Here is a 48,199-nt window from a genome sequence, read left to right on the forward strand (position 1 = left end):
CCAGATCGCACAGGGTTTCGCGCAGGCGGGTCTCGGGCGTCATCCGCCGATGGTGCGTTGCGTCTGCTCGCCCAGCCCGTCGATCCCCAGGCGCATGGTCTGACCGGGTTTCAGGAAAACCGGCGGCTTCTGGCCCAGGCCCACGCCCGGCGGGGTGCCCGTGGTGATCACATCGCCCGGCATCAGCCGCATGAAGCGCGAGCAATAGGCGACCAGCGCCGCCACGCCGAACACCATCGTCCGGGTGGTGCCGTTCTGATAGCGCCTGCCGTCGACTTCCAGCCACATGTTCAGATCCTGCGGATCGGGGATCTCGTCACGGGTGACCATCCAGGGACCGATCGGGCCGAAGGTGTCGAACCCTTTGCCCTTGTCCCAGGTCGCGCCACGCTCGATCTGCCATTCGCGTTCGCTTACATCGTTGATGGTGCAATAGCCGGCCACATGATCCAGCGCGTCGGATTCCTCGATATTGGTGCCGCCCTTGCCGATGATCACGCCAAGTTCGACCTCCCAATCGGTCTTGGTCGAGCCCTTGGGGATGACGATGTCATCGTCCGGCCCGCAGATGCAGGTGATCCATTTGTTGAAGACGACCGGCTCATCTGGCACAGCAAGGCCGCTTTCGGCGGCGTGATCGGCATAGTTCAGGCCGATGGCGATGAATTTGCCCACCTGGCCGACGCAGGCGCCAAGGCGCAGCCCGTTCTGCGGCTTGCCGTCCACCACGGGCAGCGATCCGACGTCGATGGCCGCCAGTTTCGCCAGCCCTTCGGGCGTCAACACCGCGCCGGCGATGTCATCCACATGGCCCGACAGGTCGCGGACCTGGCCCTGATCGTCCAGCAGGCCCGGCTTTTCGGCGCCAACAGGGCCGTAACGCAGCAATTTCATCGCAATTCCTCCTCAATCGCGTCAGATCGTGACGCCGCCATCGACCAGAACGGCCTGGCCGGTCACAAAGCGGCTTTCATCCGATAGCAGATAGATGACAACAGGCGTCATATCGTCCACGGTGGCAAGTCGTCCCATGGGCTGACGCGCTATAAAGTCTTTCTCGGCCTGGACGGGGTCGGCGGCGCTGGCGATGCGGCCGCGCAGGCTGGGCGTGTCGACCGTGCCGGGGCACAGCGCATTGGCGCGCAGGCCCGATGTCACGTAATCCGCCGCGATGGATTTCGTCAGCCCGATCACGGCGGCCTTGGACGTGCCATAGGCGCAGCGGTTCGGGAACCCCTTCACCGAGGATGCCATCGAGGCCATGTTCAGGATCGAGGCGCTGCCGGTTTCCGCCGCCCGCGCCAGCAGCCCCGGCATGAAGGCACGTGTGACATGGAACATCGCGTCGATATTCAGGACGAAGCTAAGATCCCAATCCTCGATCGTGCAGGTCTCCAGCGTGCCGTTCACGACGATGCCGGCGCAGTTGAACAGCCCGTCCAGCGGCGGAATCTGCGCGGCCAGCGCCGTGATGGCCTGCCGGTCGGTCACGTCCAGCGCGGCAATCTGGATGCCATGGTCCTGCAACCCGTCCAGCAGCCCGGCATCGCGGTCGGTCGCCCAGACCGTCGCGCCCTCGGCCGCGCAGGCGATGGCCGAGGCACGCCCCATGCCCTGACCCGCCGCCGTGATCAGGATCGTCTTTCCCTTCAGTCGCATGTTGCCGCCCCTCCTCAGCTGGTTGGGTTTTTGGTATACCAAGATGGTGATTTGTGCCAGAGCCTATTGCGGCGTCCCGTGCCGGGCCTCGTCCTCCAGCGCGTCGATCTGGGCGCGATGCTGTTGCAGTTGCAGATAGACCTGCCAGTCGCGCTGCCGGCGGGCACGGGCGGCGGGGTCGGGCCGGGTGATCTGGGCGGGCAGGGCAAAGACATCGCGGGCGGCACGGATACCGCCCATCTGCGGCGCCGCGGCAGCAATGGCGGTGCCACGCAAAACGGCATCCTCGGGCTGCCAGTGGATCTCGGCCCCGGTTGCATCGGCGTAAAGCTGACGCAGCAGCGGCGCGCGGGCCTGACCGCCGGCCATGGCCAGCCGGGGCGCTTCGGCCAGCCCCATATGCGCGATGACCTGCCGCGTGCCCAGGGCGATACCGACGGCCGCGCGCCAATACAGCGCGTCCAGTGCCGGCGGACTGCGATCCAGCGTCGCGCCATGGATCACCCCCCGCATCAGCGGGTCGGCAAAGGGCGTGCGGCTGCCCTTGATGTCGGGCAGCACATGGATGCCGGCGCCCGGTTCCTGCTGATCGGGGCGCAGCCGTGACAGGATCTGACCATGGCTTTGCTGTTCGGGATAGTGCTGGCGGATCCGTTCCAGCAGCGCGCCGGTGGCGGATTGGCCGCCTTCGCTGACGGCCTCGCCGGGCAGGATGGCATCGGGATAAGGGCCCCAGACAGCGGCGGTCGGCGGCACGCCAGCGGCCATGACGCAATTCGATGTTCCCGCGATCAGAACCGGCATGTCCGCTGCCGCCCCAAGCGCGCCGGCAAAGGCGTCGATCAGCCCCGTCGCGACCTGACAGCCGGTGGTCAGCCCCAGCTGGTCCGCGACATCTGCGCGGATCGGACCGATGGGCGCGCCGGGTGGCAGAACCGCGCCATCGCGCGGCATCGCCGCCAGCCCCAGCCCGGCCAGCAGGTCCAGCTGCCAGCCGCCCCGATCCGCGATGAATGGCCATTTCGCGGCCATCGCGCAAAGCGATCGCGCCGCCACCCCGGTCGCGGCAAAGGCCAGCTGATCGCCCAGATCATGCACCGCCCGCAACCCCGCCCAGATCTCTGGCCGGTGCCGGGCCAGCCAGATCAGCTTGGGCGTCTGCATTTCGGGCGAGACCTGCCCCCCGCCAATGTCGCAACAGCGTGGCCGGTGGCGGCCAGTTCCGCAGCCTCTGCCGTGGCGCGATGGTCGTGCCAGGCGATCACATCGGGGGCGAATCCCGGCGCGTCGACATAAAGCGAGCAGGTCGCGTCAAAAGCCAGCGCCGCAACATCGCCGGGCGCGGCGCCGGCCATGCTGCGGGCCTCGTGCAGGGCCTGGGCCACGGCCTGCCAGATCTCGGCGAAATCATAGCCGGCATGGCCGTCATCGGTCGTCAGCGTGGAAAACCCATGGCTTGCCCGTGCCAGCAACCGGCCGTCGGGACCAAAGATTGCGGCCCGCGCGCGGGCGCTGCCGACGTCAACGGCACTGATCAGCAAGACTGTCTCCCTCAGCCCATCCGGCTGAGAGTGTCGGGCAGATCGGCCGCATGTTCAACCAGCGCGTCGGGCTTCAGTGCGGCAAGCCTGTCGGCCAGGCGCGCCGGGCCGGCATGGCCACCGCCCAGAAAGCCGATCACCCGCATTCCCGCGGCCTGCGCGGCGCGGATGCCGGCGGGGCTGTCCTCGATCACCACGCAATCGGCGGGGCTGGCGCCAAGGCGGTCGGCCGCCAGCAGGAACAGATCAGGCGCGGGCTTGCCGTTCTGGACCATGCTTGCCGAATAGACATGTGGCGCGAAACGGTCCCACAGCCCGGTCAGCCCAAGCGAAAGGCGCAGCCGTTCCGGGCTGCTGGACGAGGCGACGGCACGCGGGCCGTCCAGCCGTGCCAGGGCTTCGGGCATGCCGGGTATCGCGGTCAGATCCTGGCGAAAGCGTTGCGCCAGCCGGTCGCGATAATCCGCCAGATCCGGGGTGATGTCGATGCCGAAGCGGTCGCGCAGATAGGCGATTTCATGGCTGGCCGAGGTGCCCAGGAACAGGTCATAGGCCTGCGTCTCGGTGATCGGCACCTGGCGCGCGTGGATCACGCGCATCAATTCGGTCATCGACAGAACCTCGCTGTCGATCAATACGCCGTCGCAATCAAAGATCAGCGCCCGGCTCACGCTTTGCCTAGCCCCCCAGATAGCGGCGCAAAGTGGCCGCGGTTCCGTCCCGCCACAAAGCGGCCAGCCAATCCGCAAAGGCTGACGCAAAACGCGGGTCGCGCCCCGTCGCGCCATAGATTTCGGCCATGTTCAGCCATGCAGATGGGTCGTTCCTTGCCTGTTGAGCCGTTTCGGTCAGCCGATCCCAGTTGGGATCGTTAGGTTCGATTACCTTGCCCGAATCCGTCACCCCTGCGCAATAGCGGCACCACAGCGCCGATTCCAGCGCCAGCCCATCGACCGACTGCCCTGCCGCCAGGCGGTCTGCAATGGTCGGGATGATGAACTTGGGCTGCCGGTTCGACCCGTCAAGGCACAGCCGCCGCACGGTATCGGCGATCTTGGGATTGGCGCAGCGTTCCTTGACCTTGGTGAAATAGGCCGTCAGGTCGGTGCCGGGCACGGGTGGCACGGCGGGAATGATCTCATCCGTCTCGACCTTTTCCAGAAAGGCCGCCACCAGATCGTTTTCCATCGCCTCATGCACGAAATGGATGTCCATCAGCCCGGCGGGATAGGCGATGATCGCATGGCCGCCGTTCAGGATGCGGATTTTCATCATTTCCCAGGGGGTCACGTCGGCGACGAACTCGACTCCGGCCAGTTCCAGCGGTGGACGGCCGGCGGGAAAATTGTCCTCCAGCACCCATTGGATGAAATCCTCGCAAAAGACCGGGGCTTCGTCGGCGATGCCGAAATCGTCGCGGACCATGGCACGCTCGCGGTCGCTGGTGGCGGGGGTGATGCGGTCGACCATGCCATTGGGAAAGGCGACATTGGCGGCAATCCATTCGGCCAAGGCCGGATCGGACAGGCGGGCGGTTTCCACCACCGCCTCGCGCGTGACCGTGCCGTTATGTGGGATGTTGTCGCAGCACATGACCGTAAAGGCCTGGACCCCGGCCGCGCGCCGGGCGCGAAGGCCGGCGACCAGCAGACCGAACACGGTCCTGGGTGTGTCCGGGTTCTGGCCATCGGCGGCGATGGCGGGATGTGTCGGGTCGAAATGCCCGGTCGCGGCGTCGATGAAATAGCCGCCCTCGGTGATGGTCAGGCTGGCGATGCGGATCGCCGGATCGGCCAGACGCGCAATGACCCGGTCGCTGTCGCCGGGCGCCAGATAGTCGATCATCGGGCCGATCACCCGCGCATCGGACGCGGCGGCGGATTGTTCCACCACCGTATACAGATGATCCTGCCCGGCCAGCGTATCGCGCATCCGCTGGTCGCCCGGCATGACGCCAGCGCCGATGATGGCGAAATCCAGCCCCTGCCCGGCATTCATCAGCCGGTCCAGATAGACGGCCTGATGCGCACGGTGAAAATTGCCGACGCCGAAATGAACCATGCCGGCGGTCAGCGCCGCGCGGTCATAGGCCGGGACGGGGTGGCTGATCGCGGTCAGGGTCTGCTGGGAAAGTTTCTGTGCCATCTTCATTCACCTTTTGCAGGGATCAGCTCATCCACTGGCCGCCATCGACGTTGTAGCATTGCGAGACGATGTAATTGGCCTGATCCGAGGCCAGAAACACCGCCATGCCGGTCAGATCATCCGGGGTGGCAAAGCGGCCCGCCGGCACGCCGGCCTCGACCTCGGCCTTTTTCTGGCCGGGCGCCTTGCCTTCCAGTTTCGCGAACATCTCGTCCACATGCTTCCAATGCGCGCCATCGACCACACCCGGCGCGATGGCGTTGACGTTGATGCCGTGCCGGATCAGGTTCAGCCCCGCCGATTGGGTCATGCTGATGACGGCGGCCTTGGTCGAGCAATAGACCAGCACCAGAGGCTCGCCCCGCCGCCCAGCCTGGCTGGCCATGTTGATGATCTTGCCGCCATGGCCCTGCTGGATCATCCGGCGCGCCGCCGCCTGCATGGTGAACAGGGTGCCCGCCACGTTCACCGCATAAAGCCGGTCAAAGCTGGCGCGGGTGATGTCGACCGTTTCGGCCGCGTCGAACAGCGCAGCATTGTTGATCAGGATGTCCAGCTTGCCGGTTTGCGCGACCACTGCCGCAATGGCGGCGTCGATGCTGTCCTGCCGGCTGACGTCCAGCTGCACGGCATAGGCGGCTTCGCCGATCTCGGCGGCGGTTGCTTCTGCGGCGGCAAGATTGATATCGGCGATGGCCACCTGCGCCCCCTCGCGGGCATAGGCCTCGGCAAAGCCGCGACCGATCCCCTGTGCGGCGCCGGTGATCAGCGCCGATTTGCCCGGCAACCTCACAGCGCCAGCCCTTGCTTGTCGAATTTATAGACCCGGCCGTCCTGCGGGGTCAGCCAGATGTTGTCGCCGTGATGCACCGGAAACTCGCCCTCGGCCCGCGCAATGATGGGCGTGCCGTCATTCAGCTGGATGTGCAGGAAAGTATCCGAGCCCAGATGTTCCGCCACGCCGACCTTGCCGGGAAAGGCGCCCTCGGTGGTCGATAGCTGCCAATGCTCGGGGCGCACGCCGATGGCATGGGCACCGTGCGCCGCAGCCGCCGCACCTTCGAGGAAGTTCATGTTGGGGCTGCCGATAAAGCCGCCGACAAAGCGGTTACGGGGCTTTGCGTAAAGCTCCATCGGGGAACCCACCTGTTCGACATTGCCGGCACGCAGCACGACGATCTTGTCGGCCATGGTCATGGCCTCGACCTGGTCATGGGTCACATAGATCATCGTGGTTTTCAGGTTGTTGTGCAGCTCGCTGATCTCGACCCGCATGTTCACCCGCAGGGCGGCATCAAGGTTCGACAAAGGCTCGTCGAACAGAAAGGCCGAGGGTTCGCGGACAATGGCGCGGCCGATGGCGACGCGCTGGCGCTGACCGCCCGACAATTGACCCGGCTTGCGGTCCAGATAGCTGTCAAGGTTCAGGATCTTGGCGGCATGGCTGACGCGCTTTTCCTGCTCGGCCTCGGACATCTTGGCCATCTTCAGCGGAAAGGCGATGTTCTTGCGGACCGACATATGCGGATACAGCGCATAGGATTGGAACACCATCGCCAGACCGCGCTTGGCCGGGCCGGCATCGGTGACATCCTTGCCGTCGATCTGGATCTGGCCGCCGGTCACATCCTCCAGCCCGGCGATCAGCCGCAGCAGGGTCGACTTGCCGCAGCCCGAAGGCCCGACGAAGACCACGAATTCGCCATCATTGATCTCCAGATCCACGCCGGGGATCACCTCGACCTCGCCAAAGGCCTTGCGAACGTTTTTCAGCGTAATGCTGCCCATCTGAGGTTTCTCCCTTACTTCACGGCGCCAAAGGTCAGGCCGCGGACAAGTTGTTTCTGGCTGAACCAGCCCATGATCAGGATCGGCGCGATGGCCAGGGTGGATGCGGCGCTGAGCTTGGCCCAGAACAGGCCCTGCGGGCTGCTGAAGGACGCAATGAAGGCCGACAGGGGTGCTGCATTGGTGGTGGTCAGCTGGATGGTCCAGAAGGCCTCGTTCCAGGCCAGGATGATGTTCAGAAGCAGGGTCGAGGCGATGCCGGGCACCGCCATCGGCGCCAGCACATGCACGATTTCCTGACCCAGGGTGGCACCGTCCATCCGCGCGGCCTCCAGGATCTCGCCCGGAATTTCGCGGAAATAGGTATACAGCATCCAGACCACGATCGGCAGGTTCATCAGCATCAGCACGATGACCAGCCCGGTGCGGGTGTCCAGCATGCCGGTGCGCAGGAAGATCAGGTAGATCGGCACCAGCACCGCGACGGCGGGCATCATCTTCGTGGACAGCATCCACATCAGGATGTCTTTCGTCCGCTTGGTCGGCGAAAACGCCATCGCCCAGGCCGCCGGAATGGCCACGATCAGCGCCAGCACGGTAGACCCGACGGCGATGACCACCGAGTTCATGAAGGGCCGGAAGTAGTTATATTGCGACTGCACCTCGCGATAGCTGTCCAGCGTGAAGCTGGGGATCAGGTCAAAGCCGGCGATGGCTTCCTGTTCCGTCTTGAAGCTGGTGATGATCGCGTAAAGGATCGGGAAGAAGATCAAGAGGGCCACGAACCATGCGGCTATGGTCCAGCCGATCCGGGTATTGCGGGAAACTGCGCGTGCCATGATGCTCTCCTCAGTCCAGGTTCTTGCCGACGGCGCGCATCAGGAAGATGGCGACGATATTGGCCAGCACGACGGCGATGATGCCCCCTGCCGCAGCCCCGCCGATGTCAAAGTTCAGGCGTGCGGCGCGGTAGATCAGGAAGGTCAGGTTGGTCGAGGCATTGCCCGGCCCGCCATTGGTGGTCACAAGGATTTCCGCATAGACGCCCAGCAGAAAGATCGTCTGGATCAGGATCACCACGGTGATCGCGCGGGCCATATGCGGCAGGGTCAGGTGGATGAAGCGTTGCACCGCGGGGGCGCCGTCCATTTCGGCGGCCTCCATCTGTTCGCCATCCAGCGATTGCAGGGCGGTCAGCAGGATCAGCGTGGCGAAGGGCAGCCATTGCCAGGCCACGATCAGGATGATCGAGAACAGTGGATATTGCGCGAACCAGTCGACCGGCTGCATGCCAAGGAACTTGGCCAGATCGGCAAAGACGCCATAGCTGGGATGCATGATCATGTTCTTCCAGATCAGCGCGGCCACGGGCGGCATGACGAAGAAGGGGCTGATGACCAGAATCCGCACGATGCCTTGGCCAAAGATCGGCTTGTCGATCAGCATGGCAATTCCGATACCGCCGATGACGGTGATCGACAGCACACCCAGCACCAGCACCAGCGTATTCCAGATCGACGCCCAGAAGGCCGGATCGGTGTAGAAATACTGGTAATTGAAGAATCTGGCCCAGCTTGTGTTGGCGGGGTTCAGCAGATTGTAATTCAGGAACGAATAGTAAAGCGTCATCGCCAGCGGCACGATCATCCAGATCAACAGCAGGATGATCGCGGGTGCGCGCATCAGGCGGGCAAGGCTTTGGGTCTGGCGGGTGGCCATGGCATTACTCCTCCGGCGGCGAAAGGCGGTGCCTCGCGCGGTCTCTGGGTGCGCCGCCCGGCAATCGGGCCGGGCGGTGCGTCGGCAGGGAGGTCCGGATTACTTGATATAGCCCGCGCGGGTCATTTCGCGGGTGGTGTTGGCCTGCGCGCCGGCCAGCGCATCGGCCGCCGACATCTGACCGGCAAGAGCGGCCGAGAATTGCTGGCCTACGGCGGTGCCGATGCCCTGGAATTCCGGGATCGCGACGAATTGGCCGCCGGTATAGGGAATGTCCTGAACCGAGGATTTCTGCGTATTGGCCCCGTTGATCGCGGTCAGCGTCATCGCGGCAAAGGGCGCTTCGGCCTGATAGTCGGTATTTTCATACAGCGAGGTCCGCGTGCCCGGAGGCGCCGCGCGCCAGCCCTGCGCCTCGGCCACCTGGGCGGTGTATTCCTTGCTGGTTGCCCAGGCGACGAATTTCTTCGCTGCATCCGGCGCGTCCGAGCTGGAAGGGATCGCCAGCGACCATGCCCACAGCCAGTTGCCGTGGTTGTCGACGCCTTCCTTGTTGGGGAACTGGGCAAATCCCACCTTGTCGGCCACGGTCGAATTGGCGGGGTCTGTCACGAAACTGGCCGCGACGGTGGCGTCGATCCACATGCCGCACTTGCCCTGCTGGAACAGCGAAAGGTTTTCGTTGAACCCGTTTGAGGACGCGCCCGGAGGGCCAAAATTCGTCATCAGCGCCAGATAGTCGGTCAGCGCCTCGTTCCATTCGGCGCTGTCGAACTGGGGTTTCCAATCCATGTCGAACCAGCGCGCGCCATAGCTGTTGGCCATGGCGGTCAGGAAGGCCATGTTTTCACCCCAGCCCGGCTTGCCGCGCAGGCAGATGCCGTACTGTTCCTTGCTTTTGTCGGTCATCGCCTCGGCGGCGGCCTTGATGTCGGTCCAGGTCGGGCTTTCGGGGATGGTGACGCCGGCGGCCTCGGCCAGATCGGTGCGATACATCACCATCGCGGATTCGCCATAGAAGGGCGCAGCATAAAGCGAGCCGTCGACCGACAGCGCGGCGCTGACGGCAGGCAGCAGGTCGGCCGCGTCATATTCGGCCGGCATGTCTGTCAGGGGCAGCAGCCAGTTCTGCTTGGCCCAGATCGGCACTTCATAGGTGCCGATGGTCAGCACGTCATATTGGCCGCCCTGCGTGGCGATGTCGGTCGTCACACGCTCGCGCAGGATGTTTTCCTCTAGCGAGACCCAGTCCAGCGTGATGTCCGGGTTCGCCTCGGTGAAGGGCGCGGTCATCTGTTGCATGCGGATCATGTCGCCATTGTTCACCGTGGCGATGGTCAGCGTCTGGGCATGGGCCGCGAATCCAACAACCGTCAGGGCAGTCGCACCAAGCAGGGCGCGTTTTGCAAAGTTCATTTTTTCCTCCCGTTGGCAAATGCCATCTCCATGGGCAAATGCTCATACATGGCCATGCAAAAGTCAATGGAAATCCTTGACGCTGGGTAAGCGTGACTATTTCAGAAGAAATTCAGCGGTTTCGGTATCGGTGATCAGACCGTTCAACAGCCCGCCCTTCAGCGCGGCCCGGATCGCCTGATGCTTGGCCTCGCCCCTTGCGGCGGCGATCACCAGCGTTGATTCGCGCGATGGAATGGGGGCCGAGGCCACCCGGTCGGTCAGCTGATTGCGCAAAAGCCGGCCATCGGCGTCAAAGGCCCAGCCCGTAATCTCGCCCACGGCACCGGCCTGACGCAGGGTGCGAATTTCGTCTTCGGTCACGAAACCGTCCAGCACCAGCGGCGCATCATCGCCGACTGGCCCGATGCCCACAAAGGCCACGGCGGCCTGCTGGGTCATCTCGATCACGCGGGCGATGCCGGGTTGGGCGGCCAGCGCCTGCCGTTCCTCGACGCTGCTGGCCACCACTGGCATCAACAGCGGATAGCTGCGCGCGGTAACACGTTCCGACAGTGAAAACAGCACGTTGTAAAAGGCGGTCGAGCCATCTGTGGCAATGTTTCCGGTCAGCGAGACGATGCGATGCTGATCGCAATCCAGCCGCGACATCTGTTCGACCCCGGCCCGCAGCGTCCGGCCGGTGCCAAAGGCTGCGATCAGCGGGCCATCGCGGCGCAGCCAGCTTTCGATACTGTCGGCCAGCGCATTGGCCATGCCCGCGCCGCGCGCGTCCGACGGCACCACCTCGCACCAGGTCAGCCCGACATGGCGGCGCAACCGGGCGGCAAGATCAAGGCAATCGGCAAAGGGGTGGTCGATGCGGACCTTGACCAGACCCATGGCCTGCGCTTGCGCCACCATCCGCTGTGCGGTCTGGCGCGACACGCCCATCTGGGCGGCGATCTCGTCCTGGGTCAGGCCAGCGACGAAGGACAGCCAGGCTGCGCGGGCGATCTGATCCAGCTTACGGCCCTCGACGGTCATGCCCGACAGACTCCTTACGCAATCAACGCGGATCGGCTTAGCAGAGAATGCCCCCGGCGCCTATGCGGTTTGCACGGCCATCCGCCATGATCGCATGAAAAACCCGCGCCATCCGACGAGGACGGCGCGGGTCGGTGATGTCAGGCGATCAGGCGCGCAGGTCGAAGCGATCCGCGTTCATCACCTTGGTCCAGGCGGCCACGAAATCACGCACGAATTTCCCGGCATTGTCGTCCTGGGCATAGACCTCGGCATAGGACCGCAGGATCGAGTTCGAGCCAAAGACCAGATCCAGCCGTGTCGCCGTCCACTTGACCGAACCGGTCTTGCGGTCGCGGATCTCGTAAAGGCCATCGCCGCCGGCTTTCCAGCTGTTCGACATATCGGTCAGGTTGACGAAGAAATCGGTCGTCAATGCGCCTTCGCGATCGGTGAACACGCCGTGTTTGGTGCCGCCGTGATTGGTGCCCATGGCCCGCATCCCGCCGACCAGAACGGTCATTTCGGGGGCGGTCAGGCCCATCAGTTGCGCACGATCCAGCAGCAGTTCCTCGGACGAGACGACATAATCCTTCTTCAGCCAGTTGCGGAAGCCATCGGCCAGCGGTTCCAGCACGTCGAAGGATGCCGCGTCGGTCTGGGCATCGGTGGCGTCGCCACGACCGGGCGCGAAGGGCACCGTCACATCGAAACCGGCGGCCTTGGCGGCCTGTTCGACCCCCAGATTGCCAGCCAACACGATCACATCGGCCAGGCTGGCGCCGCTTTCCTTCGCGATGGGTTCCAGCACCGACAGCACTTTTGCCAGACGCGCCGGCTCGTTGCCTTCCCAGTCCTTCTGCGGGGCCAGCCGGATGCGCGCGCCATTGGCGCCGCCGCGCATGTCCGAGCCGCGATAGGTCCGGGCGCTGTCCCAAGCGGTCGAGACCATGTCGGCCACGCCAAGGCCGGCTGCGGCGATCCTTGCCTTGACGGCGGCCACGTCATAGCCGGTCGCACCAGCGGGAATCGGGTCTTGCCAGACCAGTTCCTCGGCCGGAACATCGGGGCCGACATAGCGGACCTTGGGGCCCATGTCGCGATGGGTCAGCTTGAACCAGGCGCGGGCGAAGGTGTCGGCGAAATAGGCCGGATCGGCCATGAACTTCTGGCAGATCGCGTTATAGATCGGGTCCACCTTCATCGCCATGTCGGCATCGGTCATCATCGGGTTGTGCCGGACCGAGGGGTCGCTGGCATCGACCGGCTTGTCCTCGTCCTTGATGTCGACGGGCTCCCATTGCCAGGCACCGGCCGGGGATTTCCGCAATTCCCATTCATGGCCGAACAGCATGTCGAAAAAGCCCATGTCGAATTTGGTCGGATGGGTCGTCCAGGCGCCCTCCAGACCCGAGGTCACGGCCCGGCTGGCCTTGCCCTGCTGGTCGGGGTTGGCCCAGCCCATGCCCTGCTGGGTCACATCGGCGGCCTCGGGATCGGGGCCAAGCGCATCGGCATTGCCGTTGCCATGGGTCTTGCCGACGGTATGGCCACCTGCCGTCAGGGCGGCGGTTTCCTCGTCATCCATGGCCATGCGCGCAAAGGTCTCGCGCACTTGCGCCGCGGTTTTCAGCGGGTCGGGTTTGCCGTTCACGCCCTGCGGGTTGACATAGATCAGCCCCATCTGCACGGCGGCAAGCGGGTTTTCCATCGTCTCGGGCTTTTCGACATCGCCATAGCGTTCGTCGCTGGGGGCCAGCCATTCCTTTTCTGCGCCCCAATAGACATCCTTTTCCGGGTGCCAGATATCGGCGCGGCCAAAGCCGAAGCCAAACGTCTTCAGCCCCATGTTTTCATAGGCGATGGTGCCGGCCAGCACGATCAGGTCGGCCCAGCTGATCTTGTTGCCGTATTTCTTCTTCAGCGGCCACAGCAGGCGGCGTGCCTTGTCCAGGCTGGCATTGTCGGGCCAGCTGTTCAGCGGGGCGAAACGCTGGTTGCCGGTGCCGCCGCCGCCACGGCCATCGGCCAGGCGATAGGATCCCGCCGCGTGCCAGGACAGGCGGATCATCAGCCCGCCATAATGGCCCCAATCGGCCGGCCACCAGTCCTGGCTTTCGGTCATCAGCGCGTGCATGTCCTTCTTCAGCGCCTCGAAATCCAGCGATTTGACCTCTTGGCGGTAGTCGAAACCCTCGCCCATCGGGTCGGTCTTGCTGTCGTGCTGGCTGAGAATGTCCAGATTCAGCGACTTGGGCCACCAATCCGTGACCGTGTTGCCGGTCTCGGTCAGCGCGCCGTGCATGACCGGGCATTTGCCACCGGTGTTCACGTCGTTTCCGTCCATCTTTGCTCTCCGATATCGTCGTGTTGAAACGGCTTGTCGGGGCAGCCCCTTCCCGGCCGGCGGTCTGGCAATTCCGCCGGTATGAGGACAGGTCAAACCCCGTGATGCCGACAGTCTGCACCAAACCCATCATTATTAGAATTTGTATTTTCTTATCTGTATGATAATTGCAGGTTATGAATCGCCTGACCCTTCGCCACCTTCGCTATTTCGAGGCGCTTGCCCGTTGGGGCCATTTCGGCCGCGCGGCGGACAGCCTTGCGATCTCGCAGCCGGCGCTGTCGGTCCAGATGAAAGAGCTGGAGGATATTCTGGGCGCGCCGCTGATCGAACGCGGCGCGCGGCAGATCAGCCTGACCAGCCTGGGCGAGGCTTTTGCCGTACGCAGCCGGTCGGTGTTGCAATCGGTCGATGAACTGGCCGAACTTGCCCGCGCCGCCGATGGTCCCCTGACGGGGCGGTTGCGATTGGGGGTGATTCCGACCATCGCGCCCTATTTGCTGCCCGCCGTCATTCAGGCGCTGTCGGCCAGCCACCCACAGCTGGAGCTGCACCCGCGCGAGGCGGTGACGCGCAAGCTAATCGGGGATCTGGTCGAAGGGCGGCTGGACACGGCGATTGTCGCGTTACCGATTTCGGAACCGGCCCTGCATGAAGAACCGCTGTTTCACGAGGATTTCGTGCTGGTCCGCCCCGCCGCCGATGCCGGCAAGCCGGTTCCACGCCCCGAGATCCTGTCGGAAATGCGCCTGCTGCTGCTGGAAGAGGGGCATTGCTTCCGCGATCAGGCTTTGGCGTTTTGCAGCCGGTCCTCGGCCATGCCCCGCGATCTGATGGAGGGCAGCTCGCTGTCGACGCTGGTGCAGATGGTGGGTGCGGGGATCGGTGTGACGCTGATCCCGGAAATGGCCTTGCCGCTGGAAACCGGGAATGCGCCGGTCTGCACAGCGCAACTGCCGCAGCCCCGTCCGTCGCGCAGCGTGGGCATGGTCTGGCGCAAGACCTCGCCGCTTTCGGGCCAGATGCGGCAATTGGCGGGGCTGGTGCGTCAGGTCGGGCGCCGGCCGGAACGCGCCGCCTGACGGGAACGCGGGGCGCATGCGGGTCAAAGCCCCTTGCGCCGCATTCCGCCGCCTTGCCTCAAGGTGATCGCTCGATGATCCGCGCGATCCGCGTGGGCGGCGCCAAAAGGATTCTGCCTGTCGCATTAAGAAGAAACGCCCCTGCCTGGGCAAGTTCGCCAAAAGCGCCGACCTGTGCCGCATGCGAATAGCGGGCCGCAAAGACAACGAAGCGGTCGTGATTCAGGGCATTGATCGAGGGTAGCGACGTGATGTCGATGATCCTGACGCCGTCCCGTTCAGCCATAGCCTTGATCTGCGGGTCATCGGCGCTGGCCAGGCCGAGCCGTGGCTTGCCCCCGGCAAGCCGGCTTGACACGGCAAGCGCACGGTCGTCCCTGGAAACAAGAACCGTTATCGGTGGTGACAGCCGGCCGACGGCCGCGACCTGATTGCGAAAGACATCAATGTCGATATCCGGCGCCGCCAGCCCGATCTGAAGGCGGTTAACGACGTCGTCGCGGCCTTGAAGGCGAAGTTGGCGAACGGCCTCCATGACCAGCCATGCACCCATGCTGTGCCCGACGAGGGTAATGTTGCCTTTTGCGTGCGACCGGCTCAACATGGTCAGCAGTTCAACCAGATCGTCGCGTGCATAGGTCGCCGAATCCCGGTCGGCGACATAGCCCCGGAAATCGCCCTGCGATGGCCATGAAAACAGGATTGGGACGGCCTGTCTGTCGGTTTCGGCGCTTAACTGGGCAAGCCGGAACACGGCTTCCTGATAGCTTGTATTATAGCCGTGGACAAAGACGCCGATGGTTTTGTCCGTGGCATCCGCCTGCCCGATGGCTTGCACGAAATCAGAGCGGTTCAACGCGTGCCGCCCCGTGGTGACAAAAACCTTCGACGGATCCCTGTATCTGGCGATAGAGCCGTTCGCCTGCGCTGCTGCTTCTGCCGATGACAGCTGCCGTATTGTGAATCGTTCATAGCGCAGCGTGCCGCGATCACCGCCAAATACGGGCGGCGTTGCGTCCGTCTGCGCGCGATCGGTAGCCGCCAGAATGGTGATGTCACTGGCCTCTCTGGCCATCCCGGCCTGCGGCTGAAGCGTCTGAGGCTCGGGTCTTGATGCGCAGCCCGCAAGCATGACTGTCAGGACCAGAGCGATGGTCAGGCCGCGCCGTTCGGAACGGGAAGCAGAGCCCGCCAAACTATCCCGGCTTGACGATCGGTGCCTTGGGCTGGTCGAAAAACTGGTCCTCAAGGGCATTCCTCACGCTAGGCGGGGTACAATAGCCCAAAGACGATCGGGTTCAATTTCGGATTCTCATCTGATGACGACGGCGGGCAGAAACCCGCGGAAATGCCATTGGCACCATGGCTGCGCGTCTCGTACCGGTGATGGGCGCCAGCAAACAAAAAACGCCGCCAGAGTTTCCCCTGACGGCGTTGGTCTTGCGGCTTGTCGCCTGCCGGATCAGATGGATTCGTCGATCCAGCTTTTCAGCGCGGCCTTGGGCGCGGCGCCCATGCGGGTCGAGATGACCTCGCCATTCTTGAACATGAACAGCGCGGGAATGCCGCGCACGCCCAGTCCGGCGGCGGTGTCGGGGTTTTCGTCGACATTGATCTTCACGATCTTCACCTTGCCGGCATATTCGTCCGACAGTTCCTCCAAAGCGGGGCCGATCTGCTTGCAGGGGCCGCACCATTCCGCCCAGAAATCGACCAGAACGGGGGTATCGGCATTGCGGACCTCGGCGTCGAACTGCGCGTCGGTGACGGGGCTGGTTGCCATGATGATCTTCCTTCAGATGGGATGCCGGCAGGGCCGGAACGAAAGCTTCAGACTGACAGCTAGGGGCGCAAGGCCTGCGGGTCAAGGGCAGCGCGCGCCTGATCCAGAACCGCATCGGGCAGGTCCATCAGGCTGCGGCTGGCGGTCCACAGCACCGCCGCGGCAACCCGCCGGCCCGGATAGATCAGCCGCAGCGCGTCGCGATAGGCGGCCATCTGCCGCAGGATTCCGGCAGGAACGGCGTCCGGCGTGGCCGGCACGTCGCTGTTGGATTTATAGTCGACCGCCAGCACCCGGTCAGGCCCGATGATCAGCCGGTCAACCGTGCCATGCAGCGGGCCGACCCAATCCAGCGATGCGGTCAGGTCGATCTCGGCCAGAACCGTGTCGCCCGGTTCCGGTGCCATCACCTGCGCCAGATCGGGCGCGGTAATGACCGCGCCGGCCTCGGCCAGCAGGTCGGCCAGTTCATCGGCGCCGGGCAAACCGCCCTCGGCGCCGGACAGCGCCGTGCGGGCCAGCGCAGGCCAGTCGGCCGGGTCCGAGCCGGGCAGATGTTCCAGCAGCAGATGCAGCCGCGTGCCGCGCAGCATGGCGGCCTGCGGATCGGCATCCTCGACAGGCGCGCCGGCGACGACCTTTGCCCCGCCAAGCGCGGTCGCTGCGATGGGCTGGGCCGGGTGTGGCGGGCGCTGAGGCCGGATTCGCACCCAATCGGGCAGAGCGGTCGGCCCCGCCCCCGCGCGGTTTGTCGCAGGTCCATCCAGCGGCTGCCCATCGGGCCAGTCGCCGAAATCAAATCGGGTCGCCGTGCCGATGCCCTCGATCGGGACCGTCCGGCTGTCCAGCCCGGCCCGGCCGGCCCCTTCCGCGATCAGCGCATGCCAGCTGTCCATTCCCGCCCCGGTTTCGCCGGCCGCCGCCACGATCAGCCAGCTTTCGGCCCGCGTGATGCCGACATAAAGCAGCCTGCGCCGTTCCTCTTCCAGCCGCGCCTGTTCGTCGGAAACCGCGTCTTCGATTGCCGCAGGACGCTGACCCTTGCTGCCGCGCCAGACCACCGGGCCATCGGGCAAAGCGATGGTCTGCGGCGCCGGCGACGCCTTGGGCTTCGCGGTGTCGGGCAGGATCACCACCGGGCTTTCCAGCCCCTTGGCACCATGAACCGTCATCACCCGGATCAGGTCCTCGTCACCGCTGCCGACCTGACGGCGCACCTCGATATCGTCGCCCGAAAGCCAGACCAGAAACCCCGTCAGGCTTGGCGTTTCGACGCCTTCATAGGACAGCGCCTGCGACAGCAGTTCGGCGATTCCGTCCTCGGCCTCTTGTCCCAGCCTTGCCAGCAGCCGGTCGCGCCCGCCATGCCGGATCAGCAGGCGCGAGATCAGGTCATAGGGCCGAAGATAGCCCGATAGGTTCATCAGGTCGGTCAGAATGGCCACGGCATCGGCATGGTCGGATTGGCGAAGCCTTTCCCACAGAAATTCGCGTTTGCGCCTGCCATGGGCCAGCCGGAACAGCGCATCCTCGTCCAGCCCGAACAGGGGCGAGCGCAAGGCAGCGGCCAGCGACAGATCATCCTCGGGCGTATCGACGCAGGCCAGCACCGCGCGAATGTCACGCACGGCCAGCTCGGCGGCCAGTTTCAGCCGGTCGGCGCCGGCGATGGGCAGGCCGGCGGATTTGCAGGCGCGGATGATTTCGTCGAACAGCGCGCTGCGCCTTTGCACAAGGATCAGCACATCGCCAAAGCGCAGCGGCCTGACGCGGCCTTCGCGGATGTCATGGAAGGGTGTGCCATGGATCGCCGCGATCTGGGCGGCCACGGCATTGGCCAGCAATGTCTGGGCCGAGGGCGGCACCGGCCGGTCCTGCGGCACCCACCATTCCCCCGGTTCGGCCGGTTCGGGCGCGGCGACCGGCGGCCAGATGTCGATGCGGCCGGGCAGGGCCTGATGAAAGGCGATATGGTGCGCGTCACCGCCCCGTTCCAGCGCGGTTTCGCCCTGAAACACCGCGTCGACGAGCCGCAGGATCGCGGGGGACGAGCGGAAGGAATGCAGCAACTCGCGCCGCGCCATCGGCGCCTGAGCCTGCGCAAAGTCGCGGTCGAACTGGTCGCGCATCGCCTCGAAAACGGCGGTATCGGCGCCCTGGAAGGAATAGATCGACTGTTTCGGATCGCCCACCACGAACAGCGTCCGATCGCGCGGGACCGCGCCGCTGCCGCTGGTGAATTCGTCGGTAAGCCGCTCGATCACGCGCCATTGTTCAGGGCTGGTATCCTGTGCCTCGTCCACAAGAATATGGTCGATGCCGCCATCCAGCCGCCACAGCACCCATTGCGCCATGCTGGATTCCGACAGCAACCCGGCGGCGCGGCGGATCAGATCGTCGAAATCCAGCCAGCCATGGTCCAGCTTGCGCGCCTCGTATCGGTGGGTGAACTGATGCGCAAAACGGTGCAGGGTCAGGCTGCGTTTTGCAGCGGCAAGGGCGAGCAATGTGGTGTGGGCGTCCTGAACGCGCAGCATCAGGTCGTCCAGATCGGGCATGAGACCGGCAGAAGGCCCGTTGCGCAATCCCTTTGTCGGAAACGTCCCGATCTTGGCTGTAAAGGGCTCTTTCGCGTCTTTTCCGGTCAGCAGGACATCGACAAGAATGGACAGCTCGACCGGACCGGGGGCGGACCAGTCGCCGCGCTTCAACCTGGTGGCGGCGCGCTGATCGTTTGTGCCGCTTTGGGCAAGCTGGGGTATCAGCGCGCCGAAAAGGTCACGTTCGCCCCCGTCAAAGACCTGCGCCAGCAACGCATCCTCGGTCTGCGCCGCTGCCAGCCCATGCGAGGCCCAAAGCGCCGCCTGATCGGGCGGCTTGGTATGGGCGGCAGCCGACAGGCCGGCAAGAAAACGGTTCAACTCGTGCCCGCTGTGCAGCGCGGTCAGGTCGTCGATGGCCGGGTCGCCGGCCTCGGCCATTTCCTCGATGATTTCGGCGCGCAGCACCGATGCGCTGCGTTCGTCCAACTCGGCAAAGCCAAGCGGCACGCCGGCTTCCAGCGGAAAGCGGCGCAGCAAGGCGGCGCAGAAGCTGTGGATCGTCTGCACCTTCAGCCCGCCCGGCGTTTCGATCGCCAGGGCGAACAGCCGGCGGGCCTCGGTCAGGTCGGCGGTGCCGGCCTCGCCCAATGCGGCCAGCGCGGCCCGCAGATCGGATTCAGGCAGCATCGCCCATTCGCCAAGACGGCGCAGCAGGCGGTTCTGCATCTCGGTCGCGGCGGCCTTGGTATAGGTCAGGCACAGGATGCGTTCAGGCGGCGTGCCCCGAAGCAGCAGCCGCGCCACGCGGTCGGTCAGCACCCGCGTCTTGCCCGAACCCGCATTGGCCGTCAGCCAGGTCGAGGCCAAGGGGTCGGCTGCCGCGACCTGATTTCGGGTCGCGTCGTTCATGGGCCGGTCAGTCATCGCCGCCAACCTTTTCAGGGGCGGTCGGGTCAGACAGCGTCCATTCCCCGAACCGTGCCAGATGTTCGTAATCGCCGGTAAAGCGTTTCTCGTCCGCATCCCGCAGCGCGGCAAAGCCCGTCTGACCCGACAGATAGGCCCGCACCAGCGCGACGAAGCGATCCCAGAACTCGCCTTGCAGATCATCGGGCAGTTTGCGGGCGCTGGTTTTCCCCTCACCACCCAGCTGGATATAGCTGATCCCGGCAACCTCGGTCGGGCCGATCTGGTCAAAGGCCCCGTTCGCCACCATCACCGCCTCTAGCAGCAGCTGTTTCTCGTGCGTCTCGATCTTGCTGTCGGTCGGAGGCGTGCCGGATTTGTAGTCATAGACCTGCGCCCGCCCGTCATGCAGCAGGTCGATGCGGTCGGGTTTGGCGGTCAGGGTCAGGCCGGTATCGGCCACGGAAATGCGGTGCTTGGTCTCGATCACCGCCGGGCTGCCTTGGGCCAGCCGCGCCAGTTCATCGGCGACAAGCCGATCGGCGATGGCGGCGATGCGGGCCAGCCAGAAGGCGCGGGCCGAGGGCCATGGCACCTGTTCATCCAGCACCGCGCGGGTGATGGTCAGAAGCCGTTCCTTCAGCGCCTCGGGCAGCATGTCGGGATCGGGCCGCGATTCCAGCAGGCGCTGCACGATATCATGCAAGGCAATGCCGCGCAGCCGGGCGTCAGGCTCGGGTCGCAACGGGTCCAGAGCGCGAAGGCCCAGCACCCGCCGCGCATAGATTGCATAGGGGTCGCGGATCAGGGTCGCGACATCGGTGGCCGACAGTTCCGTCAGCGCCGGTGCGGGCGGGATCGGCGCGGGCCGGGCCGCGGGGTCGGTGCGGGCCTCGGGACGGGCTAGCGCGGCGGCCATCTCAAGCCAGCCATCGCCGCGCGCGCGCATTGCAGCCAGCGCGGTTTTGCCGCCCTGATCGGGCAGCCCTTCCAAAAGGTTGGTCAGCCGGTTCAGCCAGCGCGAGGGGATGGTTTCGGCCGTATCATCGCGCCGGGCGCGGGTCAGGATCACCCGGTCGGCACCCATGCCTTGCTGGAAGTCATGCGCCGCCAGCCCGATGCGGCGTTCGGGCAGGGTCAGCCCCGCATCCAGCCGCATTTGCCGCGACAGCCAGGGATCGGGGTCCAGCGCGCCGGGCCAGCCGCCCTCGTTCAACCCGGCCAGAATGACGCTGCCAAAGGCGTTGGTCCGGGCCTCTCGTGGACCGCGAAAGCGGATCAGAGGATGCGCGGCGGGGTCTGCGCGAACGGCCAGCGTCCGCATTTCGGTCAGCAGCAGATCGGCGAAATCGCCGGGCCGCATGGGCGGACCTTCTGGCGCGTGTTCGGCCAGATGCGCCATCAGCGCCCGCGCCTGCTTGCCATCATCGCCCGACCACAGCCGCGACTGGCCGACATCGCCATCCGGGCCGGCGGCCAGGGCCTCGGCCAGGGCCAGATGATCCTTTACCCGGTCGGTCAGCGGGCGGGCGCGTCGATCATCGGCCAGTGCACCGATCCGGTCCAGCATTCCGCCCAGCCATTCGGCCCAGACCTTCTGGATCTCGTCCCCGCGCGCGGCCCAATCGCGCAAGGCATCGCCGCCCGGAAAGACCGGCCCATAGCGCCGCAGCTTCAGTTCCAGATCGCGGGTCAGGCGCAGCAGATCGTTGCGCCCCAGCTTTTCCGACCCGGTCGCGGTGACAGGATGTTTCAGCAGTGCCAGCAGCGCGTCGATGGTCAGCGGCTGGCCGAACAGCGCCGCCACCTGCCGCAGAAACAGCCCCGGCGGCGTCAGCGGCAAGGGCAGGCCGGCGCTGTCATCGGGAACCAGATGCCAGCGGTCCAGCGCCGCACGGACCCGCCGGTTCAGCCCGCCATCGCCGGTGATCAGCGTTACGGGCTGGCCATCCTCGATGATCTGGCGGATCAACAGGGCGATGGCTTCAGCCTCGGCCCCAGGCGTGTCGGCCTCGATCAGGGTCAGCGCCTGCGTTGCCGGGCCAAGATCGCCAAGCAAGGGGCCATCCGCGATCCATTGGTCGGTGACGGGCGCGGGCCGCAGCGCCAGCGACATCAGCGCATTGCGCGCGGGCGAAGGGGCGGGGGTATCGGTCCAGCGGTGGGGATAGCCCGCCTTGCGGATCAGCGGTGCGAAACGGGCCTGCGGGTGATCCTCGGCCTTTTCGTCCAGCCCGTCCCAGATCGCAGGGGGCTGGTCGAAATCGAAACCGGGCAGCACCACGGCGCCATTGGGCAGCGCAGCCACCGCCTGCATGAACAGCCGCGTGGCCCCGTGCGATCCGGTCGATCCCGCCACGATCACCGGCGCATCGGGCAGATCGAGCCCCTCGGCCCAGCCCAGCACGGCGGTCTCGGCCTGGGCGCGCTGGCGCGCCGGGCGGTCAACCGGGGGACCGTCCAGATAGAAATCAGCTGCGATCTTCAGGAAATCCAGCGCGTTCTGCCAGTGCCGCGCATGCTCTCCGGGGTCGATCCGGGCAAGGGCGGCGGCATCGCGGCCCTCGGTCTGCATCTCGGTCATCAACTCGGACAGCGATTGCGCCAGATCGGGGATGGAATAGCCCGCGCCCAGATCGGGCCGCCCGTCCAGCAGCCCCGCGACCAGCCGGCCCAGTTGCAGCCTGCGCGCCAAAGGTGCGGCCAGCGGCCCAAGCCCCGCCGCCGCCCCGGCACCCAGATCGGTCACCACCCGCAGGCGCGGCAAAAGCAGCGGCCCGCGCGCGTCAAAGGCGGCTTTCAGCGCCGTCAGCGTGCGGCCGGAATTGGCATAGATGGTGATGCGGGCCAAAGCCTCGGGCGGTTGGCCGGACATTCGGTCCAGCAGGCCGGCGACAAATTCGCGCGCGAAATCAACGCCCGGAGCCAGCGCGAACAGGCCCGGTTGCCAGTCAGTTGCCATGCACCATCGCCTCGGCCAGGGGGATGGTTTCGGGGCGTCCGACATCGCACCATTGGCCGGGCCAGATCAGCCCATGGGCACGACCTTCGGTAATCAACTGATCCCAAAGGATGTTCAGCGAAAACACCGGCTGGTCGATCCCGGCCAACCGATCAGGGTTCAGCATATGCGCGCCGGCATAGACCAGATCGCCCTTGCGGCTGATGCGGCCGGCGCCGTCGATGCTGAAATCCCCGCCGCCCATGCGCCCGCGCGTCTGGGCCAGGGGCACCAGCACCAGCAGCGCATCCATCCGCTCGCCATCCCAAGCGGCACGCAGGGCGGCGATGGGGTTCGGACCGTGCCAGATCACGTCCGGGTTCAGGGTCGCGACCGGGCCTTGCCCCAGCAGAGGCAGCGCGCGGCGCAACCCGCCGCCGGTTTCAAGGATCAGCTCGGCTTCGTCGCTGATTGCCACGTCCTGCCCGGCCAGATGGTCGGCGATCATGCCGCCCATGTAATGTGTGTTCACCACCACCGGCCCGGCCCCGCCTTCGCGCGCCATGATCAGCGCCCGGTCCAGCAGCGTCTGGCCGCCCACCGTGATCAGCGGCTTGGGGCGGTCATTGGTCAGGGGCCGCATTCGCGTGCCCAGACCGGCCGCGAACAGCATCAGCGGGGTCAGCGGGCGGGTGTCTGGCATCGGGCGGCAATCCTGTCGGTGATGTCTGGCGTGGGCGCGGGCAGATCGTTCACGATTACCGCCAAGGGCGCAAGGGCCGGATGCGCAAGGTTGCGCTGCACATAGGACCAGACCCGCGGCATGAAGGCCAGATAGCGCGGCTTTCCGACATGCAGCGCCAGCCGGGTGAAAATCCCCATGATCCGCAGGTTCCGCTGCGCGCCCAGCAGCGCATAGGCGGCGCGGAAGCGATCCGCATCAAGGCCGGTCGCGGCGATATAGCGGTCGATCATCGCGGCCTCGATGGCAGGGTCCACATCGCGGCGGGCATCCTGCAAGGCGGACACCAGATCATAGGCCGGATGCGTCGCCACGGCATCCTGAAAATCCAACAGGCCAAGCACAGCCTCGCCCCGCCAGATCAGGTTCTCGGCATGGAAATCGCGCAACGACAGGACCGGCGGCAGGTCGGCACACAGCCGGGCATGCAGGGCCTCGATCTGTGCCGCGATGGCCAGCGACGGAGCGGGATCGACCCCGACCGCCTGCGGATACCATTCGGCGAACATGCCGACCTGACGCGCCAGTTCCGGGCCGTCCAGCGCGAGGATGCCCAAGGGCGGCTGATGCCGGTGCAGATCGACCAGAAAATCGGTGATCCGCTGATAGATCGGCCGCGCCAGCGCGGGTTCGCGTTCCAGCACCCGCGCGACCAGATCGTCGCCAAGATCGTCCATCAGCAGCAGGCCGTGTGCCGGATCGGCGGCAAACACCTCGGGCGCGGCAAAGCCCCTGTCGCGCAGCCAGCCGGTCATCGCCAGATAGGATGCCATGCTGCCCGGCGGCGGATCGTCCATCAGCACTGCGCTGTCACCGCCATGGATCAGCCGGAAATAGCGCCGCGCCGAGGCATCGCCCGCCAGCAGCCGCACCTGCGCCTCGCCCCAGCCTGCGGCGTGGATGAATTGCGCCCGTTCCACCGCCCTCGCGAGGTCCGGCCAATCCTCGGGCGCGCCATGCAGCGAAATCTGCCGCATCCCCGGATCGGCATCAGGCGCGAGGCGCAGCCACAGCGCGCCGGGCGGTGTCGCCTCGATCCGTTCGGGCCATTCGATCAGGGTGATGGCGTCGGTCAGGGCCTCGTCGAGACCAAGCTCGTCCAGTTCCGACACATCGCCAAGCCGGTAAAGATCGGCATGCCAGATTTCAGTGCCCATCGGGTCGTCATAGGTCTGGACCAGCGTGAAGGTCGGGCTGGGCACATCTTCCGCCGCATCGCCCTGCCGGGCCTGAATGAAGGCGCGGGCGAAATGGGTCTTGCCCGCGCCAACGGGTCCGTCCAGCAGGAATGTCTGGCCGGGCCGGGCGCTGGCGGCCAGCATCCGGGCAAGGGCCGCGGTCATCGCCTCGTCGGCGGTCAGGGTGGCAAGCGTTTGCATCGGGACGGTTCTAGCCGCTGGCGCAGGCCAAGGGAACTGCGCGCGGGAATGTCAGATGTTGTCACCCGAAATGTTGCTATGCTGCACACCGATTCAACAACGGATGACCCCATGCGCCTGACCGTTCTTGCCCTTGCCCTGTTGCTGGCCAGCCCGGCCCTTGCCACGCAGGAATACATCCTGCCGACGCTGTTCGACGTGACCGATGTGGCTGCGGATGACGTGCTGAACATCCGGGCCGAGCCAAGCGCCAGCGCCGCGATCATCGGGCAATTCGTTCCCGATCAGACCGGAATTGAGGTGATCGAGGAACGGGATGGCTGGGGCCGGGTGAACAGCGGCGAAGGCTCGGGTTGGGTGTCGATGCGGTATCTGAGCTATCGCACCGATGTGTGGCAGGCCGGGATGCTGCCCGCCAGTTTCGCCTGCGCCGGGACCGAGCCGTTCTGGGGCCTGTCGGTCCAGCAAAGCCGGGCGATCCTGGGTGGCCCCGATATGGACGAGACGCCACGCCGGATTTCCGCGGTACTGGGCGGGGATATCTTTCGCGACCCCTCGCGCGCGATCCTGGCCGAAGGGCTGACGGCCAGTGTGGTGCCGCAGATCTGTTCTGATGGCATGTCGGACCGGTTGTTCGGGCTGCGGGCCAGCGTGATCCTGCACGGCGATCAGCCGCGCCTGTTGCAGGGGTGCTGCTCGGTTCAGCCCTGATCCAGCGCCGCGCGCAACTGCGCCGCCACCTGTGCCATCCGCTCGGGTGGCAATTGCGGTGGCGCGGAAAAGCCATCCGGCCCGTCGGCCAGATAGGCTTGCGAGGTGATGTCATGGATGCCGTGCATCGGCACGACATGGGCATGGGCGTGGGGCACATGGATGCCGGTATAGACCATGCCCACACGCGGCACGCCGTAAAGCAGCTTCATGGCGCGGGCCAGCGCCTGCGCGCAGGTGGTGATGCGGGTGGCAAGATCGGGGGGCAGATCCTCGAACCAGACGTGATGCGCCCTGGGGATGACCAGCGCATGACCTTCCCGCACCGGATGCAGGTCCAGAAAGGCGATGATCGCCTCATCCTCATGAAGCTTGTGCGCCGGTAACTCGCCGGCTGCGATCCGGCAAAAGAGGCAAGCGTCCGCCATGCAGTCCCCCTTCAGTCCAGCCCGAGCACATCGGCCATGTCATATTCGCCCGGTCCCTTGTCCTGCCCCCACAGTGCGGCGCGCAGCGCGCCACGGGCAAAGATGGCGCGGTCGTTGGCCAGATGGCGCAGCACGACGCGCTCGCCATCCGCGGCGAAGATGACGTCATGTTCGCCCACCACATCGCCGCCGCGAATGGCTGAAAAACCGATGCTGCCGCGTTCGCGCGCGCCGGTGATGCCTTCGCGGGCAGGGGTGCGCAGGTCGGCCAGCGTTTCGCCGCGCCCTTCGGCGGCGGCCTCGCCCAGCATCAACGCGGTGCCGGATGGCGCATCGACCTTGTGGCGGTGATGGGCCTCGACCACCTCGATATCCCAATCCTCGCCAAGCGCGGCGGCGACCTTGCGGGTCAGGCCGACCAGCAGGTTGACGCCAAGGCTCATGTTGCCCGCACGGATGATCGGGGCGTGGCGGGCGGCGGCGGCGATATATGTCAGGTCCTCATCCGACAGGCCGGTGGTGCCGATCACATGCACGGCGCGGGCCTGTGCGGTCAGTTCGGCATAGGCAACGGTCGCGGCGGGGGTGGTAAAGTCGATCAGCGCCTGCGCCCCGGCAATCGCCTCGATCGCGTCATCGGTGACGGTCACGCCAAGGGGCGCGCCGCCCATGGCCACGCCCACATCCTGCCCGATCCACGGCCCGCCCGCCCGGTCCACCGCCCCGACCAGCCGCGCCTGATCGCTGGCCGTGATCAGCCGGATCAGCATCTGCCCCATGCGCCCCGAGGCGCCTGCGACCACGATTCCCGGTTTGTCCATGCGTCACCCCCTTGTTACGCCCGTGCTTATCCCGTTGCGGCACGCCCCGCGACCCCTTACATCGGACGGATGGCACAGAAACACCACACCCACGGTTCCGGTCCCTCGCAGCGACAGTTGCGCGTGGGCGAACTGATCCGCCGCACCCTGTCCGACGTGCTGATGCGCGCGGATGTGCATGATCCGGATCTGAACCGCCACTCGATCACCGTGTCCGAGGTCAAGGCCTCGCCCGACCTCAAGGTCGCCACGGCCTATGTCCTGCCGCTTGGCGGGCGCGATGCGCAAGACGCGCTGGTCGCGCTGCGCCGCAACGCACCCGAACTGCGCCACCATATCGCCAAGGCGATGACGCTGAAATACGCGCCGCAGCTGCGCTTCGTGCTGGACGAGACCTTTGACCGCATGGATGACACACGCCGCATGTTCGCCGACGAGCGCGTGCGCCGCGATGTGGAACATCACGACGAGGATGACGACGATTCCGAAGGAAACTAACCGCTGGCAGCGGCTTGGGCTGGCGGCGGGTTTTCTGCTGGCCTTTGTGATCCCCGCATCGGCCGAGGGCTGCGGCAAGCTGGCCCATGACGGGCAAAGCTATGTCATCTGCGAGGTGCAGGCACCCGAGGAACCGCGCCTGCGCCTGTGGCAGGATGATGCCGAGGGTGCCCCGCTGAGGAATTTCAACGCCGTGCGGCGGATGCTGGCCGGTGGTGAAAGCCTGCGTTTCGCCATGAATGCAGGGATGTTCCACGCCGATTACAGCCCCGTCGGGCTGCTGGTGATCGAGGGCGACGAGCGCCACGGCATCGTCACGGCGGGCGGAGGCGGTAACTTCGGCATGCTGCCCAATGGCGTCTTTTGCACCGGCGGCGCGCGACCCTTTCAGGTGATCGAAAGCCGTGCCTTTGCGGCGGCCCGGCCTGATTGCCGGCTGGCCACCCAATCGGGGCCGATGCTGGTGATCGACGGCGAATTGCATCCGCGTTTTCTGGTCGACAGCGACAGCCGCTATATCCGCAATGGTGTCGGTGTGTCGCCCGATGGCCAGACCGCCTATTTCGCCATTTCCGACAAACCGGTTACCTTCCACGAATTCGGGCGGCTGTTCCGCGACGGGCTGGGTGTGCGCGACGCGCTGTATTTCGACGGCTCGATCAGCCGGCTTTACGCACCGGGCCTGAACCGCGCCGATTTCGGGCGCAGCCTTGGCCCGATGATCGGGCTGGTTGACGGCGGCTAGGCGCAGGGCTATCTCGCGCGCTTTCCAAAGGGGCAAGGCATGGCACGCAAGAAGGGTCGCGACATCAATGGCTGGCTGGTGGTGGACAAGCCCGCCGGCGTGACCTCGACTTCGGTTGTGGCCAAGGTGCGCTGGGCGCTGGATGCGAAAAAGGCCGGCCATGCCGGCACGCTGGACCCCGATGCGACCGGCGTGCTGGCGGTTGCACTGGGCGAGGCCACAAAGACCGTGCCCTATATCACCGACGCGCTGAAGGCCTATGACTTCACCGTCAACTGGGGCGCAGAGACCGCGACCGACGATGCCAGTGGCGATGTGGTGCGTCGCAGCGATGCCCGCCCGGATGCCGATGCCATCCGCGCGGCCCTGCCCGGTTTCACGGGCGAGATCATGCAGGTCCCCCCGGCCTTCTCGGCGGTCAAGGTCGATGGCGAACGCGCCTATGACCTCGCGCGCGAGGGCGAGGCGGTGGAACTGGCAGCCCGTCCTCTGTGGGTCGAGGAATTGACCCTGACCGAAACCACGCCAGACACCGCCCGGCTGTTGATGGTCTGCGGCAAGGGCGGCTATGTGCGCTCGATCGCGCGCGATCTGGGTCGGGAACTGGGTTGTCTTGGCCATGTCGCGCATCTGCGGCGGATCTGGTCGGGGCCGTTTGACGCCGAAAAGGGCGTGGCTTTCGACCGCATCGACCGCGAGGCGCAGGACTGGCTGGAAAGCCAGTTGATGCCGCTGGAAATTGCGCTGGAGGACATGCCGGCCCTGCGCGCCACGGCCGAGGGCGCGGTGCGCATCCGCAACGGCAATCCGGGGCAGGTGACCGGCACCGCAGAATTTGGCGAGACGGTCTGGGTGGGCGATGCCGACGGGCCGCTGTGCATCGGGCGCTATATGGGTGGTCAGGTTCACCCTGACCGCGTGTTCAACCTGCGCTGAAGCGTCGGGCGCCCTGAAAGGGGCCTTCGCCTGCGGCTTCGATCCGGGCCTTGGCGGCCTCGATTCCCTCGATGGTGACGGCCATGGTATGCGCATTGGCGTGGATCATGCGGTCCGCGTCGATGACCATCGCCACATGGCGCGGCCAGAACAGCAGATCGCCGGGTTGCGGTGCGCCCTCGACCGGCTTGCCGGCCTTGCGTTGCAGGTCGGTATCGCCGGGGCAGGCGATGCCGCAGGCGGCCAGCGCGCATTGCACAAGGCCTGAACAGTCGATGCCCCAATCGCTGTTGCCGCCCCACAGATAGGGCGTGCCCAAAAGGCGCAGCGCCACCGCCACCGGGTCGGTTTCGTCCCGGTCGGTGATGTGCTGGACAGGAACATAGCCGCCTGTGGCGAGGCGGGCGAATTTGCCCTCGAACCCCTCGACGGCCAGCCGGGCGCCGATGGACAGGGCGAAATACTGATGCGTCTTCATGTCGGGGGCGGGGTAAAGATGCGTCGCTGCTGCGCTGACGCGATGGGTCAGGGGCGGCAGCTGGTCAGACAGCGCGGCCCCCGTGGTCCAGCCGCAATAACCATCGGCGGCGGCTTGCACAAAAAACCAGCCATCTGGGCCTTCCTCGTCGATCACGGTGACATCGGCACCGAAATTCAGCTGCCGGTCGCGCGCCCCGGCGGGCGTGCGGCACAGTTCCGCCAAGGGCACGGCCACGCGCATCGGCACGCCGTCCGTATAGGCGGGCCGGTCCAGAACACCGTGCAGCGAGGACAGCGCAATGCGGTCGGTGGCGGGGGTCAGGCGTGGATCGCCGTTCATGCCAGCACCTGTGGCAGGGCGGCCAGCAGCGCTCGCGCGCCCTGTCCTGTGCCGCCTTTCGTCCGGCCCGGCGCGGGTTTCGGCGCCCAGCCATAGATATCCAGATGAACATAGCGCCCCGCGCCTTCGGCAAAGCGGCGCAGGAACAGGGCGGCAGTGATGGATCCGGCCATGCCGCCGCCCGGCGCATTGTCCAGATCGGCGATATCGGGTTCGATCAGCGGCTCGTAAGGATCCCAGAAAGGCATTCGCCACAGGGGATCGGCGACCGCCATCGCCGCCGATTGCAGCGCCGTCGCGGTGGCGTCGTCGTCGCAATAGAAGGGCGGGATATCGGGGCCAAGCGCCACCCGCGCCGCGCCGGTCAGCGTGGCATAGCTGACCAGCAGGTCAGGCTTGCTTTCTGCCGCCAGGGCCAGCGCATCGGCCAGAACCAACCGCCCCTCGGCATCGGTGTTGTTGATCTCGACCGTCAGGCCCTGGCGGCTGGTCAGCACGTCACCGGGCCGGAAGGCATTGCCCGCCACCGAGTTTTCCACCGCCGGGATCAGCACCCGCAGCCGCAGCCGATCGGTCGCGCCAGTCAGCGCCAGCATCTTCACCAGCCCCAGAACCGTCGCCGCGCCGCCCATGTCCTTTTTCATCAGCGCCATGGAAGCGCCGGGTTTCAGGTTCAGTCCGCCGGTGTCGAAACAGACGCCCTTGCCCACCAGAACCAGCGTCGGGCCGTTGTCGCCAAGGGTCATGTCGATCAGCCGCGGCTCTTGTGCGGCGGCCCTGCCGACGGTGTGGATCAGCGGGAAGTTGTCACGCAGCAACGCCTCGCCCGTGGTGACGGTGATCTTTGCGCCGATCTGCCCGGCCAGATCGCGGGCGGCCTGTTCCAGCGCATCGGGGCCCATGTCATTTGCCGGGGTGTTGATCAGGTCGCGGGTCAGAAACTCGCCCGCCGCGATGGCCAGAAGCCGCCCGGCATCGACACCATCAGGCGCCACCAGCCGCGCCTTGGCGCCGCCGCCGGCCTTGTAGCGATCAAAGCGATAACTGGCCAACAGCCAGCCAAGCGCGGTTTCGTCGGCATCCAGCCAATCGGGCAGGTTCATCAGCCGCCAGTCGCCCGCCGGCAACCCGCTGGCCGCGCGGGCCAGAAGGAAACGGTCGCGCTTTGCCCGCGCAGGATCGCCCAGCCCGAACAGTGCCCCGCGCAGCCCGCCATCGGCCGATGGCAGCAGGCAGATCTGGCCGGCATTGCCAATAAAGCCGCTGGCATCGGGCCAACCGCCGGCCTGCGCCGCATCGGGGACCGGATCGCCCTTGGCAACGGTCCACAGCGGCAGGGTCTCGGATGAGGGCGGGGCAAATTCTGGCTGCATGATCGGCCTTCTGGCTGCTGTTGCGCCCGCCAGACTACACCGCCCGCCGCGCCCTGCAAGCCGAACCGCCCCCCTGAACGGGCATCTAGCCGCTGCCGCATTCCCAGATCTCGGTCAGTGAGCGGTTGCCCACCCGCGCCAGCCGCGCCCGAACCGCCATCAGCGAGTTCATGTCGCGCCGTTCGATGCACGAGGCCAGATCGACCGCCACCCCCGCCAATGAGGACAGCCCTACCTGCCAGGCCAGCCGCGACAGCCGCTCGGCCAGGGTGATCGCATCGGCCAGCCGCTGCGTTTCCAGCGCCGTCTCGATATCGGTCAGCAGCACCGCCATCTGTTCCAGCGACAGACCGATGACATTCTGGGCGGCATGTTCGCCCAGCTCGTTCACGATATCGCCGACGCGCCTTGCGTCGACATGAATGGCCTCATCAACGGCCAGTGCAGTTACCTGCGCCATAACAAACCTCCAACAAGCATGTCCCCACACGTTCGGGCAAATTGCCCCGTTTCCCTGAAGATTCCGTTATCGCCGGGCAAAGAAACCGCTCGAATTTTCGACGAATGCCGCCTATCACGTCGCTGGAAACGCATAGAGTTCGAGGCCGACATGAACGTGACACGCCCTCTGCCGAAATATCTGGTGCAGCGATATCATGGCTGGAAGGCCACGGTTTATTCGGAAAACAAGGCCTGGTATCGGCGCCTGGCCGAGGATGGGCAGCGTCCGCGCGCCATGGTGATCTCGTGCTGCGACAGCCGGGTGCATGTCACCAGCATCTTTGGCGCCGATTCGGGCGAGTTCTTCATTCACCGCAACATCGCCAATCTGGTCCCGGCCTATGCCCCCGATGGCGAGCCGCATGGCACCTCGGCGGCGGTGGAATTTGCCGTCACCTCGCTGCGTGTCGCGCATCTGATCGTCATGGGGCACACCCAATGCGGCGGCGTGGCGGGCTGCCATGCGATGTGTTCAGGCCACGCCCCGGAACTGGAGGATAAATCCAGCTTTGTCGGCCGCTGGATGGATATTCTGCGCCCCGGCTATGACCGGATCAAGGACTTGCCCGATGATCAGCAGGTCAGCGCGCTGGAACGCGAGGCGGTGATGGTGTCTATCGACAACCTGATGACCTTTCCCTTCGTCAAGGAAGCGGTCGAAAAGGGCGAACTGACGCTGCACGCGATGGTTCACAACATCGCCGATGGCACGCTGGTTCAGGCCGAGGGGCCGCGCGGAAATTTCGTCGAGGTCTGATCCGGCCTGACCAACAGAAAAGGGCCGCGACCTAAGCCGCGGCCCTGTCGGGCAGCCGGACCCGGACCGGATTCAGAGAAGAAATTCGTCGTAGGTATAGTCGCCCGACGAGATCCCGGCACCGTCGCCGATGACCACGGCGAAATCCGAACGCCCGTCATTGTCGGTATGGCCGTAAAGGATCGTGCTGCCATTGCTGTTTTCCAGCCAGACAGTGCCAGCGGCTTTGCTGGAGGAAAAGACAAAGGCCTGATTGCCCGACAGGTTTTCGTTGGCGTCAATGTCGCGCAGGTCGATCACATCGCCGCCGCGCACGCCCACGCCCTCGAAGGCAATGGCGCCGTCACCGGCGGCTATTGCGTCGATGCCCGAGGCGTCGGAATCGGTCGTCAGGTTGAAGTCAAAGACATCGGCGCCCGGCCCGCCGATCAGCCGGTCAGCGCCCGGCCCGCCGTTCAGCACATCGGACCCGACACCGCCGCGCAGCACGTCATTGCCGATATTGCCGAACAGCCGGTCATGGCCGCTGCCGCCCAGCAGCGCGTCACCGCCCTGCCCGCCATACAGAAAATCCTTGCCGCCGCCGCCATGCAGGATGTCCCGGCCCTTCATGCCGTTGATCGCATCGCCATAGACGGTGCCGTTCACGGTGTCATTGCCATTCGTCGCATAGCCGGGCGTCAGCACCAGCTTATAGGTTCCGGTCGCGTTGTTGCCCTGTTCGCCGACGAGCAGATCGTAATTCGCCGTGCGATTGACCGTAAAGGTCAGCTGTGCGTCGCGATTGACGCCATTGACGATGTCATCGTTGAACAGCAGCGGATTGCCGGCACTGTCCAGCAGCCGCAGGTTCGGGTCCGCCAGCGTGCCGCCGCCTGAATAGGATCCGCTGACCCTGGCCGTATAGGTCAGCCCCTCGATCAGCGTGGTCTGGAAGGAATCGGTATCGCCGCGGTGGTCGATGTTGCTGCGCGTCGTATAGCCTGTATTCAAACGAAATTCTGCCATGCTCACACTCTCGCCACGAGGGGCGCCTGTTCTTGTTTCGATGCCGCCTGACTGGCGGTCCGATGCTGAACGTTCGTCGGCGCCCTTTGTTTCATCACCATTAGTCGAGCAGTTCGTTACCGTCCGGCCAGCGCATGTCCGTGGTCAGCATGATCTCGCGCGTGTCGCCGGCTGCGATGGGCGCCTGCCAATACAGCACGCCAAGACGGCCATCGGGATCGGTCTCGGACGGTTCGGGTTCGGCCGACCAGTCGACGCGCAACTGTTCCTGACGCGAAACCGGGATGCGATCAACGACCCGCAGTGGCCATTCCTCGGCGGTCAGGTTCCGCACGATCAGCGTGGCGGTTTCATGCAGCGTGGTCTGGCGGCGGATCAGGCCGCTTTCGCCCTCGGTTTCCTCGGGCAGGCGCAACTCGGCCTGCAAACCGTCGATCGGGCCAAAGCCAAAGCGCAGATCATCGCCATCGGCGGTCAGATCGACAAAGCTGCGCCCGACCAGTGCCCCATCGGCATAAAGCGTGACCGGGCCGGGCAGGATCGGTTCGCCCGTGGTATTGACCGTCTCGGCCACCAGATAGGCGCGGTCGTCAAAGCGGGGCGCGGCTTCGGCAATGACCTCGGGCGTCAGCGCCTTGTCGTCCAGCGTCAGCCGCAGCGCGTCGACGCCGTCGCGGATGGTCACGGGGCCGTCGTAGTCATAGATGACGGTGACGCCCATGGTCGACATCTTGGCCTCGGCGATGGGCGCGGCCATGGCCGGCGCGCCATGCAGCACGCCGGCCATATCGGCGGACATTTCCATCGTTCGCCGCTGGTTTCTGTCGCGGTCGGGCTGGCCAAAGCGCGGCATCCATGATGGCACCTCGGTCGGCGCGGTTTGCGATTGCGGTCGGGCGGTCGACAGCGTCAGCGCGACATCCGACCAATCCTCGCCGCTGCTTTGCCAGACACTGACGCCGCGCTGCATGGTCAGCGTATCGGCGCTGCGGTCGAGGCGCAGATCATAATCGGGTTGCCAGCCAGCCGAAGGCACAAAACCGGTGATCGAGACCGAAGCCGGCTGATCCGTCGCCTGAACGGTCAGGACCAGGGTTTCCGACTGCGCCTGCTGGACTTGCGCGCGCAGCGCGGCCAGTTCGGCCTGTGCGCGGCCGATGGCATCCAACAACGGCTGGCGATCAGGTTCGCGCATGGCGATCTGATAATCCTGTTCGTCGGCCCGATTCAGCAGATCCTCGATCAACGCGCCCATCTGCTCGACCGTGTCGGGAATCTCGGCGGCAGGCAGGCGGCTGTCGCCCTGCAACAGGTCGCGGGTGATCTGCGCCCGCTGGCGCAGGGCCTCGGCGCGGGTGCGCAGGGCCTGACCAGCACGGTCGAAATCGCGCAAAGCATCCTCGGCCGCGCGCAGCTGGTCGCGGGCGGCCAGAATGGCCGGGCTTTCGGGCGCATGGTCGGGCAGGGCGCGGGCCGATTGCAGCTGGACCGATCCGAGCGTCAGGTTTTCCGCCTGAATGCGCAGCGCCGCGGGATCGGTGCCGACGGGCAGGCCGGGGATAACCAGATCATGTTGGCCGGCAGGCGCGGACAGCTGAAGCGTTCGGGTGACGCTGGCGCCCTGTGGGTACAGGATGACGCTGCTGACGGGCGCCGGCATGTCGATGCGGTCGGCCAGTGCTGCCGTTGCGGGCAGAAGGGCGCAGAAGGTCAGGGAAAAGGTCGTTGGTTTCATGCCGGTATCCACTTGTCACTACGCCGGCAGTTTCAGCGAGCCAGCGCCCCGTGACAAGCGCGCCTGTGGCCGCGCGCCGAGATGTCGCGCGAATGTGTTTCTGAAAGATCCACCATCAGCCAGCGCGGTGCACGACAAGGATTGAGCAATCTGTCCCGCAAAAAAGGCGGCAGAGACAAATCCCCCGCCGCCTTGCAAATCGTGTGTTCCGGCCAGAAACTCAGCGCGATCAGCCCTTTTTCAGCATCCGGTTGCCCAGCAATTCGGCGATCTGAACGGCGTTCAGCGCCGCGCCCTTGCGCAGGTTGTCGGCCACGATCCACAGGTTCAGCCCGTTTTCGATTGTGGAATCCTGCCTGATGCGGCTGACATAGGTGGCAAATTCGCCCACGCTGTCGATGGGCGTGACATAGCCGCCCGGCTCGCGCTTATCCACGACCAGAAGGCCCGGCGCCTCGCGCAGGATGTCGCGGGCTTCGTCCTCGTCCAGAAAATCCTCGAACTCGACATTTACCGCCTCGGAATGGCCGACAAAGACGGGCACCCGCACACAGGTCGCAGTGACCTTGATCCTGGGGTCCATGATCTTCTTGGTCTCGGCCACCATCTTCCATTCCTCGCGGGTGGTGCCGTCTTCCATGAAGCTGTCGATCTGGGGAATGACGTTAAAGGCGATCTGCGCCGGAAAGACCTTTGGCGCGACCTCTTGCCCCGGCACATACATGCCCTTGGTCTGGTTCCACAGCTCGTCCATCCCCTCTTTTCCGGCGCCGCTGACCGATTGATAGGTCGAAACGACGACGCGCTTGATCCGGGCGCGGTCATGCAGCGGCTTCAGTGCCACGACCATCTGCGCGGTCGAGCAGTTGGGGTTGGCGATGATGTTCTTGGCGCGATAGCCCTCGATCGCGTCGGCATTCACCTCGGGCACGATCAGCGGCACGTCGGGGTCATAGCGGTAAAGCGAGCTGTTATCTATCACGGTGCAGCCGGCCTTGGCGGCAAGCGGCGCGTATTTCTTGGTCGCGTCCGAACCGATGGCGAACAGCGCAATGTCCCAGCCTTCGAAATCGAAACCGTCGATATCCTGGCATTTCAGCGTCTTGTCGCCAAAGCTGACTTCGGTGCCGATGGACCGGCGCGATGCCAGCGCGGCGATCTGATCGACCGGAAATTCGCGTTCGGCGAGGATGTTCAGCATTTCGCGGCCCACATTGCCCGTGGCGCCGGCGACGACGACTTTATAGCCCATCAAGGGATTCCTTTTCATGCGGTGCCCGCGCCATTAGCGCAAACAGTCCAAATATGGAAGGCGCGCAGACCTGTCCGCAGGCACCTTCGTCAACGGTTGACCGACATATGGTGCTGGATCAAGCTGGTTTCAGGGTCTGGGGTGGATCCGGGATATGTGAGAAAGGGAATTTCATCATGCGACAGCTTGTACTGGTCGGCGTCTTTGCCGCGCTTGTATCGCCGGCATTCGCCCAGGAGACGCCTGAATTTCTGAACTCTGAGGGCATGCCGCCCGATCTGCCTTTCTCCGAGGCGGTGCGCCTTGGCGATACCGTCTATCTGTCGGGCCAGATCGGCAATCTGCCCGGCACGCTGGATCTGGCCCCCGGCGGGATGGAGGGCGAGGCAAAGCAGGTTATGGACAATGTCAAAGCCGTGCTGGAACGGCATGGCCTGGGCATGCAGGATCTGGTGAAATGCACCGTCATGCTGGCCGATATGAGCGAATGGGGCGCCTTCAACGACATCTATCGGACTTATTTCGAACCGGGCCGTTTCCCGGCCCGCGCAGCTTTTGGTGCGAATGGGCTGGCCGTGGGAGCCAAGGTCGAGGTTGATTGCATCGCCGCTGCGAAATAGCCGGCGCGGGGCAGGGATAACAGCGGATCAGTCAGGCCGGGTCAGTCGCCCGGCCTGATCAGTCGCAGCCGCGCGTCGGTGGCGGACAGCCCTGCGACCCAGTCCGCCTCGGCCGAGAAATCATGCGGCACCTGATCGGCCCTGCGGCGGCCTGACAGGCTTTGGCTGGCGAAAAAGTCAAAGCCATACAGCGTCAGCCCGGCCAGATCGGACCGCAGCAACAGGTCGATCATCATCGCCCCGGTGGTGGGCGGCGCGCCAAGCTGATCTTTCAGCGCGTTGTAATCGGCCAGGGGGTGCAGGTAGAAACCGGGGCTGGTCGCGGTCTGCCAGTCCAGACGCTTCCGCTTGGGCGACATCCACAGCACGCGGTCCGGTGCGATACGGTCGCGGTCGGCGGCGTTCAACCGCGTGGCGAGGGCCAGCCAATCCGTGCGACTGCCGTGGCTTTCGGGGCTGGGCATGGGTGCGCGGTTGATGCGGATCACCAGATCGGCGGCGTCGATGGCCGCGCCCTGCCGCCCCTCGGTCAATGCGCGGGCATTGCCGACCAGCGCGACCTGCTGATCCGCCAGTCCGGCCAGCAGCGCGGCCTGCGGCACTGACATGCCGGCCAGCAGCGGCTCATCCCCGAAAAGCCGGGCGAAATGAAAGCGCAGCGGGGTCATGGCGCGCGGTCCAGCAAGTCGCGATAGATGGCGACAAGGGCGCGGGCCTCGACCTCGATACCGTGGTTTTCGATGGTATGGGCACGGGCCGCGCGGCCCGCCGTCGCCATTGCGGCGGGATCATCCAGCCAGCGGGCAATGGCCGATTGTAGTGCCGGGCCGTCCTCGGGCGCAATCAGGGTGCCGGTGTCGGGGGTCAGCAATTCCTCGAAGGCGCCGACACGGGTGGCCACGACGGGCACGCCGCAGGCCATGGCTTCAAGGGGCGTCAGGCCGAAACCCTCCCACCGCTGCGGGGCGACGTAAAGGTCCAGCGCGCCATACCAGTCGGCCATGCGGTCCACTGTCACCTCGGGCAGAAACAGGATGCGGTCCGACAGGCCGGCGGCGGCGACCTGAGCTTTCAGATCGGACAGATAGCCTGTGTGCTGTTCGGTGGCGCGGCCCATGACCAGCGCGGTGACCTGCGGACGAGAGGGCAGCAGCGCCAGCATCGCATGAACAAAATCGCCCGTGCCTTTTCTGGCGCGGATGCGACCGTAACAGCCGACCAGCGTTTGCCCGGCAGGCAGGTTCAGCCGCGCGCGCAGCGCCTCGCGGTCGGCGGGCGGGGCGAATCCATCGGTGTCGATGCCGTGATGAATGACCGTGGCAGGGTGGTCCAGATAGGCCGCGCCCTTGGCCGATGTCGCGACAAGCGCGTCCATCCCGTTGATCAGCCACTTGGTATAGCCCGAATGTGCCCGTTGCGAGGCCGAGGTGAACAGCAGCCGGTATTTGCGTCGCAGCACATGGCGCAGGGCCAGGCCCAGCAACATCTCGGTATTGCGGCGGGCGTGCCAGACGCGCCAGCGGTCGCGGGGCAAGGTTGCGGCGCGGATCAGCGGGATATGCGGCACTTCGGGCGGCAGGCCAGGCCCGGTGGCGCGGATCGGTATCATCCGGGCCTGCAAGGGCACAAGGCGAACCACGGTGGCGGTGACGCCCGACAGCCGGCGTTTCAGGTTGGGCGCGATGACCAGCGGGGTTTCACTCATCGGGGGCCTCGGGGGTCAGGAAATAGATCAGAAAGCCGATGCTCAGCGGGATCAGGAAGAACAGGAACAGCAGCGAGAACACCTGATCGGGCGTGCGCCCATCGGCCGCCCAACGATAGACCGGACGCGAGGCGAATTGCATTACCCCGACGCCGGCAATCGAGATCATGTTCAGAAAGGTCACGCCGCGCCCGATCAGATGTGTTGGCAGGAAAGGCCGCGCATGGGTCATCTGCACCGCATAGCTTGTGCCGGCCAGCCCGATCAACGCCAACAGCACCATGGCCAGCCTCAGCCCGGCATCGGGCCTGAAGGCCAGCGCCGCCAGCACCGCCATCGTTCCCGCCGTCGCGATCATCAGCGTGCGCCGCGCCCCGCCCAGAAGCCGCGAGGCCGGACCGACGAGGAAATTGCCGATCACCATTGCCAGCCCCATGGCCAGCGTTGCCCGACCGATGATGCGGGCATCGGCGCCATAGACCTCGGCCAGATAGGGCGCGGCCCACAGGCCACGGATACAGGCCGAAACCGCATAGCTGATCGCCAGCAAGGGCAGCATCAGCCACAGCGCGCGCACGCGCAGCAGTTCAGCCAGCGAGCCACGCGGATGATCGTCGCCCAGCCTCTCGGGGTCGCGGACGAACAGCGCCACCGCGGCAGCGACGGCAAGGGTCACGCCGGCCAGGCCCCACAAGGCCTGTCTCCAGCCGATTGCGTCGATCAGCCAGACCAGCGGCGCGGCGCCAAGGATATTGCCCAGGGATCCGGCCCCCACCATCATCCCCGCAAGCGAGCCGAATGCCGCCGCCGGATATTCGCGGGCAAAGATGTAATACGGCCCCATCAATGCGGGTGAGCAGCCGATGCCCAGCAGCGCCATGGCGACATGCAGGTGCCAGGGCGCAGTGGCCAGCGCAAAGATCGCGGCCCCGCCTGCCCCGCCAAGGCCCAGCAGCACCGCCACGGTGCGGCGCGGGCCGATATGGTCCAGCGCCCAGCCTACGGGCACCTGCATCGCCGCGAAGGCGATGAACCACATGCCCGAGGACAGGGCCAGATCATCGGCTGTCGCGCCAAGCTCTTGCCCCAGGACAGGTGACAGAACCGCCAGAAATGCGCGGTAGAACTGGCTAAGCGTATAGCCCAGCACAAGGCTGATGATCGAGGCCGAGATGACCGGCATGTGTCCTCGCTGCTTTTCGGGCAAGCTGCGACATGACCGGGCGATGCGCAAGTGGCTGGGCTGGACGGCCCGGTCAGTCGGTCGCGGCCTCGGTCGCGCCACCCATGCCGACCAGCCGGTCGATCAGGGGCTTGGCCTTGGGTCCGACCCGGTCACAGACTGCCGGATCGTCCAGCAGGGCGAAGGCCGGGCCGTAATAGGTGCGGTCGTAATCGCCCGGATCCATGCCCAGCTTGGCCGCCAGCAGGTCGCTTGTTCCGGTCATCAGCGTCCATTCGCCATTGCTGACCGGATAGTCGGGGCAGTTCGAGGTGATGACGTTCACCTCGGCCAGTTCTCGGGTCAGCGCCTCGGCCTGGGATTCGCTGAGACCTGAAATGTCGGGCAACGGCACTGACAGCCGGTCCTCGGCCCGCGCAACCTGCGCGCCGACCAGCAGAACGCCCGTCAGCACGACCAGCACCATGATCGCGTCCCAAAGTTTCATATCTGCCTCGATTGCCCTCAGGTTGTCAGTTGCTGGTCATCCCGCCCGATCACACCGCGATCCGCAACCAAATTCGGCGTGAACTTGACCAAGAGGCAGCGCCGGCCTAGTGCAACAACGACAGTGCTTAGAGGAGGCCGCGATGTCCGACAGCTATTCCCTTTTGATCCTGCCCGGCGACGGCATCGGCCCCGAGGTCATGGCGCAGGTCACCCGCGTCATCGACTGGTTCGCGGCAAATCGCGGCATGCGTTTCGATGTCAGTCAGGATCTGGTTGGGGGTGCGGCCTATGATGCCTATGGCGCGCCGTTGGCCGACAAGACGATGGCCCGCGCGCAGCAGGTCGATGCGGTGCTGCTGGGTGCCGTGGGCGGGCCGAAATACGACGTGCTGGATTTCAGCGTCAAACCCGAACGCGGCCTTCTGCGCCTGCGCAAGGAAATGGACCTGTTCGCCAACCTGCGTCCGGCGCAATGCTTTGATGCGCTTGCCGATTTCTCGTCGCTGAAACGCGAGGTGGTGGCCGGTCTGGACATCCTGATCATCCGCGAACTGACCAGCGGCGTCTATTTCGGCGAGCCGCGCGGCATTCATGCCGACGACAACAATCCCGATAACGAAGGTGGCCGCGTCGGCATCAACACCCAGCGTTACACCAGTGGCGAGATCCGCCGTGTGGCCCGCGCCGCGTTCGAGCTGGCGCGCAAGCGCAGCAACAAGGTCTGCTCGATGGAGAAGGCCAATGTCATGGAATCCGGCATCCTGTGGCGCGAAGAGGTGCAATGGGTCCATGACAACGAATATCCCGATGTCGAACTGACCCATATGTATGCCGATAACGGCGCCATGCAGCTGGTTCGCAAGCCGCAACAATTCGACGTGATCGTGACCGACAACCTGTTTGGCGACATCCTGTCGGACGCGGCGGCGATGCTGACCGGGTCGCTGGGCATGCTGCCCTCGGCCAGCCTCGGCGCGCCGATGGCCAATGGTCGGCCCAAGGCGCTGTATGAACCCGTGCACGGCTCGGCCCCCGATATTGCCGGTCAGGGCAAGGCCAATCCGATCGCCTGCATCCTCAGCTTTGCCATGGCGCTGCGCTATTCCTTTGATCAGGGCGATGCGGCGGCGGAACTGGAACGGGCGGTCGAAACGGTGCTGGCCAATGGCGTGCGCACGGCCGATCTGATGGGCCCCGAGGGCGGCGTTCCGGTTTCGACCGCGGGAATGGGCGACGCGATTCTGGCGGCGCTGGATTCCGGTCGCTGACGGGCAGGCATCGCGATGGGCGGCGTCAACAACAGCAAGGCCGCGGTCATCGCGCTGGTCGCGATGGCAGTCTATGCCACGCATGACGCCGTCATCAAGGCGCTGGGCGGTGAATACCCATCGCATCAGATCCTGTTCTTCTCGCAGCTTCTGGCCTTCCCGCTGGTCGCCGTCATCCTGCTGAGCGACCGCAACGAGGCCACGCTGCGCCCCAACCGCCCCGGCTGGGTCGCCGTCCGCTCGATCTGCGTGGTGATCGCGGGTCTGTGCGGCTTTTTCGCCTTTTCGCAACTGCCCATGGCGCAGGTCTATGCGATCCTGTTCGCAACGCCCCTGATGGTGACGGTGCTGTCCATCCCGATTCTGGGCGAAAAGGTCGGCATCCACCGATGGGGTGCCGTCATCGTCGGCTTGACAGGGGTGATGATCGTGCTGCGCCCCGGTCAGGCCGATCTGACCGCTGGCCATCTGGCGGCGCTGGTCGGGGCGGCTGCCAGTGCGCTGGCCTCGGTCATCGTGCGCAAGCTGGGCACGTCCGAGCGGGCGGTAGTGCTTATGCTGTGGCCGATGCTGGGCAATTTCGTGTTGACCGGCGGGATGCTGGGCCTGGCCTATCGGCCGATGCCATTGGGCGATCTGATGCTGGCCGGGATGATTTCGGTCCTTGGCCTGATCGGCGGCTTTCTGGTGATCCGCGCCTATCGCACGGGCGAGGCGGCGGTGGTTGCGCCGATGCAATATTCGCAGATCATCTGGGCCACGATCTTTGGCTGGTTCATCTTTGGCGAGGGGCTGGATGCCGGCACCCTGATCGGCACGGCCATCATCATCGCCTCGGGGATTTATATCGTCTGGCGTGAGGGCAGCGGCGGTCAATCGCAGAACCGCCCGGTGATCGCGGCGCGCATGCGCCCCGAGACCGTGACGGCCCCGAAATCGACTTTGCTGCAACGGCTGGTGCCGGGGCGAGACCAGTCGTCCGATCCGGCCGAGAAACCTGCGGCCGATACGTCAGGGGCGGATCGGCGCTAGGTTTCCGGCCTCGCGGCCCTTTGGGGACGGGCCCCGAAATTCACGATCAGCGGGCGGGGCGGGCTGTGCCCTTTCCAACCTGCACTGCGCGCCTGCGGCATCGGCGGGACAAATTCGGGCCTTGGCAGTTGCTGGGTCATGCGAAGGCAGCTCGACCTGACACGAAATCCAAGGCCTGGCGGAAAGGATCCCGATTCCCCTTGCATTCCTGCCCGCCCCACGCTACCTGCCCCTCCTACGGTCGGAGCGTAGCGCAGCCTGGTAGCGCACCTGCTTCGGGAGCAGGGGGTCGGAGGTTCGAATCCTCTCGCTCCGACCAGATTTCCCGTTATGGCGTTTCAGGAAGGTTTGCTTTCTGTTTCAAAGGACGGCCTATCCCGCCAGGATGCCGCTCTGTTCGTTCCAGGCTCTTGGACAGGGTACGCGCCACGCGAAACTGCGATCAAGCCGCCTGGAAGCCCACGGATCGCAGCCGTGATCGGCCCGAAGCTGACGTTCGTAACAGTCTTGAACGGCGTTATTGCAGAAGTCGGCGCCAAGACGTGATGCCCCTTTCCCCAACCAAGATCAGGCCACGCGTTCGATCTCGGCGGTGCCGAGGGCGTTGAAGCGGTTCATCAGGGCAACTCGGATGTGGATCTCGGCGGTCTGGCGATCGGGATCCCTTGACGCGATCCGTTCGCCGAAGGACCCCAGGTTTCTCATCCGAGCTTCGATCTTGCTACGGACATGATATCCGGACCACCGCTTCCAGATCGTCCGGCCGAGGCGCCGGGTCGCCCGCAGGATGTCGTTCCTGGCGAGCGCAGCCGGCAGTCCTCCTTCCAGAGGCGGCCGTTCTTGCGGATGGGAATGGCTCCCGTGGCGTCGCGCGCCAGGATCGCCGAATGGCACCTCCGGGTGTCAAAGGCGCCATCGCCCGTTACGGTGCCAATTTCCTCGCCATCCGGTATCTGGTCGAGGAGTTCGGGCAGGACAGGGCTGTCGCCCTCTCGGCTGGAGGTGAACTCTACCGCCCGGATGTCGCCTGTCGCGGCATCCATGGCCAAATGGACCTTGCGGTACTGGCGGCAGCGGTGGGTGCCGTGCTTCCTGGCCAGCCACTCGCCGTCGCCGAGAAACGTGATCCCGGTGCTATCCACCAACAGCTTCAGGGGGCCCTGGGTCCGGCGGAACGAGAGCTGGACGGTGATCGTCTTCTGGCGCCGGCTGCGCGTGGAAAAGTCGGGTACCGTCCAGTCCAGCCCTGCCATCTTGAGGATGCTGGAAACCAAGCCCGTCGTTTACCGGAGCGGCAGGCCGCAGAGCACCTTCACCATCAGGCTAAACTGGATGGCCGCGTCGGAGAACACGGGCGGACGCCCCGGCTTGCCGCATTTCGGAGCGAGCCAGGCCATATCCGGGTCCAGCCAGACGAGCAGCGACCCGCGCCGCTTCAGCGCGTCGTTACAGGATTTCCAGTTCGTCGTACGATAGCGGGCAGGTTCGGGCTTCGTCATGGCAGGCGCTTAACCCACCGGATTCACGCTGTGAATCCCGGAAGTCGATGAGTTCTGCAACAACGCCTATGGTGGGCTTGATTGAGTCTGCGACCTAGAACGTCTTTTTCGAGACGGCTTGCGCCAGTTTCACGAAATTCTTGACATGCACGCCTTGCTCATCAATGCGGTAATTGACCGAAAGCTCGGTCGCGCCAAGTTCCGGCATGATGTTCAGAAACCGGATGCCGGCGCGCTGTGCGCTGCGCACCGATTCGGGGATGATGCAGATGCCCTCGCCAATGGCCACAAGGCTGAGCGCCGTCTGAAGATCCTGGCTGAAGACCCGCTTTTTGAAGTCCAGCCCCCGCTCCTTGCAGCGCTCCAGCACGAAATCGGCATAGTTGGGACGCGGAAACTCGGGATAGAGGATCAGGTTGCCATCGGTCAGCCGGCCAAGGTCGCAGGTCTGATGATGGCCGGTGTCCAGCGTGTCGGGCACGGCAACGATCAGCGGCTCTTCGCGCAGCTTTCTGGTCAGAAATTCCTTGTCGCTCAGCGTCGGGCGGGCAAAGGCCACGTCGATTTCCCGCCGGATCAGGCTGCGATACAGCTGGGCGTTGTTCATCGGAATCAGGCTCATCGCGACCTCGGGATAGGCGGCGCGGAAGGATTTGATGATATTGGGCAAAATCCCGAATGTGGCCGAACCGACGAAGCCCACCCGCAGCCGGCCGGCGGCGCCCTGACCGATGCGCCGCACCTCTAGCCGGGTGTCCTCCAGATCGCGCAGAATGGCCTGGCCGCGTTCCAGCAGCCGTTCGCCCGCCTGGGTCAGGGTGATCGCGCGGTGGCCGCGGTTGAACAGCACGGCCTCCAGCTCGTCCTCGAACTGCTTGATTTGCCGCGACAGCGGGGGTTGGGCCATGCCAAGCCGCTCGGCCGCGCGGCCGAAATGCAGCTCTTCGGCCAGCGTCACGAAATAGGTCAGCTGCTTCAGGTTCATCGGACCCCCCTTGCGATTGAAACTACCCCAGTTTCGGCCTGGTCGCGCCAAAAATAAAACCCCCACAGGGCGCGGGGGTTTTGCTGTCATCATCCTGCAAATGTCAGGCTGCCTTGGCGGCAGAGGCTTGCTGCGGTTTCAGGACGAAATCGAAATTGACATACAGGTCCTGGTCGAGTTCTTCGCCTGCCTTGTTGAACTCGGCGACCAGACTTTCCTTGACCGCAAAAACCGAGTCGTTGTCCAGCCAGTCGCTGCTGCTGTCAAAGACCTGGCTGATCAGCGTGCGATAGCCATCCTTGGCCAGGATGAAGTGGATATGGCCGGGCCGGTTCGGATGATGGCCCATCGCCCGCAGCAATTCGCCGGCGGTTTCATCATCGGGGATCGGATAGGGCACCGGGCGCACGGCGCGGAAGGCGAAATGGCCGTTCTCGTCGGTCTCGAACCGGCCGCGCAGGTTGAAGTCGGGCTGATCGGGGTCGTGGTTTTCATACAGGCCGTTGGGCGCGTCCTCCCAGACATCCAGCGTCACGCCGGCGATACCCTTGCCGTCCGCATCACGGACATGGCCCTCGAAATAGACCGATTCCTGATTGTCGAACGCCTTTTGCACGGTCGAGGCGCCCTTGGGCAGGACCGGCGGGTTTTCGCGGTAGAACGGCCCCAGAACCGAGGATTCGCTTTCAATGCCAGTGGCCGGGTGGGTCAGCATGTCGACCAGCACCTCGATGCCCAGAATATCGCCCAGCAGGATGAATTCCTGCCTCTTGTCGCTGCTAAGCTGGCCGGCGCGGGCCAGGTAGTCGCAGGCGAACAGGAACTCGTCATGCTGCAATTTCACTTCGCGGCAGAAATCATGCATATGGCGGATCAGGCCGGTCATGATCTCGCGGTTGCGCTGGGTGATCTGGCCGTTCTGGCCAAGCGAGTTGATGACCACATCGGTGACGTTCTCGATGGTAACATTGCGCATCGGTGTTTCTCCTCCATAAGCCTGCAATGCGTTGGGCCACCCACAGCTTGCGTTCGGCTGGCCCTGTGTCATCCATTCTTGGCGGCTTTGCGGGCACCGACCAATGCCCGCATCAGTATGGTCCGATACCGTGACCCCGCAGGCAAGCCCTATGCCATCATTGCGATGGGTATTGCAGGATACCCGGCGCGACATTGCCCCCTTGGGCGCGGCGCATCAGTCTGGGCAGGACAGATTTCGCAATATTCGACAAGGAAAGGGGGGCGTCATGCTTGATCGCCTGACGACGATGAAGAAGCGTCTGGATGACACGCCGCATCTGCTGCGGCTTGGCCGGCTGTTTTCGGAAACCGTGCTGCTGAAGGTCGGCGAGGACGAATATTACCTGACCTTCGACAAGGGGGCGCTGGCCGGCATCCAGCCGGGGCCAAGCCGCAAGACGCCCTGGCGTTTCGCGCTGATCACCGATGCCGAGGCGCTGGAAAAGTTCTGGCAGCCCCGGCCCGAGCCGGGATTTCACGACATTTTCGGCCTTGTGAAGATCGCCCGCGGCCGGATCGAGGGCGACATTCTGGCGCTGGTCAAGAACCTGCGATTTTTCAAGGAATTCATGGCCCTGCCGCGCGAGGAGATGGCGAAATGACCAGTCGGATCGAGCCCATTGCCGGGCGCTATGTCACCGTCACCCTGTCGGGTGTGCCCCATCGCATCTATTTCGAAGAGGCCGGGCAGGGTCGCCCCGTCTTGTGCCTGCACACGGCCGGCGCGGATACGCGGCAATGGCGGCATCTGATGAATGATCCTCAGGTGACCGCGAGCAACCGGCTGATCGCCTTTGACATGCCCTGGCATTGCAAATCGCTGCCGCCCGAGGGTTTTCAGACCCAGGAATACATGCTGACGACCGAGGCCTATATCGAAACCGTCCTGGCCATGGTCGACGCGCTTGGGCTGGATCGTCCGGTTCTGGCGGGCTGTTCCATGGGCGGGCGCATCGCCCTGCAACTGGCGGCGCTGCATGGCGACCGGTTTTCGGGATTCATCGCCATCGAGGCATCCGATTTCCAGTCGGCCTGGTATGACATCGACTGGTTTCACCGCCCCGATGCCCATGGCGGCGAGATGGGGGCGGCGCTGGTCTCGGCCAATATCTCGCCCCACGCGCCCGAGGCCGAGCGCTGGAATACGCTGTGGATGTTCATGCAATCGGGTCCGGGCGTCTTTCGCGGCGATCTGTCCTTCTATACCCGCGATGAAAGCCTGATCGGGCGGTTGGGCCGGATCGACACCGCGCGGACGCCGGTGCATCTGATCGTCGGCGCCTATGACCTGACCTGCACGCCCGAGGACGCGCGCCGCACCGCCGCCGCCATTCCCGGCGCCACCCTGGCCGTCATGGACGAGCTTGGCCATTTCCCGATGAGCGAGCATCCAGACGGATTCCGCCCCTTCTTCATCGAGGCACTGGGCAAGATGCCGTTGGTATCGGCTGCCGCAGCCTGACCCGACCATAGCCAGAAAGGGATTAGCCATGTGCAAGAACCACGACAACCCGTGCCCCGGCTGCCCCGGCCGGTCGCTGGCCGATGCGGAAGGGATGTTCCTGACCCCGGATGAACCCGGCGGCGCCAGCGGTCAGCGCAATCACCATCCGGCTTCCTCCGCCTATCCGACCGATCACCCTGAACCGGGCCACACCCTTTCGGGGCGCGCCACAACCGGACAACCGACATGACCACGCCCTGCATTATCTGTGTTGCCATCACGGGCAGCCTTCCGACCAAGTCGAACAACCCAGCGGTCCCGATCACCGTTGCGGAACAGATCGAATCGACCCATGCCGCCTTCGAGGCCGGCGCCT

The 48,199-nt window shown here is 65.3% G+C and carries 47 protein-coding genes, 1 tRNA gene and 1 pseudogene (1 of these 49 only partly in view); 13 read left to right on the plus strand and 36 right to left on the minus strand.

Annotation, left to right across the window (positions count from 1 at the left end):
- The 14 genes from otnC to katG form a co-directional block, all read right to left on the minus strand.
- Window positions 1–43: the start of a 3-oxo-tetronate 4-phosphate decarboxylase gene (gene otnC / locus FNJ84_RS04560; RefSeq protein WP_143791819.1), read on the minus strand. Its footprint begins 608 nt before the window's first position; the window shows 43 of its 651 coding nt (coding positions 1–43); its start codon is at window positions 41–43; its stop codon lies beyond the left edge, outside the window.
- Window positions 40–894, minus strand: coding sequence for an ureidoglycolate lyase (locus FNJ84_RS04565; protein WP_143791820.1), 855 nt, complete (start codon window positions 892–894; stop codon window positions 40–42). Before FNJ84_RS04565 ends, otnC begins: the two co-directional genes overlap by 4 nt.
- Window positions 895–915: 21 nt before the next feature.
- Window positions 916–1,659 (minus strand): SDR family oxidoreductase, encoded by a 744-nt coding sequence (locus FNJ84_RS04570; protein ID WP_143791821.1) that lies wholly within the window; start codon window positions 1,657–1,659, stop codon window positions 916–918.
- A 63-nt stretch (window positions 1,660–1,722) separates the two neighbouring features.
- On the minus strand, window positions 1,723–2,823 hold the full coding sequence (locus FNJ84_RS04575; RefSeq protein WP_255471038.1) for an FGGY-family carbohydrate kinase: 1,101 nt from the start codon (window positions 2,821–2,823) through the stop codon (window positions 1,723–1,725).
- A complete protein-coding gene (locus FNJ84_RS22315) occupies window positions 2,805–3,200 on the minus strand; it encodes an FGGY family carbohydrate kinase (protein WP_255471039.1) in 396 nt (131 codons plus the stop codon). Before FNJ84_RS22315 ends, FNJ84_RS04575 begins: the two co-directional genes overlap by 19 nt.
- 11 nt (window positions 3,201–3,211) lie before the next feature.
- Window positions 3,212–3,871, minus strand: a complete 660-nt coding sequence (locus FNJ84_RS04580; RefSeq protein WP_143791822.1) for an HAD family phosphatase — start codon at window positions 3,869–3,871, stop codon at window positions 3,212–3,214.
- Between the two features lie 7 nt (window positions 3,872–3,878).
- The gene (locus tag FNJ84_RS04585) at window positions 3,879–5,351 is read right to left on the minus strand and encodes a mannitol dehydrogenase family protein (protein WP_143791823.1); all 1,473 of its coding nucleotides are present in this window, start codon (window positions 5,349–5,351) and stop codon (window positions 3,879–3,881) included.
- Window positions 5,352–5,367: 16 nt separating this feature from the next.
- Window positions 5,368–6,138, minus strand: coding sequence for an L-iditol 2-dehydrogenase (locus tag FNJ84_RS04590; protein WP_143791824.1), 771 nt, complete (start codon window positions 6,136–6,138; stop codon window positions 5,368–5,370).
- Window positions 6,135–7,133, minus strand: a complete 999-nt coding sequence (locus FNJ84_RS04595; protein WP_143791825.1) for an ABC transporter ATP-binding protein — start codon at window positions 7,131–7,133, stop codon at window positions 6,135–6,137. Before FNJ84_RS04595 ends, FNJ84_RS04590 begins: the two co-directional genes overlap by 4 nt.
- Before the next feature lie 14 nt (window positions 7,134–7,147).
- Window positions 7,148–7,972: a carbohydrate ABC transporter permease gene (locus FNJ84_RS04600; protein ID WP_143791826.1), complete on the minus strand. Its 825-nt coding sequence runs from the start codon at window positions 7,970–7,972 to the stop codon at window positions 7,148–7,150.
- Window positions 7,973–7,982: 10 nt separating this feature from the next.
- Window positions 7,983–8,852: a carbohydrate ABC transporter permease gene (locus tag FNJ84_RS04605; protein ID WP_143791827.1), complete on the minus strand. Its 870-nt coding sequence runs from the start codon at window positions 8,850–8,852 to the stop codon at window positions 7,983–7,985.
- A 99-nt stretch (window positions 8,853–8,951) separates the two neighbouring features.
- Window positions 8,952–10,268, minus strand: coding sequence for a sugar ABC transporter substrate-binding protein (locus FNJ84_RS04610; RefSeq protein ID WP_143791828.1), 1,317 nt, complete (start codon window positions 10,266–10,268; stop codon window positions 8,952–8,954).
- Between the two features lie 96 nt (window positions 10,269–10,364).
- Entirely contained in the window at window positions 10,365–11,294 is a 930-nt protein-coding gene (locus FNJ84_RS04615; protein ID WP_143791829.1) for a sugar-binding transcriptional regulator, read from the minus strand.
- Window positions 11,295–11,442: 148 nt separating this feature from the next.
- On the minus strand, window positions 11,443–13,620 hold the full coding sequence (katG, locus tag FNJ84_RS04620; RefSeq protein ID WP_143791830.1) for a catalase/peroxidase HPI: 2,178 nt from the start codon (window positions 13,618–13,620) through the stop codon (window positions 11,443–11,445).
- A gap of 176 nt (window positions 13,621–13,796) precedes the next feature.
- Here katG and FNJ84_RS04625 point away from each other — a divergent pair, with 176 nt between their 5' ends.
- Window positions 13,797–14,702 carry a hydrogen peroxide-inducible genes activator gene (locus tag FNJ84_RS04625; RefSeq protein WP_143791831.1) on the plus strand — a complete coding sequence of 302 codons (906 nt, stop codon included), beginning with the start codon at window positions 13,797–13,799 and terminating at the stop codon, window positions 14,700–14,702.
- A gap of 58 nt (window positions 14,703–14,760) precedes the next feature.
- Here FNJ84_RS04625 and FNJ84_RS04630 read toward each other — a convergent pair whose 3' ends face one another.
- The 6 genes from FNJ84_RS04630 to tsaE form a co-directional block, all read right to left on the minus strand.
- Window positions 14,761–15,777, minus strand: a complete 1,017-nt coding sequence (locus tag FNJ84_RS04630) for an alpha/beta hydrolase (RefSeq protein ID WP_185968418.1) — start codon at window positions 15,775–15,777, stop codon at window positions 14,761–14,763.
- Between the two features lie 387 nt (window positions 15,778–16,164).
- The gene (trxA, locus tag FNJ84_RS04635) at window positions 16,165–16,485 is read right to left on the minus strand and encodes a thioredoxin (RefSeq protein ID WP_143791833.1); all 321 of its coding nucleotides are present in this window, start codon (window positions 16,483–16,485) and stop codon (window positions 16,165–16,167) included.
- 59 nt (window positions 16,486–16,544) lie between these two features.
- Window positions 16,545–19,952, minus strand: coding sequence for a double-strand break repair helicase AddA (gene addA, locus FNJ84_RS04640; protein ID WP_143791834.1), 3,408 nt, complete (start codon window positions 19,950–19,952; stop codon window positions 16,545–16,547).
- Entirely contained in the window at window positions 19,945–22,896 is a 2,952-nt protein-coding gene (addB, locus tag FNJ84_RS04645) for a double-strand break repair protein AddB (protein WP_143791835.1), read from the minus strand. The genes addA and addB overlap by 8 nt, the downstream gene beginning before the upstream one ends.
- A complete protein-coding gene (locus FNJ84_RS04650; RefSeq protein ID WP_255471040.1) occupies window positions 22,886–23,578 on the minus strand; it encodes a nucleotidyltransferase family protein in 693 nt (230 codons plus the stop codon). The genes addB and FNJ84_RS04650 overlap by 11 nt, the downstream gene beginning before the upstream one ends.
- Window positions 23,557–24,996: a tRNA (adenosine(37)-N6)-threonylcarbamoyltransferase complex ATPase subunit type 1 TsaE gene (gene tsaE, locus FNJ84_RS04655; RefSeq protein ID WP_143791836.1), complete on the minus strand. Its 1,440-nt coding sequence runs from the start codon at window positions 24,994–24,996 to the stop codon at window positions 23,557–23,559. Before tsaE ends, FNJ84_RS04650 begins: the two co-directional genes overlap by 22 nt.
- A 111-nt stretch (window positions 24,997–25,107) precedes the next feature.
- Here tsaE and FNJ84_RS04660 point away from each other — a divergent pair, with 111 nt between their 5' ends.
- Window positions 25,108–25,707, plus strand: coding sequence for an SH3 domain-containing protein (locus FNJ84_RS04660; RefSeq protein ID WP_185968419.1), 600 nt, complete (start codon window positions 25,108–25,110; stop codon window positions 25,705–25,707).
- Here FNJ84_RS04660 and FNJ84_RS04665 read toward each other — a convergent pair.
- On the minus strand, window positions 25,698–26,135 hold the full coding sequence (locus tag FNJ84_RS04665) for an HIT family protein (protein ID WP_143791838.1): 438 nt from the start codon (window positions 26,133–26,135) through the stop codon (window positions 25,698–25,700). The genes FNJ84_RS04660 and FNJ84_RS04665 overlap by 10 nt on opposite strands.
- A gap of 11 nt (window positions 26,136–26,146) precedes the next feature.
- A complete protein-coding gene (dapB, locus tag FNJ84_RS04670) occupies window positions 26,147–26,956 on the minus strand; it encodes a 4-hydroxy-tetrahydrodipicolinate reductase (RefSeq protein WP_143791839.1) in 810 nt (269 codons plus the stop codon).
- Between the two features lie 69 nt (window positions 26,957–27,025).
- On the opposite strand from dapB, the gene rbfA reads away from it, so the two are divergent.
- From rbfA to truB, 3 genes are read left to right on the plus strand one after another with little or no spacing between them, the layout of a single operon-like run.
- Window positions 27,026–27,454, plus strand: coding sequence for a 30S ribosome-binding factor RbfA (gene rbfA / locus FNJ84_RS04675; protein ID WP_185968420.1), 429 nt, complete (start codon window positions 27,026–27,028; stop codon window positions 27,452–27,454).
- On the plus strand, window positions 27,429–28,199 hold the full coding sequence (locus FNJ84_RS04680; RefSeq protein ID WP_143791840.1) for a phosphodiester glycosidase family protein: 771 nt from the start codon (window positions 27,429–27,431) through the stop codon (window positions 28,197–28,199). The genes rbfA and FNJ84_RS04680 overlap by 26 nt, the downstream gene beginning before the upstream one ends.
- A 39-nt stretch (window positions 28,200–28,238) precedes the next feature.
- A complete protein-coding gene (gene truB / locus FNJ84_RS04685; protein WP_143791841.1) occupies window positions 28,239–29,135 on the plus strand; it encodes a tRNA pseudouridine(55) synthase TruB in 897 nt (298 codons plus the stop codon).
- Here the strand turns inward: truB and FNJ84_RS04690 are convergent.
- The 3 genes from FNJ84_RS04690 to FNJ84_RS04700 all read right to left on the minus strand — a co-directional run bounded on the left by FNJ84_RS04690 (window position 29,122) and on the right by FNJ84_RS04700 (window position 31,788).
- Complete coding sequence (locus FNJ84_RS04690; RefSeq protein ID WP_143791842.1) at window positions 29,122–29,955, minus strand: C40 family peptidase; 834 nt, start codon at window positions 29,953–29,955, stop codon at window positions 29,122–29,124. The two genes, truB and FNJ84_RS04690, sit on opposite strands and share 14 nt — an antisense overlap.
- Window positions 29,952–31,328 carry a M17 family metallopeptidase gene (locus FNJ84_RS04695; RefSeq protein ID WP_143791843.1) on the minus strand — a complete coding sequence of 459 codons (1,377 nt, stop codon included), beginning with the start codon at window positions 31,326–31,328 and terminating at the stop codon, window positions 29,952–29,954. The genes FNJ84_RS04690 and FNJ84_RS04695 overlap by 4 nt, the downstream gene beginning before the upstream one ends.
- Before the next feature lie 85 nt (window positions 31,329–31,413).
- On the minus strand, window positions 31,414–31,788 hold the full coding sequence (locus FNJ84_RS04700) for a hypothetical protein (protein ID WP_143791844.1): 375 nt from the start codon (window positions 31,786–31,788) through the stop codon (window positions 31,414–31,416).
- A 150-nt stretch (window positions 31,789–31,938) separates the two neighbouring features.
- Here FNJ84_RS04700 and FNJ84_RS04705 point away from each other — a divergent pair, with 150 nt between their 5' ends.
- A complete protein-coding gene (locus FNJ84_RS04705) occupies window positions 31,939–32,586 on the plus strand; it encodes a carbonic anhydrase (protein WP_143791845.1) in 648 nt (215 codons plus the stop codon).
- 72 nt (window positions 32,587–32,658) lie between these two features.
- Here FNJ84_RS04705 and FNJ84_RS04715 read toward each other — a convergent pair whose 3' ends face one another.
- The 3 genes from FNJ84_RS04715 to FNJ84_RS04725 all read right to left on the minus strand — a co-directional run bounded on the left by FNJ84_RS04715 (window position 32,659) and on the right by FNJ84_RS04725 (window position 36,581).
- On the minus strand, window positions 32,659–33,594 hold the full coding sequence (locus FNJ84_RS04715) for a calcium-binding protein (protein ID WP_143791847.1): 936 nt from the start codon (window positions 33,592–33,594) through the stop codon (window positions 32,659–32,661).
- A gap of 100 nt (window positions 33,595–33,694) precedes the next feature.
- Window positions 33,695–35,329: a DUF4139 domain-containing protein gene (locus tag FNJ84_RS04720; protein WP_143791848.1), complete on the minus strand. Its 1,635-nt coding sequence runs from the start codon at window positions 35,327–35,329 to the stop codon at window positions 33,695–33,697.
- Between the two features lie 229 nt (window positions 35,330–35,558).
- Window positions 35,559–36,581, minus strand: coding sequence for an aspartate-semialdehyde dehydrogenase (locus tag FNJ84_RS04725; protein ID WP_143791849.1), 1,023 nt, complete (start codon window positions 36,579–36,581; stop codon window positions 35,559–35,561).
- Between the two features lie 176 nt (window positions 36,582–36,757).
- On the opposite strand from FNJ84_RS04725, the gene FNJ84_RS04730 reads away from it, so the two are divergent.
- Window positions 36,758–37,201, plus strand: a complete 444-nt coding sequence (locus tag FNJ84_RS04730) for a RidA family protein (RefSeq protein WP_143791850.1) — start codon at window positions 36,758–36,760, stop codon at window positions 37,199–37,201.
- 41 nt (window positions 37,202–37,242) lie between these two features.
- Here FNJ84_RS04730 and FNJ84_RS04735 read toward each other — a convergent pair whose 3' ends face one another.
- From FNJ84_RS04735 to FNJ84_RS04750, 4 genes are all read right to left on the minus strand, one after another.
- Entirely contained in the window at window positions 37,243–37,869 is a 627-nt protein-coding gene (locus FNJ84_RS04735) for a glycosyltransferase family 29 protein (RefSeq protein ID WP_143791851.1), read from the minus strand.
- Window positions 37,866–38,906, minus strand: coding sequence for a glycosyltransferase family 4 protein (locus FNJ84_RS04740; protein ID WP_143791852.1), 1,041 nt, complete (start codon window positions 38,904–38,906; stop codon window positions 37,866–37,868). Before FNJ84_RS04740 ends, FNJ84_RS04735 begins: the two co-directional genes overlap by 4 nt.
- A complete protein-coding gene (locus FNJ84_RS04745) occupies window positions 38,899–40,089 on the minus strand; it encodes an MFS transporter (RefSeq protein WP_143791853.1) in 1,191 nt (396 codons plus the stop codon). Before FNJ84_RS04745 ends, FNJ84_RS04740 begins: the two co-directional genes overlap by 8 nt.
- A 73-nt stretch (window positions 40,090–40,162) precedes the next feature.
- Window positions 40,163–40,576: a hypothetical protein gene (locus tag FNJ84_RS04750; RefSeq protein WP_255471041.1), complete on the minus strand. Its 414-nt coding sequence runs from the start codon at window positions 40,574–40,576 to the stop codon at window positions 40,163–40,165.
- Between the two features lie 142 nt (window positions 40,577–40,718).
- Between FNJ84_RS04750 and leuB the strand changes: the two genes are divergently transcribed.
- The 3 genes from leuB to FNJ84_RS04765 all read left to right on the plus strand — a co-directional run bounded on the left by leuB (window position 40,719) and on the right by FNJ84_RS04765 (window position 43,197).
- A complete protein-coding gene (leuB, locus tag FNJ84_RS04755) occupies window positions 40,719–41,846 on the plus strand; it encodes a 3-isopropylmalate dehydrogenase (protein WP_143791854.1) in 1,128 nt (375 codons plus the stop codon).
- A 15-nt stretch (window positions 41,847–41,861) separates the two neighbouring features.
- Window positions 41,862–42,878, plus strand: a complete 1,017-nt coding sequence (locus FNJ84_RS04760; RefSeq protein ID WP_143791855.1) for a DMT family transporter — start codon at window positions 41,862–41,864, stop codon at window positions 42,876–42,878.
- 242 nt (window positions 42,879–43,120) lie between these two features.
- Window positions 43,121–43,197, plus strand: a tRNA-Pro gene (locus FNJ84_RS04765).
- Between the two features lie 248 nt (window positions 43,198–43,445).
- On the opposite strand, the pseudogene FNJ84_RS04770 reads toward FNJ84_RS04765, so the two are convergent.
- From FNJ84_RS04770 to FNJ84_RS04780, 3 genes and pseudogenes are all read right to left on the minus strand, one after another.
- Window positions 43,446–44,377, minus strand: a pseudogene (locus FNJ84_RS04770) (IS5 family transposase).
- 94 nt (window positions 44,378–44,471) lie between these two features.
- Window positions 44,472–45,362, minus strand: a complete 891-nt coding sequence (locus FNJ84_RS04775; RefSeq protein ID WP_143791856.1) for a LysR family transcriptional regulator — start codon at window positions 45,360–45,362, stop codon at window positions 44,472–44,474.
- Between the two features lie 103 nt (window positions 45,363–45,465).
- Window positions 45,466–46,338, minus strand: a complete 873-nt coding sequence (locus tag FNJ84_RS04780) for a dioxygenase (RefSeq protein WP_143791857.1) — start codon at window positions 46,336–46,338, stop codon at window positions 45,466–45,468.
- A 268-nt stretch (window positions 46,339–46,606) separates the two neighbouring features.
- On the opposite strand from FNJ84_RS04780, the gene FNJ84_RS04785 reads away from it, so the two are divergent.
- Complete coding sequence (locus FNJ84_RS04785) at window positions 46,607–46,981, plus strand: hypothetical protein (protein WP_143791858.1); 375 nt, start codon at window positions 46,607–46,609, stop codon at window positions 46,979–46,981.
- Window positions 46,978–47,841 (plus strand): alpha/beta fold hydrolase, encoded by an 864-nt coding sequence (locus FNJ84_RS04790; RefSeq protein ID WP_143791859.1) that lies wholly within the window; start codon window positions 46,978–46,980, stop codon window positions 47,839–47,841. Before FNJ84_RS04785 ends, FNJ84_RS04790 begins: the two co-directional genes overlap by 4 nt.
- 22 nt (window positions 47,842–47,863) lie before the next feature.
- Here FNJ84_RS04790 and FNJ84_RS22320 read toward each other — a convergent pair whose 3' ends face one another.
- The gene (locus tag FNJ84_RS22320; RefSeq protein ID WP_255471042.1) at window positions 47,864–47,989 is read right to left on the minus strand and encodes a hypothetical protein; all 126 of its coding nucleotides are present in this window, start codon (window positions 47,987–47,989) and stop codon (window positions 47,864–47,866) included.
- A gap of 80 nt (window positions 47,990–48,069) precedes the next feature.
- On the opposite strand from FNJ84_RS22320, the gene FNJ84_RS04795 reads away from it, so the two are divergent.
- Window positions 48,070–48,199 (plus strand): 3-keto-5-aminohexanoate cleavage protein (locus tag FNJ84_RS04795; RefSeq protein ID WP_143791860.1); only part of this gene is annotated, 130 nt, incomplete at its 3' end.

Origin of the sequence: Paracoccus sp. M683, assembly GCF_007096355.1 — a bacterium.
In the GTDB taxonomy this organism is placed as follows: Bacteria; Pseudomonadota; Alphaproteobacteria; order Rhodobacterales; family Rhodobacteraceae; genus Paracoccus.

Bases quoted from the DNA above. Each gene is read 5' to 3' on its own strand.
- FNJ84_RS04565 (WP_143791820.1), bottom strand. From the start codon at position 894: ATGAAATTGCTGCGTTACGGCCCTGTTGGCGCCGAAAAGCCGGGCCTG.
- FNJ84_RS04570 (WP_143791821.1), bottom strand. From the start codon at position 1,659: ATGCGACTGAAGGGAAAGACGATCCTGATCACGGCGGCGGGTCAGGGC.
- FNJ84_RS04575 (WP_255471038.1), bottom strand. From the start codon at position 2,823: ATGCAGACGCCCAAGCTGATCTGGCTGGCCCGGCACCGGCCAGAGATC.
- FNJ84_RS04585 (WP_143791823.1), bottom strand. From the start codon at position 5,351: ATGAAGATGGCACAGAAACTTTCCCAGCAGACCCTGACCGCGATCAGC.
- FNJ84_RS04595 (WP_143791825.1), bottom strand. From the start codon at position 7,133: ATGGGCAGCATTACGCTGAAAAACGTTCGCAAGGCCTTTGGCGAGGTC.
- FNJ84_RS04600 (WP_143791826.1), bottom strand. From the start codon at position 7,972: ATGGCACGCGCAGTTTCCCGCAATACCCGGATCGGCTGGACCATAGCC.
- FNJ84_RS04605 (WP_143791827.1), bottom strand. From the start codon at position 8,852: ATGGCCACCCGCCAGACCCAAAGCCTTGCCCGCCTGATGCGCGCACCC.
- FNJ84_RS04610 (WP_143791828.1), bottom strand. From the start codon at position 10,268: ATGAACTTTGCAAAACGCGCCCTGCTTGGTGCGACTGCCCTGACGGTT.
- FNJ84_RS04615 (WP_143791829.1), bottom strand. From the start codon at position 11,294: ATGACCGTCGAGGGCCGTAAGCTGGATCAGATCGCCCGCGCAGCCTGG.
- katG (WP_143791830.1), bottom strand. From the start codon at position 13,620: ATGGACGGAAACGACGTGAACACCGGTGGCAAATGCCCGGTCATGCAC.
- FNJ84_RS04625 (WP_143791831.1), top strand. From the start codon at position 13,797: ATGAATCGCCTGACCCTTCGCCACCTTCGCTATTTCGAGGCGCTTGCC.
- FNJ84_RS04630 (WP_185968418.1), bottom strand. From the start codon at position 15,777: ATGGCCAGAGAGGCCAGTGACATCACCATTCTGGCGGCTACCGATCGC.
- trxA (WP_143791833.1), bottom strand. From the start codon at position 16,485: ATGGCAACCAGCCCCGTCACCGACGCGCAGTTCGACGCCGAGGTCCGC.
- addA (WP_143791834.1), bottom strand. From the start codon at position 19,952: ATGACTGACCGGCCCATGAACGACGCGACCCGAAATCAGGTCGCGGCA.
- addB (WP_143791835.1), bottom strand. From the start codon at position 22,896: ATGGCAACTGACTGGCAACCGGGCCTGTTCGCGCTGGCTCCGGGCGTT.
- FNJ84_RS04650 (WP_255471040.1), bottom strand. From the start codon at position 23,578: ATGCCAGACACCCGCCCGCTGACCCCGCTGATGCTGTTCGCGGCCGGT.
- tsaE (WP_143791836.1), bottom strand. From the start codon at position 24,996: ATGCAAACGCTTGCCACCCTGACCGCCGACGAGGCGATGACCGCGGCC.
- FNJ84_RS04660 (WP_185968419.1), top strand. From the start codon at position 25,108: ATGCGCCTGACCGTTCTTGCCCTTGCCCTGTTGCTGGCCAGCCCGGCC.
- FNJ84_RS04665 (WP_143791838.1), bottom strand. From the start codon at position 26,135: ATGGCGGACGCTTGCCTCTTTTGCCGGATCGCAGCCGGCGAGTTACCG.
- dapB (WP_143791839.1), bottom strand. From the start codon at position 26,956: ATGGACAAACCGGGAATCGTGGTCGCAGGCGCCTCGGGGCGCATGGGG.
- rbfA (WP_185968420.1), top strand. From the start codon at position 27,026: ATGGCACAGAAACACCACACCCACGGTTCCGGTCCCTCGCAGCGACAG.
- FNJ84_RS04680 (WP_143791840.1), top strand. From the start codon at position 27,429: ATGACGACGATTCCGAAGGAAACTAACCGCTGGCAGCGGCTTGGGCTG.
- truB (WP_143791841.1), top strand. From the start codon at position 28,239: ATGGCACGCAAGAAGGGTCGCGACATCAATGGCTGGCTGGTGGTGGAC.
- FNJ84_RS04690 (WP_143791842.1), bottom strand. From the start codon at position 29,955: ATGAACGGCGATCCACGCCTGACCCCCGCCACCGACCGCATTGCGCTG.
- FNJ84_RS04695 (WP_143791843.1), bottom strand. From the start codon at position 31,328: ATGCAGCCAGAATTTGCCCCGCCCTCATCCGAGACCCTGCCGCTGTGG.
- FNJ84_RS04700 (WP_143791844.1), bottom strand. From the start codon at position 31,788: ATGGCGCAGGTAACTGCACTGGCCGTTGATGAGGCCATTCATGTCGAC.
- FNJ84_RS04705 (WP_143791845.1), top strand. From the start codon at position 31,939: ATGAACGTGACACGCCCTCTGCCGAAATATCTGGTGCAGCGATATCAT.
- FNJ84_RS04715 (WP_143791847.1), bottom strand. From the start codon at position 33,594: ATGGCAGAATTTCGTTTGAATACAGGCTATACGACGCGCAGCAACATC.
- FNJ84_RS04720 (WP_143791848.1), bottom strand. From the start codon at position 35,329: ATGAAACCAACGACCTTTTCCCTGACCTTCTGCGCCCTTCTGCCCGCA.
- FNJ84_RS04725 (WP_143791849.1), bottom strand. From the start codon at position 36,581: ATGGGCTATAAAGTCGTCGTCGCCGGCGCCACGGGCAATGTGGGCCGC.
- FNJ84_RS04730 (WP_143791850.1), top strand. From the start codon at position 36,758: ATGCGACAGCTTGTACTGGTCGGCGTCTTTGCCGCGCTTGTATCGCCG.
- FNJ84_RS04735 (WP_143791851.1), bottom strand. From the start codon at position 37,869: ATGACCCCGCTGCGCTTTCATTTCGCCCGGCTTTTCGGGGATGAGCCG.
- FNJ84_RS04740 (WP_143791852.1), bottom strand. From the start codon at position 38,906: ATGAGTGAAACCCCGCTGGTCATCGCGCCCAACCTGAAACGCCGGCTG.
- FNJ84_RS04745 (WP_143791853.1), bottom strand. From the start codon at position 40,089: ATGCCGGTCATCTCGGCCTCGATCATCAGCCTTGTGCTGGGCTATACG.
- FNJ84_RS04750 (WP_255471041.1), bottom strand. From the start codon at position 40,576: ATGAAACTTTGGGACGCGATCATGGTGCTGGTCGTGCTGACGGGCGTT.
- leuB (WP_143791854.1), top strand. From the start codon at position 40,719: ATGTCCGACAGCTATTCCCTTTTGATCCTGCCCGGCGACGGCATCGGC.
- FNJ84_RS04760 (WP_143791855.1), top strand. From the start codon at position 41,862: ATGGGCGGCGTCAACAACAGCAAGGCCGCGGTCATCGCGCTGGTCGCG.
- FNJ84_RS04775 (WP_143791856.1), bottom strand. From the start codon at position 45,362: ATGAACCTGAAGCAGCTGACCTATTTCGTGACGCTGGCCGAAGAGCTG.
- FNJ84_RS04780 (WP_143791857.1), bottom strand. From the start codon at position 46,338: ATGCGCAATGTTACCATCGAGAACGTCACCGATGTGGTCATCAACTCG.
- FNJ84_RS04785 (WP_143791858.1), top strand. From the start codon at position 46,607: ATGCTTGATCGCCTGACGACGATGAAGAAGCGTCTGGATGACACGCCG.
- FNJ84_RS04790 (WP_143791859.1), top strand. From the start codon at position 46,978: ATGACCAGTCGGATCGAGCCCATTGCCGGGCGCTATGTCACCGTCACC.
- FNJ84_RS22320 (WP_255471042.1), bottom strand. From the start codon at position 47,989: ATGGTGATTGCGCTGACCGCTGGCGCCGCCGGGTTCATCCGGGGTCAG.